We start from the raw sequence: 54,501 nt of genomic DNA on the forward strand, positions 1-54,501 counted from the left end.
TTGCATGTGTTAAGCACGCCGCCAGCGTTCGTCCTGAGCCAGGATCAAACTCTCTATAAAATGGTATCTAAACAGCTTTCGCTGTTCAAACCTTCATAGAGCTATTTGTCATAGCTTCATTTTTATAGTTACATCATCCGGTAATTGACTTAACCCGGACTTTGCAACTTTTGGTTACAGTTCCTAAGAACCGTCTCCGTCTGGTGCTTTCTTTTCGTTACGTTGTTTAATTTACAAGGTACACGCCACTTTCCGGCGGAACATTTGATACTGTACCACACATTTTTCGGTTTGTCAACACCTTTTTTCAAGCGTTTTTCTTGAATTCGTGTTTTCAAACCGTTGTCTCATGTCGGACAGCTTTGTTAGAATACCAAAGCCCGTCTGAAAAGTCAACCCTGTTTTCCCTTGTTTGTGCATTTTTTCGACAAGCTTTTTTATTTTTTCTTTTTTACGCTGTTTAACACATTTGCACACTAATATATCTAATATAAGCCATAAGTTGTTCTTATTAAAGTTTTATTTTTTACACAGCCTTTTCGTCATTTTTACTGGATGACCCGCTTTCAAGGTTCTGCAGCATCAGACTGGCGCTGCCCTCCATGGCGGTGAGCAGTTTTTCCAGCCGCTCTTCCCCGCCCTCTTTTTCCTGGCGATTGATCCATTCTGTAATGATACCAACCGCCATCAGCGTATGCATGTCAGCAACAAAATCCATATTCTCCTGCCGGGGCTGCCGCTCCAGACCCTCCGCCTCTTTTTGGACGGCTTGCAAGATATAAGGCCTCAGCGTACGCTTCAGGAAGTTGGATACGGCCTCATGGCTGATGGAATGATAGGCGTTCCAGACCAGTGCTTGATTTTCCCGCAGATACTCCAAAACGGCCCCCGGTCCTGCCCGCCAATCTTTCTGATCCAGCCCGGAGCGGATCAGCTTCTCCGCCGCATCCTGGAAATTCCACTCCAGCAGGTCGTAGATATCCCGGAAGTAATAGTAAAAAGTCTGCCGGTTCACCCCGCAGTCCTCCACGATGTCCTTTACCGTGATCTTGTCCAGTTTCCGGACGGACAGCAGCTTTTTCAGGGACTGTGCCAGTGCATATTTCATGGAATTCGGCATAGTGTCCTCCCCTCCTGAAATCTTTTATATATAATGTGGTATCATATCACGGTTTTTTCAAAAACACAAAGGAAAAGGACGGGGGACCCGTCCTTTTCATCTCACCGCAGCAAAACCGGCTGGAGCTGCACGCCCCGCAGGGCGGCATCCACTGTTTCAGAGATTTTCGAGAAATCCGCCACCAAAGAGCACGGCTTCTGGACAGCGTTATCCTGTCCAAAGGGCACAAAATAGTAGTTTTTCCGCACCAGCAGTTCCCCGATGTTCTTTGCCCCCGCCGACAGACCGTCATTGCTGGCCAGTGCGATGACCACCGGCCCGCCATTGCGCAGATGGGCTTTTGCCGCCATGGTCACGGCCGTATCTGTGATGCCCGCCGCCAGCTTTGCCACCGTATTTCCGGTGGCAGGCGCAATGACCAGGACATCCAACAGCTTCTTGGGTCCGATGGGCTCCACAGACGGAATATCATACAGCACCTCGTTCCCTGTCAGCTCCTCCAGCTTTTCCAGCAGGTCATCGGCGCTGCCGAAACGGGTATCCGTAAAAGCGGCTTCTTCCGAGGCAATTGGGATCACCGTCTCGTATTCCTTTACCAATTCTCCCAGCGCCTCCAATACTTTTGCATGGGTGCAGAAGGACCCGCACACCGCAAACCCAACCCGTTCTTTTCTCACGCAGGGTCACCTCGTTCTTCCATTAAAATGTAATAGACCGCATCCCGGATGACCGCCGCCGCGGTGCAGGGCACCAGGCGTCCCGGCAGGGACCTGGCCCAGACATTGGGCAGCCCCAGGCGCTCCGCCGCAGCCAGGTCAATGCCTTGGACAGACGCCAGATCCACGCACAAACACTTCGGCGGGAGCTGCCTCAGCAGCGGCTCCTCCAGGATCAGTGAGGGGATGGTGTTGAAAATGACTTCAAAGCCGGACAACTTCCCATCCAGCCCGTAAGTATCCAGCGCCTGCCAGCCGTAGGCCCGTATCCAGGCCATATCCGCCGGACGCCGGGCTGTGGCCGTGACTTTCGCCCCCAGGCCGTGGAGCCGGTCGCACAGCAGCTTTCCGATACGCCCGAACCCCAGGACCAGGCAGTCCATTCCCATCAGCGTCCGGTCCAGGCCCTCCATCGCCACCTGGACGGCGGCCTCCGCCGTGGCGGCCGCATTGGCCACCGTCAGTTCTTCCCGCAGGAAGTAGTCCTCCAGGATCAGGCCGCAATCCTCCGCCTCCCGGCGCTGCTGAGGCTTCACCTGCCCCGCCAGGATGCGCTGTCCCGGCCGCAGGCGGCGGAACAGGTCCATGGTAGGCACCGGCCCCTCCTCGCAGTTCAGGACTCCGGCCCCCTTGCACAGCGGCAGCGGCAAAATCACGATCTCCGCGGCCGCAGCCCGGTCCAGGCCCGTTTCGCCGCCTGGTTTCCAGCGGTCCAGGCCGTATGTACGGACTGTGTGTCCGTCCGCCGCCAGCAGGCGGGCCAGTTCCGCCTGCCGCCGGTCTCCTCCGATCAATCCAAAGGTCTTCTTCATCCGACTCGCCCCCCTCGTTGTATGGTATGGCGGAAAGGGCCGAAGGGTGATTGTCTTTTGCTCCCGGCCATGGTAGAATAAAACATCATTGATAAAGAGGATCGTTTATGAAGTACCCATACCTGCTCTTTGACGCGGACGACACCCTGTTTGATTTTCCAAAGGCGTCTTCCCGGGCCTTTTCCATCATGTGCCGGAAGAACGATGTCCCCGACTCTCCGGAAAGCTATCAGCTCTATCACGAGGTCAACCAGGTCCTGTGGGAAGCCTTTAACCGGGGTGAGGTCACCAAGGATTTTCTGACTTTGGAGCGGTACGTCCGGTTTCTGAAATCTTTGGGATTGGACCGGGACGCTGACCGGTGCAATCGGGATTATCTGGATGCCCTGGGTGAGACCGTCTTTCCCCTGCCCCACGCCGAGGAGGTGTGCCGGGAGCTGGTCCGCCGGGGCCACAGGCTCTACATCGCCACCAACGCGGTAGCCTCCGTCCAGCGCAGCCGCCTGAGAGCCTGCCCCTTCGGAGACGTATTTGCCGACGCTTTTATCTCCGAGGAGGCGGGCGCCGCCAAGCCCCACAAGGCATATTACGATTACATCCGCCGCCGGGTGCCGGAGATCACACCGGAAAACTGCCTGGTCATCGGAGACTCTCTGGCCACAGACATCCGGGGAGCCAACAACGCGGGGCTCCCCTGCTGCTGGTTCAATCCCACCGGCGAAGCCGAACCGGAAGGTCTGCGGATTGATTTCGTCATTTCGGACCTGCGGCAGTTGCTGGATATTGTATAAAATACAGAGGAGCATCCCACATGGAACATTCTATTAAACAAGTGACCGCCGCCATGATCGCCTATGACGCGGGCGACCCCATGCGCATCCAGCACTTTTTGAAAGTCCACGCCTTTGCCCGTCTCATCGGTGTGGAAGAGGGTCTGGACGAACACACCCAGTCCGTGCTGGAGGCCGCCGCTCTGGTCCACGACATCGGCATCCATCCCGCCGAAGCCAAATACGGCTCCAGCGCCGGCAAATATCAGGAGGAGCTGGGCCCCGCCGAGGCGGAAAAACTGCTGACCGGCCTGGGATGGCCGGAGGCAGACATCCGGCGGATCTCTTTCCTGGTGGGCCATCACCACACCTATACCGCTATCGACGGGCCCGACTATCAGATCCTGGTGGAGGCGGATTTCCTGGTGAACCTATACGAGGACGGCCTCCCACCGGAAGCCCAGCGCCACGCCTATGAAACCATTTTTCAGACAGAGAGCGGAAAAAAACTCTGCCGGGAGCTGTATCCGGCGGTCTGCGAATAAAAAAGCCACGCCGGTGCTTTCCGGCGTGGCTTTTCTTTGAAATCAGCTACGATTCTGCAAAAAGCGGCAGCAGCTCCGCCGCCGTTTTCAGCAAGGCTTCCCGTTCATTCGGCACATCTCCATCCACGACCCGGTCCAGCAGGGCGTTCAGCATCCGCCCCAACGCCGGGCCGGAGAGCCCGATTTTTGTCAAGTCTTTCCCATTGACAGCAAGTTGTTTTAAGGAAAAACAGGCGTCTTCCGCCAGCAGTTTGTCCAAAATAGCCTCTCCCTTATCCAATTCCCGCTGGCGGCTGAAATAGGTCGGGGACTGCGCCAGGTTGTCCGCCCGTTTTAAGGCGATGAGCCGCCGCAGGTCCCGTTCCCCCAGCTTTCCCAGCGCCCGGCGGACGGCCTTGTCCGTCCGGGGAATGTTCCGGTCATGCCACGCCACCAGCCGAACCACCGTCTCCCGGAATGACCGGGAGCACTTCAATCGCCGGAGCATCCCGTCAGCCAGTTCCTCGCTGGCGGCGGCGTGGCCGTAGAAATGGCCCACGCCGTTTTCGTCCACTGTAAACGTGGCAGGCTTCCCGATGTCGTGGAGCAGCGCCGCGCACCGCACTTCCGGCTCCGGCGGCACCGCCGCCACGGCGTGAATGGTGTGCTCCCAAACATCGTAGCAGTGGTGGTGGTTCCGCTGGTCCAGCCCTACCATGGGCAGCACCTCCGGCCAGAACACGCCGATGACATCCGGGTATGCCCGCATCACAGCCAGCGCGTTTTTCCCGCACAGCAGCTTGAAAAGCTCTGCCTGGATGCGCTCGGCGGCAATGTCCCCCAGCAGTTCCTTATTTTTGTGGATACCCGCCGCCGTCTTCTCCTCAATGGAAAAGCCCAGCACCGCCGAGAACCGCAGCGCCCGCAGGATGCGGAGGGCGTCCTCGTCAAAGCGTTTATCCGGCTCTCCCACGCACCGCAGGATGCCCGCCCTCAGGTCGGACTGTCCGCCGAAGGGGTCCCGGATAGTCCCATCCAGCCCCAGCGCCATGGCGTTGACGGTGAAGTCCCGGCGCTTCAGGTCCTCCTCCAGGGAGCGGGTAAAGGTGACAGTATCCGGCCGCCGGTGGTCGTGGTACGCGCCGTCGCAGCGGAAAGTGGTCACTTCCACGCCGCCCCGGTCCGTCCGCACCGTCACGGTACCGTGGCGCAGGCCCGTGGGCAGCGCCCGCTGCCCAAACAGCGCCATGGTCTCCTCCGGCAGGGCGCTGGTGGTCACATCCCAATCCTCCGGCGTCCGTCCCAGCAGCGTATCCCGGACACAGCCGCCCACACACCAGGCCTCATGGCCTGCCGCCGTCAAAATCTCCAGCACTTCCTGTACGCTTTTCGGAATATTTGCCACCTTTTCGCCCCCTTTCCCATTGCATTTCACATATTCGTGTAATATAATAAAGTGCTTTTGAAGATTATGCAACGCTTTTTTCCCATCTATACGGCAAAAAGCGTTTTGAAAGGAAGAACGTTCTCCATGATGAACAATCCCCATCCCATCCGTGATTACCTGGTGCCCGGCAAGCGGGTCCACCTGGTCGGCATCGGCGGCGTGTCCATGTGCCCCCTGGCGGAAGTTCTCCGGGGCATGGGCCTGACGGTCCAGGGCTCCGACATGACGGAAAGCGATACCGTCAGGCACCTCCGCTCCCTGGGCATCCAGGTCGCCATCGGCCACAACGCCGAAAACCTGGGCGACTGTGACTTCGTGATCCGCACCGCCGCCGTCCACGACAGCAACCCGGAGATCGCCGGGGCCGTGGCCCGGGGCATCCCCGTCTATGAGCGCGCCCAGGCCTGGGGTGCCATCATGCAGCACTATCCCAATGCCCTGTGCGTCTCCGGCACCCATGGCAAGACCACGACTACCTCCATGTGCACCCATATCTTCATGGCTGCCCAGGCGGACCCCACGGTCATGATCGGCGGCACCCTGCCCCTGCTCCACTCCGGCTACCGGGTGGGCCATGGCGACACCATCATTCTAGAGTCCTGCGAATACTGCAACAGCTTTCTGTGCTTCTACCCCACCGTGGCGGTGATCCTGAATGTGGAAGAAGACCACCTGGATTTCTTCAAGGACCTGAACGACATTGAACACTCCTTCCACAAGTTTGCGGAGTTGGTCCCGAATGCGGGTTTTGTCATCGCCAACGCCGACAACCAGGGCGCCATGGACTCCGTGGCCGGACTGGAGCACCCCGTGTTCACCTTCGGTCTGGAGCATCCCGCCGACTGCACCGCCGCCGATCTCCACGATGTGGACGGCGCCCCCTCTTTTGACGTGGTGATCCACGGCGAAACCTATGCCCATGTGACCCTCCACGTCTACGGCCACCACAATGTTCTCAACGCCCTGGCCGCCGCCTCCGCCGCCTATGTGCTGGGCATCCCCGGCAAGGCCGTGGAAGAGGGTCTGGCAGCCTTCACCGGCGCGGGCCGCCGCTTTGAGCGAAAGGGCACCTGCAACGGCGCCGACATCTACGACGACTACGCCCATCACCCCGACGAGCTCCACGCCTTGCTGACCACCGCCCGGACCCTGGGCTATCAGCGCATCATTGTGGCCTTCCAGCCCCATACCTACTCCCGCACCGCCAAGCTGTTCGACCGCTTTGTGGAGGAACTGAAGCTGGCGGATGTGGCTGTTCTGGCTGAAATTTACGCCGCCCGGGAGCAGAATACCCTGGGCATCTCCTCCGCCGACCTGTGCCGCAACATCCCCGGCTCCGTTTATTGTTCCACGCTGGAGAAAACGGCGGAGGAGCTGCGGAAGCTGGCCCGCCCCGGCGACCTCATTTTGACCGTCGGCGCCGGCGACATCTACCGCGCCGGAGAAAAAATTCTGGATAAGGACTAAAAACTATGGAAATCTCTCCCCTGTACCACAACGCCCGTCCCGAGGGCGAGCTGCTCCCCCAGGAGGCCGCCGCCTTTGACATTCTGGAGACTCTGGGCATCGGCTATGACCGGGTATCCAGCGACCCCGCCGACACCATGGAAAAATGCGCCGCCGTCAGCGAAGTGCTGGGCGTGCCCATCTGCAAGAACCTGTTTCTCTGCAACCGCCAGAAAACGGACTTCTATCTGCTGTGCATGGGGCCTGACAAGCCCTTCCACACCAAGGACCTGAGCCACCAGATCGGCTCCGCCCGGCTGTCCTTCGCCCCGGAGGAATCCCTGTGGGAGCTGCTCCACTGCACCCCCGGCTCTGCTACCATTCTGGGATTGATGAACGACACGGATCACCGCGTCCGGCTGCTGATGGAGCGGGAGGTCTATGAGGCGGAATACCTGAGCTGCCACCCCTGCATCTGCACCAGCAGCCTCAAGCTGAAAACGGCTGATATTCTCCGCAAGTTCCTGCCCCATACCGGGCACGAAGTCACCGTGGTCGACCTGTAAGCAAAAATTCCCCATTTGCTCGGCAAATGGGGAATTTTTTATTATTTTACCGCAGGAATATCCGCTTTCCGCCCCGGTACTCCCGAACAGTGCCCACCCGCTGGGCGCTGGGCACACAGTTTTGCAGTTCCGCATACAGCGCATCCGCGTCCGCCGGGTCCACCGCCATCAGTAGCCCGCCGGCGGTTTGGGGGTCGTACAGCAGGTCTTGTTTACATAACTCTATTGTCCCGGCATCCACGCTCTCCTCCGCAAAGGCCCGGTTGCGGTACATGCCCTCCGGCAGAATACCCATCCGGGCCAGCTCCACCGCCTCGGGGATCAGGTCAATGGACGCCACATCCAGTTCCACTTCCGCCTCGCTGCCCTGGGCCATCTCCAGGGTATGGCCCAGCAGTCCGAAGCCCGTCACATCGGTACAGGCGTGGACACGGTACTTCACCATGGCATCCCGGGCGGACTTATTCAAGGTCGTCATCAGCTTATGGGCCAGGGCCATACTCTCCGCCGACGCCATGTCCGCTTTGGCGGCGGTAGTCAGCACGCCGATGCCGATAGGCTTTGTGAACAGCAGTACATCCCCCGGCTTCGCCCCGGAATTGGTCAGCACCTTATCCGGATGGACAAAGCCTGTCACGGCCAGGCCATACTTCGGTTCTTCGTCCAGAATGCTGTGGCCTCCCGTGATGAGGGCCCCGGCCTCGTAGACCTTGTCGTAACCGCCCCGCAGCAGGTCGTGGACCGCCTCCTTCGGCATATCCGCCGGGATCGCCATGATATTCAGGCACAGCTTCGGCTCGCCGCCCATGGCGTACACGTCGGAAAGGGCGTTGGTGGCGGCGATCTGTCCGAAGAGATACGGGTCGTCCGCGATGGGCGGGAAGAAATCCACCGTCTGCACCAGGGCCAGATCATCGGAGACCTTATAGACACTGGCGTCGTCGCTCTTATCAAAGCCCACCAGCAGATCAGGGTCACTGTGGACCTTGATGCCATCCAGCAGCTGGGCCAAAACGCCCGCGCCCACCTTGGCGCCGCACCCGGCGCACTTCGCCAGCTTCGTCAGCTTCACTTCATTTTCAGCCATTGTCGTTCTCCTCGCTCTCCAAATGTTCCTGCGGCGTAAAGTGTTCCTCCACATCGTAGCTGTCTGTATCGGAAAAATGCCACCACTCGCCGGAATAGGGCTTGAAGCCCGCCTCTATCATGGCATTTTCCAGAAGGATCGCATGAACCGCCGCTTCCTCGTCCACATCGCTGTAATCCCGGTCCGCTTTGGCGGAAAAATCGTCAAATCCCGTAGGCATGACCACACTTCCGCCATCCAGCATTACCAGGGTCAAGTCCACGGTATTCCCCCTGCTGTGAGAGGAAAACCCCTTGTTGGGATCCGCCACATACCGGCTGTCCGGGCAGATGTCCCACAGTGTAAACTGGGCAGACACCGGGCGGAACGCGTCCCAGATCACCAATCCGTATCCCTGCTCTGACAATGCCTCCTGCACAGCGGCCAGCTTCTTCACCGTGCCGTACCGCAGATAGGCGTCGTTGAATTTGTAAATCACTTCTCCGGTGAAGTTATCCGCTGTGGCATACCGCAAATCTACCAGAATATCAGGGATGCAGTCCGCCACACGTACAAAATCCTCTGCTGTCGGCTCCGGCTCAGATTCCGCAGGTGCGGCAGCAGGTTCCTGTCCCGCCGGAGCTTCCGGATCTTTTATCTGCTCCTGCTCCGCAGGCAACTCCGGCGGCTGCTTCTGTTGAATGCCGCAGCCTGACGCCGCAAAACACGCCAGCATGCAGAGCATCAGCGCCAGCCGCTTCATTTCAGCGCCCCGGTCAGGGCCAGAACAGCCTCCAGCACACCGCCGCCCACTGCCAAAGCCTTGTCGCTGGCACAGTAGCAGTGCTTAATTTCGCACCGGGGGTCGATGTCCCCGGCCTTCATGCCCTTAAACACCGGCGTTCCGTCCGCCAGGATGCCCCGCAGTACGCCGTCCAGCGTGCAGACCATGGGCTGGCCGTCTACCGTGGCGGCCACATCCCCCATTTTCACCTGCGCTCCGATGTCCAAAAGCTGATGGAACACGCCGTCCGCGGGAGCCCGCAGTACCCGCTCCCCGGCAAAGCCTCCGATGAGGCCGGGGATGCCGGTATTGGGGATGGCGCTGCCCTCATGTATGACCCGCCCCAGGTAATGGCCCCGCATAGTCTCCACCACGGCATGGCAGTCCACGCCCGCGGTGAATCCGGGCCCTACGCCGACGACCACAGGCGCGTCGGTGATTTTCGTCCCCAGGTTCTTTTTGGCCAGAATAGCATCCACCACCGCGTCCGGCTTCAGCACCGGGATACAGGCCCCCTCCGGGTCCGCCAGCGCCGGGATGCACCCGGTTTTCAAAATGTCCAGCGCCGCCTCCGGCGACGCCGCCCGCTTGGCGGTCACATCCTCCACGGTGGTCTCCCCGTGGACGATAGCCTGGGAAAAACAGACTGTCCGCCGGATGGCGGTGGGCCGTTCGATATCGGTCATGGCGACCCGGATATGGGCCCGCCAAAGCCGCAGGGCAATGCCAGTGGCAATGTCCCCGGCTCCCCGAATCACTACGAGCATACGAAATACTCCCTTCTGTGGAGGCTCCCGGCCAGCACCGGGCAGTCCAGCAGAGCCGCCAGCGCCTTTGATGCCGCCAGAGCCGGAGAAGCCTCTACCTGGTTTACATAAATTCTATGATGCAGGCCCTCCGCCCGCAGCACCGCCGCCTCCGTCTCCGGTGCGGCTGTGTCCTCCACGGACACCCCAGCCAGACGGGCGTACAGTTCAGGCCGGTGGGCCGCCTCCGAAACGGGCCGTCCGAACCCGGAGGCCCCCACTACGCAGATGACCTGACCGGCCTCCGCCGGGATCACCGGCTCATGGGCGGCGTGGGCTTTCAAGGGCCGCTGGGCGGAACCGTCGGCCTCCACCAACACATAATCAAACCGTGACGCCAGTTCCGCCATGGGGACAGGCGGCGCCGTCAGCTTTTCGGTGCCGGGTACAGGTGTCCCGGCACACAGCAGGCGGTGCTCCCGGCTGTCCAATGCTTCCGCGGTCGTAGCGCAAGGCAGTGCGGGAAAGGGAAAAATCTTGGTGGTGGTACAGAGCAGCACACGGTTCTCCTCTGCCAGTTCCTCCCCCAGCGTCCGCAGGAGAGTGGTCTTGCCGCCGCCGCCGATGATGGCGGTGACGCCGGGATGAATGCCCAGCAGCTTCGCCAGTTCCACAGCAACCCCTCCCTCTCGTTCTTCTTTTCATAGAATAGCACTTTCCCACATACACCGTCAAGGGTGCAACCGCTGGTTGCCGGGGTTCCAAGCCGGGTTGGTTGACTTTTCAGCCTCCTTGGTCTATACTGGTATCAAAAAGGAGGGTACCTATGAGCCTCGGAGCCACCATCAGCCGCCTGCGGGCGGAGAAAAAGCTGTCCCAGGGGGAATTGGCCGACGCCCTGGGCGTGTCCCGCCAGTCCGTCAGCAAGTGGGAGACCGATGCCAGTATCCCGGAGCTGGACAAGCTGGTAAAGCTGAGCCAGTTGTTCGGCGTCACGCTGGACGAATTGGTGACAGGAGAAACGCTCCCGGAGCCGGTGCCATCCCCTGTACCGCTGCCCCGGCAGATGCACGGGCAAAAAATCGCAGCTATCATCCTGCTGTGCATGGCGTTTTTGGTCTGGCTGGTCCTGGCGGCGCTGGGCGGCCCGCTGGAAGGGCTGATCTTAGCCATCCCGTTTCTGGTCTGCGCTGTCATCTGCTTCACCGTGAAAAGGCGAACAGGACTTTGGTGCGCCTGGACATTATACGGCATCGCGGATATTTTCCTCTATTTCTCCACCAGTCTTCGCTGGCGCTTTCTGTTCCACCCCGCCGTCTACGAATATTACTCCGGGCTGCACTTTATTCTGGCCTTTGTTCAAATCGGCGTGATGGCCGCTCTGGTCATCGGAACAATGGTCTCCTTCCGTGAATCTGTGAAAATCCTCTCCCAAAAGCGGCTGGCGGCGGGCTGGATGCTGTGGGCAGTACTGCAATTCATCCCTCTGCCCACGCCTTCCCACGGAATACCGGCCAACCTGTATCTCTTCCTCTCCGCCCTGCTGGACTTCGCCGGACTTGCCCTGTTCGCCGCTTTGCTGACCGCCACGATCCGTGCCCTCCGAAAGCCGAAAAGCTGACCCGAAGGGGCGCCCGGCAGGGCGCCTCTTTTTTCTTGACTTTTTTCGGAAAACTGGTACAATGTGGCTAGCGTTAATCTCAAATGAGTATCACGAAAAAGGGGGATCTGTATGCTGGACGGTTGCGGACGGACCATCGACTACCTGCGGCTGTCGGTGACAGACCTGTGCAACTACCGCTGCCGCTACTGTATGCCCGCTGAGGGCGTATGCAAACGCCCCCACGCCGACATTCTCTCCGTGGAGGAGCTGGTGGAAATCGGACAGGCGGCAGTTGCCTGTGGTGTAAAGAAGATTCGCTTAACAGGCGGAGAGCCTCTGGTCCGCCGGGGCATTCTGAGCATCTGCCGCGGACTTCGGGCCATTCCGGGCCTGGAGGAGCTGTGCCTCACCACCAACGGAAGCCTGCTTCCGGAGCTGGCAAAGCCCCTGCGGGAAGCCGGTGTGGACCGGCTGAACATCAGCCTGGACACGCTCCAGCCTGAGCGCTTCGCCAATATGACCCGATCAGGCACTCTTTCCGACGTTTTGGATGGCATCCACGCCGCTGAAGCAGTTGGATTCACCGATTTAAAGCTGGACACGGTCCTGATCGGCGGTTTCAATGACGATGAGGTCGGGGGCTTTTTGCAGCTGACGATGGAACATCCCTGGGAAGTCCGTTTTATTGAACTGATGCCCATGGGACCCTGCGCCGAATGGGAAACGTCCTGTTTTCTCTCTGTGGATACTATTCTGAAAAGGTATTCTACTTTACAGGTAATCGAACCAAATGGTGTGGCCCGGAGATACCATCTGCCGGGCGCCAAGGGCACTGTTGGCCTGATTTCGCCCCTCAGCCACGATTTCTGCGGCCAGTGCCGCCGCATCCGGGTGACGGCGGACGGCAAGCTGAAAGGCTGCCTCCACAGCCGTGAGGAGCTTCCCCTTCGGGGTCTCCACGGCAAGGACCTGGAGGACGCCATCCGCCGGGGAATTCTGCAAAAGCCCCAGCGCCACCATTTGGCGGAGGGCCCCAGCGACACCCCCCGCACCATGAACCAAATCGGAGGCTGAACCATGTCTGAACTGACGCACTTTAATGAACAGGGCCGGGCAAAAATGGTAGACGTGACGGAAAAGGCCGTCACCCGCCGGATAGCCGTGGCCGCCGGAGAAGTCCACATGGCACCGGATACCATGGCCCATATCAAAAACGGCACCATGAAAAAGGGCGACGTGCTGGCAGTGGCACAGGTAGCGGGCATCCAGGCCGCCAAGCACAACTGGGAGCTGATCCCCATGTGCCACCCCCTGCCCCTGACCGGCATCGACATCACGTTTCACCTGTCCGATAACCCCTGCATGGTGGAAATTCAGGCCGCCGTCTCCTGCACCGGCGTCACCGGGGTGGAAATGGAGGCCCTCACAGCCGTTTCCGTGGCGGCGCTGACCATCTATGACATGTGCAAGGCCGTCCAGAAAGACATGCACATCACCAACATCCGCCTGCTGCGAAAGAGCGGCGGCAAGAGCGGCGACTATATCGCGGAGGAATGAACATGGCAAAGGTCGTATCCGTCAATATCAGCGAGCGGAAAGGCACGCTGAAAAAGCCCGTTTCCCAAATCGAGTTAAAACTCCGCCACGGCATTGTGGGCGACGCCCACGCCGGGGACTGGCACCGCCAGATTTCCCTGCTGGCGGAGGAAAGCGTGGACACCATGCGGGCCCTCTCCCCTATCTCTCTGGACGCGGGTGTGTTCGCGGAAAATATCAACACCGTGGGCATTGACTTGAAGCATCTGCCGATTGGTACTCATCTCCGCATCGGTGAGACTGAGGTGGAAGTGACCCAGATCGGCAAGGAGTGCCACAACGACTGTGCCATCAAAAAGGCCGTCGGCAAGTGCGTCATGCCCACCGAGGGCATTTTCGCCGTGGTGGTGAAAGAAGGCACCGTCCGGCCCGGAGACGAGATCGAAATTCTGGAGGCAGCAAAATGAAGCTCATCAAAACCGAAGACGCCGTGGGCCATGTGCTGTGCCACGACATGACCCAGATCATCAAGGACGTATACAAAGGTGCCCGGTTCCGCAAGGGCCATGTGGTGACGGAGGAGGACATTCCCGTCCTGCTGTCCATGGGCAAGGCGCACCTCTATGTCTGGGAAATGACCCCCGGCATGGTCCACGAAAACGACGCGGCGGAGCGGCTGGCCGCCCTCTGCGGCAAAACCAACATGGAGTGGAGCGAAACCAAGGAGGGCAAGATCGAGTTGACCGCCGCCTGCGACGGCCTGTTCCGGGTCAACAGTGAGAAGCTGGTGGCGGTCAACTCCGCCGAGGATGTGATGATCGCCACCCGCAAGGGCAATACCGCCGTCAGAAAAGGCGACAAGCTGGCAGGCACCCGTGTCATTCCCCTGATCATCCCGGAGGAAAAGCTGCAAGCCGCCGAAGACGCCGCCGGAGACGCTCCCCTGCTGGAAGTCCTCCCCTACGTCAAAAAAACCGCCGCCATCATCGCTACCGGCGGCGAGGTGAAAAAAGGTCTCATTCAGGACACCTTCACCCCTGTGGTGAAAGATAAGCTGGCGGCCTACGGTATCGAAACGCTGTCCGTCGCCTATTCCGGCGACGGCGTGGAAAACGTGGCAAACGCCATTGCGGAGGCCCGCAAGACCGGCGCGGATATTATCCTGTGCACCGGCGGCATGAGCGTGGACCCTGACGACAACACCCCCGGTGGGATCAAACAGAGCGGCGCCCGTATCGTCACCTACGGCGCTCCCGTGCTGCCCGGCGCCATGTTCCTGCTGGGCTATTATGAGGACGGCACTACGATCTGCGGCCTGCCCGGCTGCGTCATGTATGCCGACGCCACCATCTTTGATCTGGCTCTGCCCCGCATCGCCGCGGGCGTGGAAATGACACGGGCCGACTTCGCCGCCATGGGAGAGGGCGGACTGTGCCTGGGCTGCAAGCCCTGCCACTGGCCTGTCTGCCCCTTTGGAAAATAAAATGCGTAAGGGCGCGTCCTGACGCGCCCCTGCGTTTGCAAAGCGTTTACCTCAAGTGAGTATCACGTTATCTTATCCTTGCGGAGTATGGATAAATATTGTATGATTCAGAAAGGAAATATCAACATGAAGAAGTACCTGTCTCTCCTGCTGGCCCTGTGCCTGGCCCTGTCCCTGAACGCTTGCGGCGGCTCCAAGGAGGAGCCTGCCAAAGCCGAAGAACCCGCCAAAACGGAGGAACCTGCGGAGCCCGCCGCCGAGCCGGTGGAGATCACGGTGTTTGCCGCTGCCTCCATGCAGGAATCCCTGAACGCTGCCATTGAGCAGTACAAGGCCGTAGCCCCCGAAGTCACCGTAGTCACTACCTATGATTCCTCCGGCACTCTGCTGACCCAGATCAAGGAAGGCGCCTCCTGCGACCTGTTCATCTCCGCCGCCCCCAAGCAGATCAACGCCCTGGACGGCTCTTTAAAGGACAACGCCGAGAAGAACCCCGACGGCCTGGATTACATCGTGGAGGGCTCCCGGCTGAACCTTCTGGAAAACAAGGTCACGCTGGCGGTTCCCGAGGGCAATCCCGCCGGTATCGAGAGCTTTGACCAGCTGGCCGACCTGCTGGCAAACGATGACGTGTCCCTGGCCATCGGCAACAGCGGCGTGCCTGTTGGCCAGTACACCCAGAAAATCTTTACTTACTACGGCATTGATGAGGCGGCCATCGCTGGCAAGCTGACCTACGGCTCCAACGTGAAGGAAGTCACCACCCAGGTCAGCGAGGGCGCCGTGGACTGCGGCATCATCTACGGCACCGACGCGTTCTCCGCCGGTCTGACCGTGGTGGACAGCGCCACCGCCGAGATGTGCGGCCAGGTCATCTATCCCGCCGCCGTGCTGAATGTGGGCGAGCAGCCCGAGGCGGCCCAGGCGTTCCTGGACTATCTGACCATTCCCGACGCTCTGGCCTGTTTCGAGGCTGTGGGCTTCTCTCCCATGGTGTAAATTCTGCATATGACGCGGAGGTACGCCGCTGATACGGCGTACCTCCATTTCCCCTGTTAGGAGGTGTTCTCCCTTGGACTGGTATCCCCTCTATAACTCGCTGCGCATCGCGGCCATTTCCACTGTTGCTGTCTTCTTCCTGGGTATCTTTGCCGCCTATTACATCGCAAAGCTGCCCCGGCTGGTGAAGGGTGTGCTGGATGTGGTGCTGACGCTGCCGCTGGTGCTGCCGCCTACCGTGGTAGGCTGGCTTCTGCTGTGCCTGCTGGGGCCTAAGCGTCCTCTCGGCGCCTGGGTGCTGGAAACCTTCGGCGTCAAGCTGGTGATGACCTGGTGGTCGGCCATTTTCGCTACCGTGGTGGTGGCTTTCCCGCTGATGTACCGCACGGCCCGGGGCGCCTTTGAGAGCTTCGACCATGATCTGGCAGACGCGGGCCGGACCCTGGGCCGGTCCAACACCTGGGTGTTCTGGCGGGTACAGATGCCGGTGTGCAAGCAGGGCATCCTGGCGGGGACCGTCCTGGCCTTCGCCCGGGCTTTGGGCGAGTACGGCGCCACCTCCATGATCGCGGGCTACACCCCGGGCCGCACAGCCACCATCTCCACCACAGTCTACCAGCTCTGGCGGACCAATGATGACATCGGCGCGCTGAAATGGGTGCTGGTGAACATCGCTATCTCGGCGGTGTTCCTGCTGGCGGTAAATCTGCTGGAGACCCGCCAGCGGCAGACCGGGAAAGGAGGCGGACGGTGATGGCCCTTTCCGTGGACATCCGCAAAAAAATGGGGGACTTCCAGCTGGAAGTCCGGTTTGAGGCGGAAAATGAGTGTCTGGCCCTGCTGGGGGCCTCCGGCTGTGGAAAATCCGTCACGCTGCGGTGCATCGCCGGTATCCTGACGCCGGACGAGGGCAAGATCGTGCTGGATGGCGTTACCTTGTTTGACAGCGCCGCCAAAATCGATCTGCCACCTCAAAAGCGAAACGTGGGCTACCTGTTCCAGCAGTACGCCCTGTTCCCCAACATGACGGTGCGGCAGAACATCGCCGCGGCGGTGCGGTGCAAGCTGCGGCGGAAGGCCGTCACGGAGGAAAAGCTCCGCCAGTTCCGGCTGGAGGAGGTGGCGGACAAGCGCCCCGGCCAGATTTCCGGCGGCCAGCAGCAGCGGACGGCCCTGGCCCGCATTTTAGCGTCAGAGCCAAAGGTCATCCTGCTGGACGAGCCGTTTTCGGCCCTGGACAGCTACTTGAAATACCAGTTGGAGGTAGAGCTGGCGGAGACGCTGGAACAATTCCCCGGCACCATCCTGTGGGTCTCCCACGACCGGAACGAGGTGTTCCGCAACTGCCGCCGGGTTTGCGTGCTGGACCAGGGAAAATCCCAGGGGACCTTTACCCTGCGTGAGCTTTTCCATGAACCTGTGACGGAGGCCGCCGCAAGGCTTTCCGGCTGCAAGAACTACGCCGACGCGGTGCCGCAGGGCACGTCCGTGTCCTTGCCGGAGTGGGGCCTGACGCTGGAGTGCGGCAAGGAGGTAAGCGCGGACATCAGCCGCATCGGTATCCGCGCCCACCACGTCACCATGGCGGCGGCAAATGCCCCCGGCGCATTCCCCTGCAACGTGCTGCGAGTCATTCAGGACGTGTTCGTCACCATCGTCCTGCTGCGGCCGGAGGGTGCCGCTCCGGACGCGCCGCCTCTGCGGATGGAGCTGGACCGGGATGTCTGGCATGCCGCGGAGGACAAGAAGCATGTCTGGGTGTCCATCCAACCGAGAGACATTTTACTGTTGAAATGAGGAAAATACGATGTATCATGCCGCTGTTTTGACCGTCAGCGACCGCAGCTTCCGGGGCGAACGCCCTGACGCGGGCGGCCCGCTGGTGGCGGAAATGCTGAAAAACGCGGGATATGAGGTGGTCACCACCGCCATCGTCCCGGACGAACAGGATCAAATCGAAGAGAAGCTGCGGCAAATTGCCGACAGCGGAGAAGTCCAGCTGCTTGTCACCACCGGCGGCACCGGCTTCGCTCCCCGGGACGTGACCCCGGAGGCCACACTGTCAGTGTGTGAGCGTCTGACGCCCGGCATCCCGGAAGCCATGCGCTATGCCTCCATGCAGGTGACAAACCGGGCCATGCTGTCCCGGGCCCAGGCGGGCATCCGGAAGGGGACCCTCATCATCAACCTCCCCGGCTCCCCCAAGGCGGCAAAGGAAAATCTGGAGGCGGTGCTCCCCGCCCTCTCCCACGGCCTGGAGATGCTATCCGGCCGCCCCGCCGACTGCGCAAAACTGAGCGATTAAAAAACGACCGCCGGAAGCAATGCTTCCGGCGGTCTTGTTATAGGTTTTTTACGCAGAAGGCGCCGTGTTCCACAGGTCGTTCCACCAGTCACCACCGGCGTCCCCTAAGCCGCCGCTGGGGTCAGTGGGGTCCGGCTGTTCCGGTTCACTGGGCTCCGCCGGTTCCGCGGGCGGCGTCACAGGCTCCACGCCCTCACCGGGCGCATTGGGATCCGGCGGGATATAGTTGGGATCCTCCGGGTCCCAGCCCATGTTGGGGTCCTCGGGATCTGTGACGGTCATTCCGTTGTGGACGGGACAGCCGCCCGGCGTACCCTCGGGATTTTCCTCCGTAGGCGCCGTGGGCTCCAAAGCCTTTTCCATATTGGCCACCAGATAGGGGTCGTCATCAGCTGTGATCTCCGGGCCGTAATCCTCCCGGACATGGTCCAGAACGCCCACCTGGGTCACAGATTCCGGCGGGCAGCTCTCGGTGGCCAGGCACTTGCCTTCCGTGCAGTAATCCCGGAACACATGGATGTTGCACGCCTCCGTAGGCGCCGTCCCGGCGGCCACTGTCACGGTCATAATGCGGCTAGTGCCCCGGACATCCGCCCGGCAAGCATCCGTCGGCCGCAGACCGCTGTCCAGACAGATTTCCACCGTCTCAAGTCCGCTGGAGGGCTTTTCGAAGTCCTTATTGGGAAGGTTCTCATGGACCTGCTGCATCACCTTTTTCCACATGGTGATGGCGGGGTTGCCGCTGTAACTGATCTTCTCCGGCTGCTCATAGCCCGTCCAGACCGCCGCCGCGTAATAGGGCGTATAGCCCACGAAGTAGCGGTCATAGTTGTCGCTGGTGGTGCCGGTCTTACCGGCGATGGTCATGCCGTTGAACCGGGCGGAAGTGCCGGTACCGCCGGTGACCACGTTTTTCAGCATCTGATTCATCAGATAGGCCGTGGTATCCTTCATGGCGACATGACTCTCGCCCTCATTCTCCAGCACGACGGTCTCCGTCCCATCGTTTTCGATCTTAGTCACCCGCAGGTAGGTACGGGGCTCATTGTAGATGCCCTGATTGGCAAAGCTGGCATAAGCCGCCGCCATCTCCACGGTGTTCAGGCCATATGTCAGGCCGCCCATGCCCAGGGGACTGAGGCCCATATCGTCCGGCACAAGGCTCAGATTCAGCTTCTCCGTGGCGAACGCATAGGACTCCAGGATGCCTACCGCCTGGAGGGTCTGCACAGCAATGGTGTTGATGGACCGCTTCAAACCCTCGGTCACGGTGGTCAGGCCGGTATACCTGGAGGGAGAGTTCTTCGGCCAGGGGTTGTCATTCAAAAGCTGCACCGGATAGTTGTCAAACACCGTGCCCGGCGTGACGGCGCCGGAGTCGATGGCCGGGGCGTAGCAGGTCAGGGGCTTGATGGAGGAACCGGGCTGCCGCTTGCTGTTGGTGGCAAAGCTCCAATCCAGGTTGCCGGTTTTCTCGCCGATCTTACCCACAGTCGCCACGATATTGCCATTGGTGACGTCTATGATGGTGATACCGGACTGGATCTGCTGGCCGCTGCGGGAGGTCACATCCAGGTTGCTGCGGTCCTCATAGACGGACTCCGCGATGGCCTGGATCTCCGGGTCCAGCGTCGTGTAAATGTGATAGCCGCTGTTGTAAATCTTCAGACGGGCTTCCTTGACGGAAATGCCCAGCTGCTCGGCCAGGTCGTTAGACACGTCCAGAATGACCTGGTCCACGAACCAGTCGTTGATCTTGACGCCGCCCACGGCCTTTTCCACCAGCTCTTCGGCGGTTGCGCCGTCGTCCCGGAACTGGAGGATCTCCGCTTTTGCGGCCTCGGCCTCCTCCTCGGTGATGAAGGGCGTGGCGCCGTCCTCGACCTTGCCGTCCCTCCCCACCTCGGACATCTTGGTCAGGATATTTTCCTGCCGCTTCTTGTTCAGCTCCCGGGGCGTGATCTTCGTGCCGTCCTCCCGGGTATAGGTGATGTCGTACATCGGCCCGTACAGGGAGGGGTTATTGGTGATGGCGATGAGGCTGGCGCACTCCGCCAGGCTCAACTCGGACACATCCTTGCCGAAATAGTATTCCGCCGCCGTTTTGACGCCGTAGCACCCCTTGCCCAGGTAGATCGTGTTGAGGTACATCGTCAGGATCTCTTCCTTGGTGTTGTTCTCCTCAAATTTCAGCGCCCGGAAGATCTCCCGGATCTTGCGGTTGACGGTGCCGGCGTCGTCGCCGGTCATATTCTTCAGCACCTGCTGGGTGATGGTGGAACCGCCGAAGGTATCCTGGGAATGGGTGAAAAAGTTCAGCGTCGCGCCCAGGGTCCGCTTCCAGTCCACGCCGTTATGCTGGTAAAACCGCTCGTCCTCGATGGCCACAGCAGCGTTCAGCAGGTTTTCCGGCAGTTCGCTGTACTCCGCCAGAACGCGGTTCTCCTCGCCGTACACCGTCTGCCATTCCTTCCACTCGCCGGTCTCCTGATCCTGATAGTAGATGAAAGAGCTCAGCGCCATGGTATAGTCCTCGGCATTGACCTCCAGGGATGGCGCCAGCGCGGTGTTCACATACTTCATAAAAATGCCGAATAGCAGCGCTCCCGTGCAGACGCCGATCAGCAGCAGCGTGCCCAGCACGCCGAAAATTTTCCCGGCCACGCTGCCGCGCTTTTTTGCTTTCGGCTGACGGCTCCGGTTCTGCTCCGGCCTTCTCCTCTGTTCCAATGGGGTACCTCCTTCTGTCAGGCTGCAAAATGCTCCCGCTTTACGCACATTTTATCGCTCCGGGAGCAAAAGTCCGTATTGCTCCATAATATGTATTATTGTATCATCTCCTGTCAACATTGAAAATGTCGCTTTTTCCCGAAAAAAAGTTCCCGTTTTGTATGATTTTTTTCTCGCAGGGCAAAATATACCCCATCAAAGGGACAGTCTTTCCATCTTTTTCACTGCTTCTTCCCTTGCAATCGGCGGAAACATCGGTTAAAATAGCATTACCCAACAGGAAGGAGGAAGCCCGATGAGCGAAGATTTCGGCCCCACCTTTATCACGGTCACCGATGACGAAGGCAAAGAGATCGTTCTGGAATTTGTGGATGCCCTGGAGCACAACGGCCAGTTGTATCAGGCATTTTTCCCCGCTGAGACCGAAGGCGAGGAGGACGATCCCGACAACGGACTGGTGATCCTGAAAGTCATCCATGAAGACGGCGAGGACCTCCTCTCCACTCTGGACTCGGATGAGGAGCTGGACGAAGTGTACGACCTGTTCATGGAGTCCCTGTTCAGCGACGAGGAGTAAGTTCCCACAAGTAAATCAACGCCCTGCGGGGTGCGTGATAGATCTTTTTTTAACCCACATTTCGTTATACGGGATGCCGGATCAGCCTGTGGTTCGCAGGCCTCCCGGCCGCATTCCGCGGCTGGAAGTTGGAAGCGGTAAAGCAAGCTGGAGGCGACCCACCTGTCCGTAAAGGTGCAGGTTATAACGAGGTCTACACGGCCGCCGCGGGGCACGTTTTTCTTCCGGGGCTGCATGCCCTGTCTTTTTTTGCATTTCAGGTGCATTTCAGGAACATCTTCTATGATTTTGTACTTGCACAAAGCACCTTTATTCGGTATAATACCAGAGTGCGTTGATTGCAGCATAAGCATTTGAAATTTTGAGAGGACTGAATACAAATGAGCTCATCCAGAGAAAAGCAGCTCCGTCAGGAGAAGATCGGTCAGCCCGATCCCAAGACCGCCCGTGAGGCGCAGCAGCGCAAGCAGGAAAAGCGCAGCAATATTCTGTACGGCACCATTGCCGTTGTTTTCGTGATCGTGGCCCTGGCCTCCCTGATCTGGCGGAGCAACATCATTGAGCGTTCCGCCACCGCCGCCACCATCGACGGGGAAAAGTACACCGCGGCCGAGGTCAACTTCTTCTATCAGAACGCCTACCGCAATTTCTACAACTACAATTACTACTACATGGCCTACGGCCTCATCAGCCTGAATACCAACGCTGACCTGAAGGATCAGGTCCTGACTGACAGCGACGCCTCCATGCTGGGAGTCGAAGCCGGACAGACCTGGCACGATTACTTTGTGGACCAGGCGCTGGATCAGATGGCCGCTGTCCAGGCCGCTTTAAAGCAGGCGGATGAGGAGGGCTTCACCTATCCCGCCGGCGTGCAGGCCCAGTACGAGGACAACATGGACTCTTTGAAGGCCTCTGCCGCCGCCAGCAACGTGTCTGTGGACCAGTATCTGGCCGGCACCTTCGGCTCCACAATGACCGAAAAGGTATACGGTGAGCAGATGTACCGGGCCCTGAAGTATGACGCTTACACCAGCGCCTATGACGACAGCCTGACCTATGACAACGCTGCGCTGACGGCCGCTTATAGCGCCGACCCCAACAGCTACGACAAGGTGGCTTATGAGTCCGTCACCATCCTGGGCTCCGCCGCCGGCACCACCGACGCTGACGGCAACACTGTGGACCCCACCGATGAGGAGAAAGACGCCGCCAAGCAGTCCGCCAAGGACGCCGCTGACGAGATGCTGGCCGCCTACCGGAATGGTAAAAAGCTGGAGCCCCTTGCCGACGCCAATGAGAAGGCCACCTACAACAACAACGACGGCACCATCTATTCTTCCGGCGATGTGCTGTCCGAGTGGCTGTTTGACGATGCCCGCAAAGCCGGCGACAGCGCTGTTCTGGAGAGCGGCACCACCTACTATGTGGTCGTGTTCCATGAGCGCTTCCGGGACGAGTATCCCACCATCGACGTCCGTCACATCCTGATCCAGCCCGCCGCCGGTGAGCTGTCCGAGGGTGACGAGGGCTATGAGGATGAGCAGGCCCAGCTGAACGCCGACGCCAAGGCCAAGGCCGAGGACATCCTGGCCCAGTGGCAGGCTGGCGAGGCCACCGAGGACTCCTTCGCTGCTCTGGCCATGGAGAACTCCTCCGACGGCTCCAAGTACGACGGCGGCCTCTATACCCAGGTCTATCAGGGCCAGATGGTCACCGCCTTCAACGACTGGTGCTTTGACGCCTCCCGTCAGCCCGGCGACACAGCTGTCGTGGAAACCACCTACGGTTACCATGTCATGTACTTCGTGGGCGAGGACCTGCCCCGCTGGCAGGCTCAGGTGTCTGACACGCTGAAGAATGAGGACTACGCCGAGTGGGTCACCGCCCTGACCGCCGATGTTTCGATTGAAAAGAACGACTCCGGCATGAAGTACGTCGGCTGATCTGAACAGTACCCAAAAGGGCCGGCTTTGATCGATCAAAGCCGGCCCTTTTTCGGAGGTTTTTATGGACGAGCGTTTTCTCCGCAATGAGATGCTCTGGGGATGGGAAGCCCAGCAGCGTCTTGCAAAAAGTCATGTGATCCTGTTCGGCCTGGGCGGTGTGGGCAGCTACACCGCCGAATGTCTGGCCCGCTCCGGCGTGGGAGAGCTGACACTGGTGGACAGCGATACCGTCTCCGTCACCAATATCAACCGCCAGCTGGAGGCGTTGACCTCCACGGTGGGCCAGCCCAAGGCGGAAGCCGTGGCCGCCCGGATCCGGGACATCAACCCGGCCGCCGTCCTGCACCCCATGCAGGCCACCTACGACGCCGCCCACCGGGACCTGTTTTTCCCCGAGGGCTGCCGCTACGACTATATTGTAGACGCTATTGACTTGGTCAGCTGCAAGCTGGACCTGGCAGAAACCGCCCGGCGGCTGGGCATCCCCCTCATCATGGCCCTGGGCACCGGCAACAAGCTGGACCCCACCCAGCTCCGGCTGGCGGACATCTCCGAGACCTATGGCTGTCCCCTGGCGCGGGTCATGCGGAAGGAACTGCGGAACCGAGGCATTCAGCACCAAGCCGTCGTTTTCAGCCCGGAGGAGCCCGCCCCCACGATCCAGATGGAAGCGCCCCCGCCGGGACGTCGCAGCGTCCCGGCCAGTAATCCCTGGGTCCCCGCCACCGCCGGACTGCTGCTGGGCAGTGCCGTCGTGCGGGAGCTCATCAAGAAAGAGAGAGAACCAATATGCTGACAGGTACCATTGTCAATGCCCTGGCTGTTCTGGCCGGCTCCGTGGCCGGTCTGTTTTTGACCTGGCTGGCCAGGCATTTTTCCCGCTATCTCCCCGCGAACAGCGCCGCGCTGGGAGAAGGGCTCCAAACCATCATCATGCAGGGCGTGGCCCTGTGCGTGCTGTTCCTGGGCATCAGCGGCAGTCTGAAGGGCCAGAACAGCCTCATCACCATTCTGTCCATGGTCATCGGCGCCATCATCGGCGAGCTGCTGGACCTGGACAAACGGATGCATCACCTGGGCGACTGGGTCCAGAAAAAAACAGAGCGGCTGGTAAAGCATGACGACGGTGCCCCCTCCATTGCCGACGGCTTCGTCACCGCCAGCCTGCTGTTCTGCGTGGGCGCCATGGCCATCGTGGGCGCTTTGCAGGACGGCCTTACCGGAGACCACTCCACCCTCTTTGCCAAGTCTCTGCTGGACGGTATCAGCTCCGTGGTCTTTTCCGCGTCTCTTGGCATCGGCGTGGCCTTCTCCGCCGTGGCGGTGTTCCTGTACCAGGGCGTCATCGCCCTGGCGGCCTCTTTCCTCTCCCCTCTCCTGGGAGACGCGGTCATCGCGGAAATGACCTGCGTGGGCTCTCTGCTGATCGTGGGCCTGGGATTGAACATGCTGGACCTGACAAAGATCAAGGTCATGAACCTGGTCCCGGCCATCTTCCTGCCGATCCTGCTCTGTATGTTTATGTAAACCAAGCAAAAAAGAGGACCTTTCGGTCCTCTTTTTGTTTGCTCACATCAGCGGCGCGATCGCCTTGAGACAAACGCCCATCAGCTTTCGGCTCAGTTTTTCCTCCCGCATCGTTTGAGGGGTAACCCGGCGGCACTTCTGCAAAGTCTCCTGAAAATCCGTCTCGATCTGCGGAATACAGGGCACCTTGCACAGGTATGCGGCACACTCAAAATGGTGGTAAAGGCTGCGGTAATCCAGATTGATAGTGCCCACCACCGCCTCCCGGTCGTCACTGACAAATACCTTGGCGTGGATGAAGCCCGGCGTGTACTCGTAAATTTTCACGCCGGAATCCAGGAGTGAGGCATAGTGTGTCATCGCCAGGGCATAGGGCGCGGACTTGTCCGGAATACCCGGCAAAATCAGCGTCACATCCACGCCCCGCTCCGCCGCGAATTTCAAAGCAGTCTCCATCTCTCCGTCCAAAATCAGATACGGGGACATGATGTGGACGTACTTCCGGGCACGGTTGAGGATGTCCATGTACACCCGCTCCCCCACCTTGTCCTGGTCCAGCGGGCAATCCCCGTAGGGGATCACATACCCCGCGGCATCCTGCGGCGCATGGGTCGGATACGCCAGGAAGCAGTCAAACTCCGGTTGCTTTTCATCAATGCTCCACATCTGTAAAAACATCAAGGTAAAGCTCCGAACGGCCTCCCCTTTCAGCATGACGGCAGTATCCTTCCAGTGGCCGTATTTTTCAATGTGATTGATGTACTCATCCGCCAGATTCACGCCGCCGGTGAAGGCCGTGTGTCCGTCGATCACCAAAATCTTCCGGTGGTCCCGGTAGTTATAGTGGGTGGAGAGGAACGGCGTCACCGGGGAAAACGCCTTGCACTGGATGCCCAACGCTTTCAGGCGCTTCGGGTAATCATGGGGCAGTGTGGAAAACTCGCAGGTGCCGTCGTACATCACCCGGACATCGACGCCCTCCCTGGCCTTCCGGGCCAGGATCTCCAGAACCTTGCCCCACATCAGCCCTTCGTCCACGATGAAATATTCCAGGAATATAAAGTGCTCCGCCTGCTCCAGCTGACGCAGCATCTCAGCCCATTTCTCCTCACCCAGCGGAAAATAGGTCACGGCGGTCCGGTCGTATACCGGGTAGCACCCGGTACGGTGAATATACTGGGCCAGTGCCGCCGCGCCGGGTTCCTCCTCTGAAAGCCTTTCCACAGTCTCTTCCGACTGCGGGATGCTCTCCCGCGTCTGCGTGAGCAATTGGTTCAATCGCTTCTTCAAGGCCCGATGTCCGATGTCACTCTGGGTGAACCAGAACAGCAGCGCACCAAATACCGGCAGCAGCATCACCACGACCAGCCATGTGATCTTTGCCGACGGGTCCATCCGGCTGTTCAGAAGATAGATCACCATGGCGGCCATGAAGATCACCGTTCCGCCCATAATATGCGGCAGGAAATTTCCGAACCAGATAAAAACACAGATCAGCAAAAAAATGTGGACCGCCAGCAGCAGCAAAATCAATCCCATCCGGCTGAAAACAGCATGAAAGAATCCCTTTTGCCCCTTTTTCAACAGCGACAGTCCAATATTTTGTTCATTTTCCATGTGCAGAGCCCTCTTTCATCCGGTAAACACTCTCCAACGCTTTTGGGGGAAAGAGCAAGCGTGTTAGATGGAGGTCAGGCATATCTGCCTGTATTTTTAAGCCAGCGCCCGCCCATTTCCTTCTCCCATTCACAGTAAAATTACCTCATATTATAGCGCATTTTCGTCAAAATACAATGATTTCTCCAGTTCTCCGAAGCCCTTCGCCAAAGGAAAGGACCCGCGGCAATGCCACGGGTCCTTTGATCGTCATATGCGGATGAAGTAAAATTACTTCAGCTCGACCTTGGCGCCAGCCTCTTCCAGCTGCTTCTTCAGAGCCTCGGCGTCGTCCTTGGAAGCGCCCTCCTTCAGAGTGGAAGGAGCACCCTCGACGGTAGCCTTGGCCTCGGCCAGGCCCTGGCCGGTGATCTCACGGACAGCCTTGATGACCTTGATCTTGGCAGCGGCGTCAAAGCCGGTCAGGACCACGTCAAACTCGGTCTTCTCCTCAGCAGCGGGAGCAGCAGCGGCAGCGGGAGCAGCCATAGCGGCGGCGGAAACGCCAAACTCTTCCTCCAGAGCGTGAACCAGCTCAGACAGCTCCAGAACGGTCAGACCCTTGATCTCTTCGATCATAGCGGTAACTTTCTCAGACATTGTATTAGCCTCCTAAAAGTAAATTTTTAAAATTATTTGTGCCGATTATTCGGCGGCGGGAGCGGACTCCTCGGCGGGAGCGCCGTTCTTCTCGGCGATCTGCTTCAGGACGACAGCCAGGCCGGTGATGGGAGCCAGCATAGTGCCCAGGACCTGCGCCTGCAGGACGGGCAGAGCGGGGATAGAAGCCAGAGACTGGATGGTGGCCAGATCCACGGGCTTACCGTCCATGAAACCGCCCTTGATCTCAAACTTGCCGTCCAGCTTCTTAGCGTAGTTGGCCATGACACGGGCGGGAGCCACGGGATCATCGCACAGAGCCAGAGAAGTGGTGCCGTTCAGCAGATCGTCCAGGTCGCTCAGGCCGGTGTTGTTGAAAGCGAAGCGCAGCAGGGTGTTCTTGACAACAGCGTAATCCACGTTGCTCTCGCGGCACTCCTTACGCAGCGCGGTATCCTCCTCCACGGTGATACCCTTGTAGTCCACGATCACACCGGCGGTGGCCTTCTGGATCTTTTCAGTCAGCTGGGCCACGATAGCCTGCTTCTCGGAAAGGACCTTTGCGTTAGGCATACTTGTTTTCACCTCCATGAAATTGTAGGTGCGTTCAAAAAGGAACCGTCCTTGTGCCCGCAAAGACACAAGGACGGATAGCAAATCAACTTTGCCGCCCTCGGCAGGATTTACGAGGTTGCCCTCACCTGCTGTCTTTGGAACGCATCTGGTATTATATTAAAGGATTGACACAATGTCAATACTTTAATATCAATTTTCCCCCAATTCCCGCAAAGGAAGGGGGCTAGGGGGAACCGTTGGTTCCCCCAGTTCTTCCGCCGGAGGCGGAAGAAGCAAATCAAATCATTTTCGGCAGGACATGCGCCTGCCGAAAATTCCTTGACCCAGCCGCCGGGGGCGGCGTTCACCAGTCCGCAGACTGGTGGTGGGGGTTCTAAAGGGGGAGCCTGCTCCCCCTTTAAGCTCCTCAGATGAGCTTCGCAGTGTTCATCTTCACGCCGGGGCCCATGGTGGAAGCAGCCACGCAGCTGCGGATATACTGGCCCTTGGCGGTGGCGGGCTTGGCCTTCACGATGGCGCCCATCAGAGCGTTGTAGTTCTCGGTCAGCTTCTCGGGGCCGAAGGAGACTTTACCGATGGGGCAGTGGATGATGTTGGTCTTGTCCAGACGGTACTCGATCTTACCGGCCTTGACTTCCTTCACGGCCTTGGCAACATCGGGGGTCACGGTACCGGCCTTGGGAGAGGGCATCAAACCCTTGGGGCCCAGGACCTTACCGAGGCGGCCGACGACGCCCATCATGTCGGGGCTGGCGACGACCACGTCGAACTCGAACCAGTTTTCCTTCTGGATCTTCTCAACCAGATCCATATCGCCCACATAGTCGGCGCCGGCCTCACGGGCAGCGTCGGCCTTGTCGCCCTTGGCGAACACCAGCACGCGGACGGTCTTGCCGGTGCCGTGGGGCAGAACGATGGCGCCGCGGACCTGCTGGTCGGCGTGACGGGAGTCAACGCCCAGCTTTACATGCAGCTCGACGGTCTCGTCGAACTTGGCGCTGGCGGTCTTGCAGATGAGAGCCATGCCATCAGCAGCCTCGTACAGAGTGTTCTTGTCGATCTGCTTGGCACTTTCCTGATATTTCTTGCCTCTAAACAATGTTACTTCCTCCTCATAGTGGTTCTTCGGACTCTGAGTTCCTCCCACTGTATGGAGCGGCCTTGTCAGCCGCTCGGCTGATTGTTATGAATGTCAGTCGCCGACGACAACGCCCATGGAGCGGGCGGTACCGGCAATCATGCTCATGGCGGCTTCCAGGCTGGCGGCATTCAGGTCCTTCATCTTGATCTCAGCGATCTTCTGGATGGAAGCCTTGGAAATGGTGGCCACCTTGGTCTTGTTGGGGACGCCGGAACCGGACTCGATGTTGCACTCCTTCTTGATCAGGACAGCCGCGGGGGGAGTCTTGGTGATGAAGGAGAAGGAACGGTCGGCATACACGGTAATGACGACGGGGATGATCATGCCCATGTCGTTCTTCGTGCGCTCGTTGAACTCCTTGGTGAAAGCGGCGATATTGACGCCGTGCTGGCCCAGAGCGGGGCCAACGGGGGGAGCGGGAGTTGCCTTGCCTGCGGGGATCTGCAGTTTCACATAACCAGTAATTTTCTGTGCCACGGAGTAGCACCTCCTAAATTATAAATGTGGTAGCGGACTTCCAGGAGTCCGTCCTTGGCGGGGCTTTTCAGCCCCTCCCACCTGCATCCAACGGATGCTTTTTTCAGTTCTGGACCTCGACTTGGTCCAATTCCAGGTCCACCGGGGTCTCGCGGCCGAACATGGAGACCATGACGCTGACGCGGTTCTTCTCGGGTTCGATCTCCTCGACGATGCCGGTGAAGCTGGCCAGAGGGCCGTCCACGATCTTCACGTGGTCGCCCACATTGTACCTGACCACGATCTCGTGCTTTTCCATGCCCATAGCAAGCACCTCTTCCTCCGTCAGGGGGATGGGCTTGTTGGCGGAGCCAACAAAGCCGGTGACGCCGCGGACATTCCGCACCAGATGCCAGGTATCATCCGTCATGACCATCTTGATGAGCACGTAGCCGGGGAACACCTTCCGCTCCACCTCTTTCGTGGCGCCGGAGTCCGTGACCTCGGTGACCGTCTCCATGGGGATCTCCATCCGCAGGATCATATCCTCCATGTTGCGGCTGGCAACGAACTTCTCAATGCTGGTCTTAACGGCGTTTTCGTAGCCGGAATAGGTATGGATCACATACCACTTCGCGCTGTCTGACATATCTTCTACTCCTTACGCGCCGAACACGTTCAGGATCATCTGCACGGCGGAGACCGCCACAAAGTCGAAGATCCAGATGAAAGCGCCGATCACGACGGAGCACAGGAGCACGGTGCCGGTGTTCTTCGCCACAGTCTCCTTGTTGGGCCAGACGACCTTCTTCAATTCGCTTTTCATCTCGCGGAACCAAAGGCCGCGATCCTTTTTCTTCTTCGCTTCTTCTGCCATTGTCATACGTCCTTTCTGATAATCCTTACTTGGTCTCGGTGTGGACGGTGTGCTTCTTGCAGAAGGGGCAATACTTGTTCAGTTCAAGCTTGTCCGGGGTGTTCTTCTTGTTCTTCATCGTATTGTAGTTTCTCTGCTTGCACTCGTTGCATCTCAAAGTGACTTTAACGCGCATCTAACGGCACCTCCTTATTATTGGTATCATTCCCGGCAAGGCCGGAGATACCGACTGCCTCCCTGCATAGTTCGGTACTGAGCTGCCGCGGCTGAAAAGCGAAAAACGCGCACGACAACAAAGCCCTTTTTCACAGGTAAGAGTGATTGTACCACATGTCAAACATCCGGTCAACTGTTTTTCTGAAAAATTTCCAGGAATTTTCGCCGTTTCCGCCGTCCGCTTGCGCGGCGCTTCCGGGTGTGGTATCATGGGCAAAAAAGCGGAAGAGAGGACGCCCTATGCGCATCATGGCCATCGACTACGGCGACGCCCACACCGGCATCGCCATCTCCGACCCCACCGGCTTTCTGGCCGGCTTCACCACCGTCATCAACGCCTACCGCCCGGAGGCCGTGGCAGAGCAAATTTCCGCCCTGGCGAAGGAGCACGGCGTGGAGGAATTGGTGCTGGGCCACCCTATCAACATGGACGGCACCCGGGGCCCCCGCTCGGAAAAGGCCCAGGCCATGAAGACGCTGCTGGAGGAAACCACTTCCCTGCCCGTGGTCCTCTGGGACGAGCGGCGCACCACCATCGACGCCCACCAGATCCTGATGAACAGCGGCAAAAACGCAAAAAAACGGAAAAAAGTGGTGGACGCGGTGGCGGCCACGCTGATTTTGGAAGGCTACCTCACCTATAAAAAAACGCACTGAAAGGCACATCATGGAAGCATCACAAAAAGCAGACACGCACCGGAAGGGCCGGGTCCCCGGCCTGTTCTGGCAGTTTTTCAAATTTGGCTGCTACACCTTCGGCGGCGGCTGGTCCATCGTGGCCCAGATGCAGAAGGAATATGTGCAGAAGCGGGGCTGGCTGACGGAGGAGGACCTGCTGGACATCACCAGCGTCGGCCGCAGCCTGCCGGGCCTGATGATCGGCAATGTATCCTATTTGTTCGGCTATCACGTGGCGGGCTTCCCCGGCGCCATTGCCTGTGTGACGGGCATGTGCATCCCGCCTCTGCTGATCCTGACGGCGGTCACCTGGTTCTATACCCAGGTACGGGACAACCCCTATGTCAGCCGGGCCATGGTGGGCGTCCGGGCCACCGTGGTCCCCATTATCACCTCCGCAGCACTGGGCCTGCGGAAAGCCGCCCTGACGGACCGCTTCGGCTATGTGATCCTGCTGTTGGGCTTTGTGCTGTATCTGTTTTTCGGCATGAACTGTATCACGATCGTCCTGCTGGGCGGTCTGCTGGGCTTCCTGCTCAGCCTCTGGCGGGAACACCGGAAAGGAGGTTCCGACCATGGTACTCCTTGAACTGTTCTGGTCCTTCTGCAAGATCGGCTTTACCAGCTTCGGCGGTCTCAGCATGGTGCCCCTCATTAACCATGAGATGCTCTCCCACGGCTGGATGACCCTCTCCGAGGTAAGTGACATCGTGGCCATTGCGGAGATGACCCCCGGTCCCCTGGGCCTGAACTGCGCTACCTTCGCCGGCACCCGGGTGGCCGGCTTTCTGGGGGCGATCTCCGCCAGTCTGGGCGTCCTGTCCCCCACCTTTCTGATCTGTGCTGTCGCCGCCGCAGCCTTTGAGAAGTTCCGGGATTCCTCCTTTATGCAGAAGGTCATGTCCGGCGTCCGGCCCATCTGCCTGGGGCTGATCCTGGCCGTTCTGTGCTCCCTCTCCATGACCAACTACGCCGCAGCCTCGGGCGGAGTCAGCCTGCCCGCCCTGTTCATCGGCGCCGCCGCCCTGGTAGCCCTGCTGAAATTTAAAGTCAGCATCCCCGTCGTCATCGCATTCTCCGCCCTGCTGGGCCTGGTTCTGATTCGATGAGACATGTAAAAAAGGACCGCTCTCCGGCTGGAGAACGGTCCTTTTTTCAGGTTTCGTCCCGGATGATCTCCTCCGGCGGCGTATCCAGCTGCCAGGGATCGCTGAGCAGGTTATGGAGGTACCGCAGGCAGGAGGCGAAGTAGAAGCCGTCCACAATGCGCTCGTCGGTGACGAAGTTACAGTCGATATACTTCCGCAGCACCACGCTGCCGTCCCGCTTCGTCTCAAACACCCGGCGTTTTTTGCCGAAGGAAACGAACACCGGCACGTTGCCGAAGTCGTACAGGTGGTGGTAGATGGGCGGGATGCCCAGGGAGGCCATGGAGGTGATGTACAGGGAGCCATGGAAAGGCGACAGCTTGGTCAGGAACCGGGGCAGCAGGCCGAAGTAATCCATGCCCTGAAGCAGAAACACGAAGAACTTCAGCAGCAGGCCGGGAATCAGGTTAAAGGCCCCCGCCAGCTTGTCGAAGCCCGTGTCCAGCGGCGCGTCCTTCACCTCCCGCACCTTATCGTTAAACCGCCCATACACAATGTCCGCTGTGTCGGCAGGGTCGAAGGTCACCTTGATGACGGTATCCGGCGAATCCGTGGACATCTCCTTTTTGATGGTCATGTTGATCTCAATTTCCCGGTCCCGGGTGAAAATGTGCTGTCCCGCGATGAAGCGGTTCAGCCCCGGATACCGGGCACAGGTGCGGACGTAAGCCGCCAGCAGGACATGGAGCACGCCGAAATTCTTCAGTCCCGCCTTCCGCTTTTCCACGATGTACCGCTCCATCTCCGTGACCTCGATGTGATCCTCGATGAAGTTCTGGGAGGTGTTGCGGGTCTTCATAATATACGGCGACACCGCAAAGATGGGAGACAGGCTCCGCAGGCGGCGTCCGTCGTTGCGGTCGCCGAACCGCTTCACGTAAGCCCCCTCCTCCACCGGGCGCTTCTTCATGGCCAGAGACAGGCACAGCAGCGCCGCCATACAGCACAGCACGCTGAGCTCCGGCAGCCAATCGTGGAGCGGCCAGCCCACTTTCTGGGTGTCCTCCACAAAAATGTGGTACAGCATGGGCAGCCCGAACAGGGGCCACAGCAGCTTCTGAGTAGGCACCCGGCCTGTCACCGTGGCAGTGTACAAAGCCGCCACCAGGGCGTACAAACAAAGGCACAGCACTGTGTGGAGCCGGGACGGAAAGCCCAACGCTTTCACGGCGAAAAACACGCACCCCAGCCACACGGGGATGGCGGAACGGTAGAGCCGGTCACGGCTGTCCCGCAGGAGGATGACGATAAAGCTGACATTCGCCGCCAGAGGCAGCACCACCTGGAGCCAGAACACGGCGGAGGACAGCGCCTCTCCCGCCGCCCAGACGATACGCAGTACCGCCGAAGCCGCCATGAATATCATGGACAAAGCCGCCAAAACTCCCAGCTTCGGCAGCCAATACACACATTTTTTCTTCATAAGTCCCCTCACAACACACAAATCCAAAAACGGCGCGCTGTCAGCCGACCGCGCGCCGTTTCGATGTACTTATCCCTTGACCGTTCCGTCGGCGTTGAACACCGGCAGGGGCGCCAGGAACTTAATGTCGTCCCGCTGCTGCGCGGCGCCCTCCGCCAGGACTGCGATCTTGCCCGCCACGATGCCGCTGGCCGCGGCCACCAAGGCCTCCATGGCCAGCAGGGAGCCGCCGGTGGAGATCACATCGTCCATGATGAGGATGCGCTTGCCCCGGATGAGGTCCGCGTCATCCCGGCCCAGGTACAGCTTCTGTACGCCGGCGGTGGTGATGGACTGGTCATCCACATGGATAGGATCGGGCATGTAGACCTTGGGGCCCTTCCGGGCAATGAAATACTTCTCCGCGCCGGACTGACGGGCCATCTCATGGATCAGGGGAATGCTCTTGGCCTCGGCGGTGAAGAGATAGTCATAGCTGTCGGCGGGGACCAGCTTCAAAAGCTCCCGGGCGCAGGCCACGGTCAGCTCCGCGTCGCCGAAGCAGATGAACGCGCCGATGTACAGGTCGTCGGTGACCTTGCAGATGGGCAGTTCCCGCTTCAGGCCGGCGATTTCCATGGAATAGGTATGCATACGATGTGCCTCCCTCAAAAATATCCGCTTATGGGCAAAACTTTTCCGAAAATATTATACAATTTTCCAGGAAAAAGTCAATTGCCTGCCTTTTGAATTTTCACGTATCCACGTATCTTTGTGTTGAAAAGAAGGAAAAATACGGTACAATAACATTATATAAGGTATATGAGGATCGTAAAGAATCAAATACCTTGGTTCGCCGCTTCAAAATTGTCCGCAAAGGTGTGTCACATAAAATGTTCAATCTGTACACAGCCATCGTCCTGACCGCGCTTTTCCTTTTGCTCATCACAGCCACCGATATTCTGACAAACCGCCTCATCACAAAAGAAATGAAGAAATGGGCTGTTCTGGCCTGTCTGCTGATCGCCGGTTCGCTGCTGGGCGAGTGTGTCGGCGTGCTGACAAACGGCGCGGCTCCGTCTCTCATCGTCCTGCATCAGATCGGCAAGCTGGTGGAGTTCTGCTGCGCCCCGGCGATCGGTGTGGCGGTGGCGATGGCTTACGGCGTGCTGAAGTGGCCCAAAATCGCCATCGCCGCCGCTGTCGCCCATGCCGTCTTCGAATGCATCTCGCTGCGTTTTCACTGGGTCTTCCGGATCGACAGCCAAAACATCTACCACAGGGAAAGCCTGTATTTCATTTACATCGCGGCGTTCATCCTATCGATCATCCTCTGTTTTTCCAGCGTGATCCGCAGCGGCAAGGAGTACCAGACCGGCATCGACGGTGTGCTGGTATTGACCCTGCTGATGCTCTTCATCGGCGTCGGGATCCAATTTATATACGCGGATATCCGGATCGATTTTTTGTGCATTGCCATTGGCAATATGCTGCTGTACAGCCGCTGCTGCAAGATCGTGCTCCAGCTGGACGCGGTCACCTGCCTGCTGAACCGCAGGTGCTACGACACGGCTCTCGGCAACATCGGCTCCCGGGCTGTGATCCTGTTTTTCGACATCAACCGCTTCAAACTGGTCAATGACACCTATGGCCATTCCGTCGGCGACCTGTGCCTGAAAGAAATCGGGAAACAGTTACGGGCCGTATACGGAAAATACGGCTCCTGTTACCGTGTCGGCGGCGATGAATTCTGCGTGATCCTGGACAGCCATTTTGAGCAGCTGGAGGAACTGAACGGGCAATTTCTGGCCGCCGTGGAAGCCCTGCGGAAGGAAGACCCCCGCATTCCGGATATTGCCTATGGGTATGCCTATTATAACGCTGATACCTGCCATATCCAGAAAGCCATTGAGGACGCGGACGACATGATGTACAGAAACAAACATGCCGATTCCCGCGCCGCAAAATCTTCGGTATCCTAGTACCGTTTTCCTGTTCCCCGTCGATTTGCACAAAATAGGTTGACCTTTTTCTGTGCCATCAGAAAAAGTATTTGCCAGCATTCGAAAAAATTTGCCTTGTTTCCTTCGTGCAGAAATGCTAAACTGAAATTAGAAAACCCAGCAGGATTTTAACACATTAAACAATTTCAGATTACAAGGAGGAAGCCTGATGAACGCGTATCTGGCCAGTGTGATCGAGAATGTGAAAACCAAGCACGCCAATGAGCCTGAATTCGTCCAGACTGTGGAGGAGGTCCTGACCTCTCTGGAGCCCGTCATCGACCAGCACCCCGAATATGAAAAAGTTGACCTGCTGAACCGGATGGTGGAGCCGGAGCGGATGTTCACCTTCCGCGTCTGCTGGATGGCCGACGACGGCACCTGGCACACCAACACCGGCTGGCGCTGCCAGTTCAACGGCGCCATCGGCCCCTACAAGGGCGGCCTGCGGTTCCAGCCCAACGTCTATCCCGGCATCATCAAGTTCCTGGGCTTTGAGCAGACCTTCAAGAACTCCCTCACCGGCCTGCCTATCGGCGGCGGCAAGGGCGGCTCTGACTTCGATCCCGCCGGCAAGTCCGATTCCGAGATCATGCGTTTCTGCCAGAGCTTCATGCAGGCTCTGTACCGCTACATCGGCCCCGATGTGGACGTGCCCGCCGGCGACATGGGCGTGGGCGCCCGGGAGATCGGCTACCTGTACGGCGAGTACCGCCGTCTGAAGGGCGCGTTTGAAAACGGTGTCCTCACCGGCAAGGGCTTCTCTTATGGCGGCTCCCTGATCCGCCCCGAGGCTACCGGCTACGGCGCGGTGTATTATCTGGAGAATGTCCTGAAGCATGAGGGCGAGGACATCGCGGGCAAGACCATCGCCTGCGCGGGCTTCGGCAACGTGACCTGGGGCATCTGCAAGAAGGCGGCCCAGCTGGGCGCCAAGGTCGTCACCCTGTCCGGCCCCGACGGATACATCTATGACCCCGACGGCGTGACCACCAAGGAGAAGATCGACTATCTGGTGGAGATGCGCTCTTCCGGCCGCAACAAGGTGAAGGACTATGCCGACAAGTTCGGCGTGGAGTTCCATCCCGGCGAGAAGCCCTGGGGCGTGAAGGTGGACATCTGTATGCCCTCCGCCATGCAGAACGACGTACATATGGAGCAGGCCAAGCAGATCGCCGCCAACGGTGTGAAGTATTACATCGAGGTGGCCAACATGCCCACCACCAACGACGCCCTGAAGTTCCTGATGGAGCAGCCCGGCGTGATCGTGGCGCCCTCCAAGGCGGTCAACGCCGGCGGCGTGGCGACCTCCGCCCTGGAGATGGCCCAGAACAGCGAGCGCCTGGTGTGGACCGAGGAAGAGGTCGACAAACAGCTCCACCAGATCATGAACACCATCTACCAGATGAGCGTGGACGCCGCCGAGAAGTACGGCCTGGGCTACAACCTGGTGGCCGGTGCCAATATCGCGGGCTTCCAGCGGGTGGCCGACGCCATGATGGCGCAAGGCATTTTCTAAACCTGCAAATTATGTAAAAAGAGCCGGGCGGGAATTTTCCCGCCCGGTTCTTTTATTCCTGCGAAAACGTCAAAACCATTTCCTGTATCCACTCGTCTAAAGAGATAAGACGCACCTGGCCCGGCATCTCCGGGCTCCGGGTGGCCATCCCCGCCGCATAGCCGGGAAACGTATCCAGCGGGTAATAAAACTCTCCGTCCCGCAGAGGCATTTCGGTGCGGAGCAGAGCCCCCATGTGAGTCCCGTCCAGCTTGGCCCGGGCCTCCCGCCGCACCCAGCAGGGGAAAAAGTCCTGCTCCGCCACGCCCGCCGCCAGCCGCTCCAGAGACGCGGGCGACATGGGCCGGATGCGCTCAATGTCCACGCCGATAGGCTGGTCACTCAGACCCACCAGCACCGCGCCGGAGGTGTGGCTGAGGTTGAAATGGACGCCAAGTGCATCCGGAAAGCAGGGCTTTCCCTGGGAAGAAAGGGCAATATCCGGAAGCTCTTCCCAGCCGCAAGCCTCCCGGAGGGCCAGCCGCAGCAGCAGATACGCGCACAGCGGCTCCCGCCGCCGGGCCGGGTCCTTTACCCGCAGCAGCCGCTCCCGGCGTCCGGGCGGCAGCAGGTTTGTCAGGCCCTCCGTCTCCTCCCCGGTCAGGGGCCGCTCCAGCCGCGCCGCCCACAGTCCGATGGGCATTTTCCGTCCCTCCCTCTCCGTTTTTTCCCCATTGTACCCATTCTCCGCCGGCCTGTAAAGCCGGCTCATTGAAAAAATTTTTGACCGCTTTCAAAAAAATTGCGAAAAAAAGAGGAATTTTAAAATGGACGGGGTATATTTTATTACCGTGGGCTTCGTGTCCGCGCGGTCTTTTGGTATGATAACCGCGCATCCCGGCTAAACTGAACGAAAGGAGGGACAGGCCGTGGCGTTTCCCCAGAGTTTTCTGGACGAGCTGACCGCCCGAAGCGATATCGTGGATGTGGTGGGCAGCTATGTGCAGCTGACCCGTAAGGGCGGCAACCTGTTCGGCCTGTGTCCCTTCCACAGCGAAAAGACCGGCTCCTTCTCCGTCTCCCCGGACAAGCAGATCTACTACTGCTTCGGCTGCAAAAAGGGCGGCGGCGTGGTGAATTTCATCATGGACATCGAAAATCTCTCCTTTCCCGACGCGGTACGCTTCCTGGCAAAGCGGGCCGGGATGGAGGTCCCGGAGGAAGAGGGCGACCGGGAGGCGGGCCGCCGCAGGCAGCGGCTGCTGGACCTGAACCGGGACGCCGCCCGCTTCTACTACCAGCTCCTCCAGCAGCCGGAGGGCCGGGCGGTCCAGGAATATCTGGACAAGCGGCAGATCAAAAAGTCCACCGCCGTCAAATTCGGCATGGGCGCGTCTCTGGACGCCTGGGACGTGCTGTTGACCGCCATGACGAAAAAGGGCTACACCAAAGCCGAGCTGCTGCAGGCGGGTCTGGTGGTCCAGAACAAAAACGGCGGCCTGTACGACAAATTCCGCAACCGCCTCATGCTCCCGGTCATCGACACCCGGGGCGACGTGGTGGCCTTCGGGAGCCGGGTGCTGGACAAGTCCGAACCCAAGTATATGAACTCCTCGGAGACTCCGGTGTACTCCAAGCGCCGGGTGCTGTATGGCCTGAACCTGGCGAAAAAAACAAAGCGGCCCAACATCATCCTCTGCGAGGGCAACCTGGACATCGTAACGCTGCACCAGGCGGGCTTCGACAACGCGGTAGCCTCCATGGGGACGGCGCTGACGGTGGAGCAGACCCGGCTCCTCTCCCGGTTCACAAAAGAGCTGGTGCTGTGCTACGACAACGACAACGCCGGCAAGATCGCCACGGAGCGGGCGCTGCAGATTTTAAACGGCTCGGAATTTTCCGTGAAAGTCCTCCAGCTCCCCCGCCGCAGGACGGCGGACGGCGAGCTGGTGAAGCAGGACGCCGACGATTTCATCAAGTTCCAGGGAGCGGACGCCTTTGAGCGGCTGTTGAATGGCAGCGAGAACGGCGTGGAGTTCCGCATGGCCCAGGTGACCGGCAAATATGATTTTACCAGCGACGAGTCCCGGGTGGCCTACTGCGAGGAGATCAGCGACCTGCTGGCCTCCCTGCCGGGAGCCGTGGAGCGGGAGGTCTACACCGTCCGGGCCGCCGAGACCGCCCACATCAGCCCCGACGCCATGAAGCTAGAGGTCCAGCGGGCATTCAAACGCCGGATGGCAAGGGAAAAGCGGGCGGAATTGCGGAAGGACCTGAATCCCGCCGCCCAGCTCCAGCCGAAGGAACGGTCCCTGCGGTACGAGAACATCCGCTCCGCCCGGGCGGAGGAGGGGGTCCTGCGGCTGCTGTACCGGGACCCGGAGCTGTTCCCCGACGAACCGCCCCTGCGGGAAGATCAGTTCTCCTCCCCCCTGCTGGGCAGGGCCTACGCCCGGATGTGGCAGGCGAAGTCCGAGGGACGAACTCTGTCCCCGGCAACGCTGTTCAGCGAGTTGGAGCCGGAGGCGGCAAGCCACCTCTCCGCCATTCTCCAGCAGCCGGAATCCACGCAGAACGCGTCCCAGGCGCTGGCGGACTACATACGCATCATTCAAACGGAAGCAGACAAACGCGCCGGCGGGGCGGACATCGACCCGCTTCTGGCCGCGACAGAAAAATACAAGGACAAAAAGGGTACTGGAGGAAAGCAGCATGACTAAAAAGAAGGAACTGACTCCCGAGGAGCTGGAGCAGCAGGCAGACGCGCTCCTGGCCGCCGCTGACGCGGCGGAGGAGACCGGGAAGCCGGCGAGCAAAAAGAAGTCCGGCAAGCGCGGCGCCGCGCCCTCTGAGGAGGAAGCGCCCCATATCATGACCGACGAAGAGGCTAAGAAGGCCGGCATCGTCCGCCTGGATGACAAGCAGGTCGCCGCCCTCCCCGCGGCCAGCTGGCTCATCAACCAGGAAAAGCTGCGGGAGCTGCTGGCCAAGGGCAAGAAAAAGGGCAAGCTGGATTCCGCGGAGCTGATGGAGGCCGTGGACGACCTGAATCTGGAGAGCGAGCAGATGGACCAGCTCTATGACTCTCTGGAAGCTCTGAACATCGACATCAGCACCGACGACGACCTGCTGCCGGAGCTGCCGGATGATGAGCCCGCCGACGAGGAGATCGCGGACGTGGAGGAAGAGGAGCTGGTAGACCCTAATACCCTGGTCAACAACTTCTCCATCGACGATCCCGTCCGCATGTACCTGAAGGAGATCGGCAAGGTGCCCCTGCTCTCTCCCGACGAGGAAGTGGAGCTGGCCCAGGCCATGTCCGCCGGCAACGAGGCCGACCGCCGTCTGGCGGAAGTGAAGCGCCAGCGGGAGGCGGGTGAGCCCGTCACCGCCACCGACGAGGAGATCGCCGCCTGGGAGAAAGGCCACAAGGCCGGTGAAAAGGCCAAGCAGAAGCTGGCGGAGGCCAACCTCCGTCTGGTGGTCTCCATCGCCAAGCGGTATGTGGGCCGGGGCATGCTGTTCCTGGACCTGATCCAGGAGGGCAACCTGGGCCTCATCAAAGCCGTGGAGAAATTCGACTACACCAAGGGCTACAAGTTCTCCACCTACGCTACCTGGTGGATCCGCCAGGCCATCACCCGCGCCATCGCCGACCAAGCCCGCACCATCCGCATCCCCGTCCACATGGTGGAAACCATCAACAAGGTCATCCGGGTCAGCCGCCAGCTCCTTCAGGAGCTGGGCCACGATCCCTCTCCTAACGAGATCGCCGCCGAGATGAACATGCCTGTGGAGAAGGTGCGGGAGATCCTGAAGATCGCCCAGGAACCTGTCTCTCTGGAGACGCCCATCGGCGAGGAAGAGGACTCCCACCTGGGCGACTTCATCCCCGACGAGGGCGCCAGCGAGCCCAGCGAGGCCGCCAGCTTCACCCTGCTGAAGGAGCAGCTGATGGACGTGCTCTCCACTCTGACCCCCCGGGAGGAAAAGGTGCTGAAGCTGCGCTTCGGCATCGAGGACGGCCGCACCCGCACCCTGGAGGAAGTGGGCAAGGAGTTCAACGTCACCCGGGAGCGTATCCGCCAGATTGAGGCCAAGGCCCTGAGAAAACTGCGGCATCCCAGCCGGAGCAAAAAGCTGAAAGATTTCCTGAATTAAAAGAAGGCCGGACGCAAGCGTCCGGCCTTCTTTTAGTTTCCGCGCACAGCGCGTCATTCCTCAATATGTTCCTGTCCCTGGGCGATAATGGTCCGCACATGGTCGTCCGCCAGGGAATAAAATACGGACTTCCCCTCCCGGCGGCTCTTGACCAGCTTATTCTGTTTCAGAATTTTCAGCTGATGGGAAATGGCCGACTGGGTCATGTTCAGCACCGAGGCGAGGTCGCAGACACAGACCTCCGCCTCGAACAGCACAAACAAAATGCGGATGCGGGTGGAATCTCCGAAAATCTTAAACAGCTCCGCCAGATCATACAATTCCGTTTCATCCGGCATCGTCTCATTCACGATCTTCAATAGGTCCTCATGGACTTCTTCCGTCTCACAGCAGAACTCTTCCTGTTCCGTCATGGCGTCTCCTCCTCAGAGTTTTTTCACGATCAGCGCCCGGATGGCATTCAGAACGGCCAGCACCATGACGCCCACATCCGCGAAAATGGCGACCCACATGTTGGCGACGCCCAGCGCACCTAAAGCCAGGCAGACCAGCTTGATGCCAATGGCAAAATAAATGTTCTCGTAGACGATGCGCATACACTTCCGGGCGATCCGGATAGCCGTCACGATCTTCATCGGGTCGTCATCCATCAGCACCACGTCCGCTGCCTCAATAGCGGCGTCGGAGCCCAAGGCGCCCATGGCGATGCCGATATCCGCCCGGGAGAGGACAGGGGCGTCGTTGATGCCGTCACCCACAAAAGCCAGCCGCTCCTTGGGACCTTTCCGGTCCAGCAGCGCCTCGATCCGGTCCACCTTATCCGCGGGCAGCAGCTCACTGTGGACCTCGTCCACGCCCAATTCCTGAGCCACCTGCCGCGCAACGCGCTCCGTATCGCCGGTGAGCATGACCGTCTTGCGGATGCCGGCCTTCCGCAGTTCCCGGATGGCCTGGGCCGACGTGGGCTTTGCCACATCGGAGATCAGGACATGTCCGGCATAGCTGCCGCCGATGGCCACATGGACGATGGTACCTACATGATGGCACGGGATCGCCTCCACGTCAAGCCTCCGCATCAGCTTTTCATTGCCCACCGCCACGCTGACGCCATCCACTTTGGCCGTGACGCCGTTGCCGCTGATCTCCTCCACATCTGTCACCCGGTTCTCGTCCAGAGGCTTTCCGTAGGCCTCCTTCAAACTGCGGCTGATGGGGTGGGAGGAAAAGCTCTCGGCCAGAGCCGCATATTCCAGCAGCTTCTCCTCTTCCACCTGATTGTGATGGACGCCCACCACCTCAAAAACGCCCCGTGTCAGGGTGCCGGTTTTGTCAAACACCACATACCGGGTCTGGGCCAGAGTCTCCAGATAGTTAGAGCCCTTCACCAGTACACCGGCATGGCTGGCGCCGCCAATGCCCGCGAAAAAGCTCAGGGGGATACTGATGACCAGCGCGCACGGGCAGCTGATGACCAGGAACGTCAGGGCACGATAGACCCACTGGCCCCACTGGGGCGCGCGCCCCAGCAGCAGCATGACCAGCGGAGGCAATACCGCCAGCGCCAGCGCGCTGTAACAGACAGCAGGGGTGTAGTAATGGGCAAAACGGGAGATAAACCGCTCGGACTGGGATTTTTTGGAGCTGGAGTTCTCCACCAGGTCCAGGATCTTTGAAACCGTGGACTCTCCGAATTCCCGGGTGGTGCGGATCTTCAGCACGCCGTTCATGTTGATGCAGCCGCTGATGATGTCGTCGCCGGGCTTGACATCCCGGGGCAGGCTTTCGCCGGTGAGGGCGCTGGTGTTCAGCGCCGCTTTTCCCTCCATCACCACGCCGTCAATGGGAACCTTCTCGCCGGGCTGGACCACGATGACCGTGCCAACTTCCACCTCATCCGGGTCCACCCGCTCCAGACCGTTTTCACCCTCAATGTTGGCGTAATCGGGCCGGATGTCCATGAGCTGGCTGATATTCCTGCGGCTCCTGCCCACGGCATAGCTCTGGAACAGCTCGCCGATCTGATAGAACAGCATGACGGCTGTTCCCTCCTTGTAGTCGCCTAAGATCATGGCGCCCACGGTGGCCACCGCCATCAGGAAATTCTCATCGAACACCTGCCGGTTACAGATCCCTTTCCAGGCTTTCAGCAGAATATCATAGCCGATCACAAGGTAAGGGAGCAGATACAGGAGCAGCTGCACAGGTCCCTCCGGCACCGGCAGCACGGTCAGAAGCACCAGCAGCGCCACTGCCGCCAGGATGCGCACCAGCATCTTTTTCTGTTTCTTATTCATAGGGTCCTCCTCCGATTCCCAACAGAGCGCGGCCTCCCGCCGGCGCGCTTACAGGAAGATCTCGCAGTCGTCCTCGACCTTCTTGCAGTTCTTCAAAACTTCCTGCATCACAGCCTTGGGGTCCTGGCCGTCCTCGAATTCAACGATCATTTTCAGCGCCATAAAGTTCACGGTGGCGTCCGCGACGCCGGCGGTCTTCTTGGCGGCCTCCTCCATTTTGTTGGCGCAGTTGGCGCAGTCCACATCGATCTTATAAGTCTTTTTCATGTTTGGTAGCCCCTTTCTAATTGCTTAAACAAATGAGCACTTGTTCATTTGTTGATTTGAGTGTAATCCTTTCGTCCGGGAATGTCAAGCACTTTCCTTATAAAATGATTTTGGCGACAAATGTGTATGGCTGTGCCCGCTTTGACGCAAACTTTTCATTGATTCCCCATCAACCATATTGTATAATAGGTTTCACAAAGGAAGAGGAGGCTTTTCCATGCTGATTTCAACAAAGGGACGCTATGCGCTGCGGGTCATGGTGGATCTGGCGGAGCATCAGTCTGAGGGCTTTATCCCTCTGAAAGTGATCGCGGAGCGGCAGGAAATCTCTGAAAAATATTTAGAGAGCATCATCAAGCTCCTGGTGAAGGCCAAGCTTTTGAACGGCGTGCGGGGGAAAGGCGGCGGCTACCGCCTGACGAAATCCCCCGACCAATACACGGTAGGCAGCATCCTGCGTCTGACAGAGGAATCCCTGGCCCCGGTGGCCTGTCTGGAGGAAGGCGCCGCCTCCTGCCCGCGAATGGCGCAGTGCCGTACCCTTCCGCTGTGGCAGGGACTGAATCAGGTCATTAACGACTACCTGGACAACGTCACGATTGTGGACCTGGTGCAATCCGGCACCAGTGGCAATGACTATGTGATCTGACCGATCCCCAAAAAGCAGCCCGCCAACGCTCCTGTTGGCGGGCTGCTTTTTCACGGTACATGCTCCTTATTCCCGGACTCCCTGGATCTCCAGCAATTCCACCACCGCCTGTCCTCTGGCGGTGAGCGCCATGCTCCCCTGGCAGGGATACTGTCCGTAGGCCCCATAATCAAAATTCGTCAGGGGCAGGTCATAGTCCAGCCGGATCAGCCGCTTGATCTCCAGCCCCGTAATGGCGGCGCTGTACTCCTCCGCATGCTCCGTCCCCTCTTCCAGGTAAACCGGCGTCTCCGAATCCCAGCGCCGGGCCACAGGGAGAAACGGGAACTGAGCAAACCGGCGCAGCAAGCCGATCTCCTGCCGCGTCAGCTCCAGCTCCCCGCAGCCGCCGCAGCTTCCGCCGCAGCAGGCGCCGCATCCATCATGTCCGCATCCCATATCCTGTCATTCTCTCCTTTTGTCATGATTCCGCCCCCTGACGGGACTAGCTTTCCACCGAAGCCGCATCATATCCGGCAGACACGCCGCTTTTCTCTCAGCAAAACACGGGAAAAGCAAAATGCTCCACACCTATATACCGCCGATCTCCTCCAGAACCTGTTTTCCGTACTTTCTCGCTTTCGCGTCGCCGATGCCGCTGACGGACTTCAGCTCCTCCAAGGTGCGGGGCCGGACCACCGCCAGCTCCCGCAGCGTCTTGTCCGAAAATACGGCGTAGGCGGGGATGCCCTGCCGCCGGGCCAGCCGTGCCCGCAATGCCCGCAGCCGCCCGAACAGCTCCGCCTGGGCGCCGTCCAGCTCCTCCGGGACGGGACGGCGGGCGGCGGGCCGCTCCTCCTTCACCGCCCGCATATACAGGCCGCCCAGCACGGCGTCCTCCGCCCGCTCCCCCAGCAGCACCACCGGGTAGGGGCCGGGGCTGAGGGCCAGGACGCCCTCGTCGATCAAAAACCGGATGCGGTCCCGCACCTCCTTCTGGCTCATGTCCCGCAGGAGGCCGTAGGTGGCCTCTTCGTCCATGTGGTACTTCCGTACCTTGTCCGATTCCGCGCCGCAGAGTGTCTCCGCGATGACGGACACGCCGAAGTGCTGGCCCGTCTCCATGACGCAGCGGAGGATGGCACGGGCCTCCCGACCGATGTCCACCTCCTCAAAGTTGTGGAGGCAGTTCCAGCAGGTGTCGCAGGTGTCCGGGGCCGTCTCGCCGAAATACTGCAAAATGTACTGCCGCAGGCAGCGGCGGGTCCGGCAGTAGCCCACCATCTTCCGCAGCCGCAGCATGTCCCGCTCCCGCAGGCGCTCCGCCGTTTCAGCGTCCAGCTCCTCCCGGCTCTCGCCGTGCTCGATGAGAAACTGGGCCGTCCGCACATCCCGGCCGCTGTACAGCAGGATACAGCTGGAGGGCAGGCCGTCCCGTCCGGCACGGCCCGCCTCCTGGTAGTAGCTCTCAATGTCCTTGGGCATATTATAATGGATGACGTAGCGGACATCCGACTTGTCGATGCCCATGCCGAAGGCATTGGTGGCCACCATCACCCGGGCCCGGTCATAGAGGAAATCCTCCTGATTCCGCTGCCGTTCCTCCGGCTCCAGCCCGGCGTGGTAGCGGGTGGCGGAGACTCTCGCCTCCTGCAAAAGGCCGCAGACCTCCTCCACGGTCTTCCGGGTGGAACAGTAGACGATGCCGCACTTGTCCGGGCGGCTTCGGACCAGCTCCAGCAGGGCTGACCGCTTGTCGGCAGGCTCCTGGACCTCGAAATACAGGTTCTTCCGGTCAAAGCCCGTGGTCACCCGCAATGGGTCCCGCAGGCCCAATAGTTTTTCGATGTCCTCCCGGACCTCCGGCGTGGCGGTGGCGGTAAAGGCCCCCAGAGGCGGGCGGCGGCCCAGCTTCTCCAGAAACGCCGGGATATGCAGATAGGAAGGACGGAAGTCCTGGCCCCACTGGGAGATGCAGTGGGCTTCGTCCACCGCCACCAGAGAGATGTCCGCGTGACAGGCGAAGTCCAGGAATCCCTCCGTCTCCAGCCGCTCCGGGGCCACGTAGATGATTTTGTACCGTCCTTCTTTTGCCCGGCTCAGGGCCAGCAGGTACTGCCTGAAGGTCAGGCTGCTGTTCAGAAATGCCGCCGGAACGCCCATCTGCACAAGCTGCGTCACCTGGTCACGCATCAGGGACACCAGCGGTGAAATGACCAGGGTAATACCCGGCAGCAACAGGGCGGGGACCTGGTAGCAAACCGATTTTCCCGCCCCCGTGGGCATGATGGCCAGGGCGTCCCGCCCGGATAACAGCGTATCGATCACCGGCTCCTGTCCGCCCCGGAAGGCGTCGTAACCGAAATAAGTTTTCAGTGCTTCTTCTTTTGTCATGGGTCCCGTCTCCTTTTTCACCGGACCCATCATACCACATTCGGCGGAAAAAGGGAACGGCTCAGCCCAGATAACTCAGCAGCCGTCCCGCCTCCAGAGCCGCCAGTGCCCGGACGCCGTCGAAGTCCACATAGGGGTTATAGACCGCCTCCAGGGCGTCGTGGCTGGCCTTGGCATCTTTCAGCGCAGCGACGCCTTCCTCACGGAGCAGCGCCGTCATGCGGGTCTGGAACCGCAGCCGGGCCTTACCTGACGGCTCCGCCATGGCGTCCAGCCGGATACGGCGGTGGGGCTTTTTCCCGTAGTCCATGCCGGGCCGGGAGGTGACAAAGGCCAGCCCCAGGCCGGGGATGAGCAGGTGCTCCGCCTGGTCGGGGGCCTCCGGGGACATGCAGAGGATGGTGTCCCACCCCTGCTCCACGGCAGCCTCATGGAGCCGGGCCAGGTACGGCGCCGCCAGCTCCCAGCTGTCCGCGAACTCGTAGACCTTGGGGCACAGGGCGTCCACGCTGTCAAAGCACCAGAGATAGCCCTTGTGGGTAATGCTGCCCAGGAAGCGGCGGGTGGTTTTGCCCCGCCGTCCCCGCCTGCCCCGCAGCTCCCGGGCGATAATGCCCTCCACCCGGCGCTCCGCCCGGCCGGCGTCAAAGGTCTGGGCCACTGCCGTCAGGGTGTCCAGTTCCACCTGACGGGCAGCTTTCAGGCTGCGGTAGGCCCGGACGTAGGCGGCCTGATAATCGTGGGTGTGGGCCTTTACCTCTTCCGCGGCGGCTTTGGCGGCGGTGAGGTCGTAGAACCGACCCAGGTCCACGTAGCGGTCCACCGCCGCAGGGTACTTCGGTTCCAGGACATGGGGACTGGTGCCGTCCGCGATGGCGCAGTGCAGCTCCGGCAGCACCACGCCGTCCAGGGAGTCCGGGTCCCCGGAGCACCAGAGGTATTCCACCGCCGCGCCCGCCTGCTCCATGGTCTGCCCGATCATCCGCATGAAGGTGTTTTTCCCTACACCGGGACCGCCTTTCAAAACCATGAAGTCATATGTATCCTCCAGGTCCACCAGCTGGCCGAACAAATTCTGAAAACCGTCGCCGCTGTTGGCCCCTACAAAGAAATTCGTTACCTGAGCCATATGCTCCCCTCCAGTTCCAAATTCATTCCAGCTTATGCCCCGCGGCCCGGACCTGACAGCCAAACCTCCTGTCCTTTTCAAAAAGGACAGGAGAAAATTTTCCCAACCTCAGAATTGATGGTGAAATCTTCCGGCATTTGTGCTATGATGAAAAAAATACCTGCAAGGAGCCATTCATGGACGAACGATATACACCGGTCCTCTCCGACGAGGAACGGGCAGCCCTCCGTGCCCAGCGGGCGAAGCGGCGCAGAGCCGCTCAGCAGGCCCGCCGCCGCAGGCAACTCCGGCAGCTGCTGCCCGTGGGCGCCCTTCTTTTAATTCTGACCTGCCTTTTGGCCGGCTGGGCCTCTCACCGTGCGAAAGAAGAACCGGAACCAGAAGCAGAAGTTCCCGCTGCCCTTGTTTTTGAAGAAACCGCCCCACCTGAGCCGGAACCGCTTTGGACTCCGGCGGCATCAGCGGATACCGTCTTACTGGACGACGCCCTTCCCAGCGCTTACGCCGTGGTCATCGACCGCTCCAGCGGCAGCATCCTGGCGGAGAAAGATTCCGAGGCTGTCATCAGCCCCGCCTCCATGACGAAGATTATGACGCTGCTGGTGGCCGTGGAAAACCTGAAAAGTCTGGACGACACCGTCCCTATTACCATCGACATCACGGATTACTGCTTCGTCAACGACTGCAGCGTAGTGGGCTATGAGCTGAACGAATCAGCCACAGTCCGGGAGCTGCTGTATGGCACCATCCTCCCCTCCGGCGCCGACGCAGCCCTGGCCCTGGCCATTTATATCGCCGGGTCCCACGAGGCCTTTGTAGAGCTGATGAACGAAAAGGCAGAGGAGCTGGGCATTGCGGAGACCACCCATTTTACAAACTGCGTGGGGCTGTACGACGAAGCCCACCACTGCACTGTTCGGGACATGGCGGTCATTCTGAACGCCGCCATGGAAAATGAGCTGTGCCGGGAGGTGCTGGACGCCCGCACTTACGAAACAGCCCCCACGCCGGAGCATCCGGAGGGGCAGATCCTCTCCAACTGGTTCCTCCGGCGCATTGAGGACAAGGACACCGGCGATGTGGAGGTCATCGGCGCCAAGACCGGCTACGTGATGCAGTCCGGCAACTGCGCCGCCAGCTGCGGCCGGGACAGCGATGGGAATGAGTATATCTGTGTCACCGGCAACGCATACAGCTCCTGGCGGGCCATTTACGACCATGTGGAGCTTTATAAGACTTACTGCAATTGAGAAGGAGACATCCCGGATGGGATGTCTCCTTTGCCGCATAGATATGGACCTGGTTACAGGAATGTCTCGTTCTCCCTGGGCTCCGCAAAGTTCTGTTCCAGCATCTTCACATGGGACAGGAAGGCCTCATCGTCGAAATACTTGGCCCCCTTGGTGCATTTTCGGACACACCGCTGGCACTTGATGCAGGTACCGGGCACGCTGGACACATCCTTCGGGTCGATGGCCCCCATGGGGCACAGCCTGGCGCAGGCGCCGCAGTTCGTGCATTTGGAGAGATCGGTCTTAGGCTTGGCCTTCAGGAATTTGACAGGCTGGCCGTCAACGCCTTTTGGCACGTAATAAGGAGCCGCCGCGTCGCCGGGGGCCTTGACCGGGCCGGAAGTATCTGTTAAGTTTTTTAGCTTTACAGTTATTCGCTTGGCAAATTCCTTCATCTCAAAAAGGTCGCTCCAGCCGGGACGACCGTAAGCCAGCTCATCGGTGAAGGCATGCTGCCCCACAAAGGCCCCGGCAGCCACGGTATGGAAGCCGTCACCCTCCAGAACCGCACACAATTCCGCCAGGGAATTGTCATAATTTCGGTTGCCGAAGGTCACGACCGCAACCGCAAGGGCGCCATTTCCATGGAAGCGGCTCTGGAAGTCCGGCAGCAGCTTATTGGGCATTTTTCCGGCATAGGTTGGCGTGCCGATGACCACCAGGTCATTTTCTGTAAAGGAATATTCCTTTTCACGCTCAGAGGGTTTTGTGAAGCTCACCCGCTCCAGCGGCAGGCCCAGCTTCGCCGCCAGTTCTTCGGCGATGGTACGCACCGTCTTGTCCGTATTGCCGGTAGCGCTGTAAGAAACTGCCCATATCTTTTCCATTGTACAATCCTCCTTTTGAAAAAGGCACCCCGTCGCGGGGTGCCTTTTCATTACAGTGAAAAATCAGATTCGTTCAGTTTGCCGGTATTCAGCGCGGCGGGACGGGGCGGTACCCGCTTCAAGGGGTCATACTTAAACGCCCGGCAATGATGTTCCATAGGAACGACCCCGCGCTTGACACAGGCCACTTCCCGCTCGTTGATCTGCTGGCCCCGCTGACAGTAAGCACAGCGCGGGTCAATATCCTTGCGAAACAGTTTCACGTCTCCCCCTCCGCTTCTTTAAAGGGTATACAGCTTGACGTCCTCGTCCTCCGCCGTGGCTTTCACCTGGGTGATGGGATGCTCGTAGCTGTCGATGATCTTCGTCGCCATGGGGTCCTCCAGCTCTTTCTGGATGGTTCGCCGCAGATTCCGGGCACCGTAGGTCCGGGAGAAGGATTTCTTCGTCAGGAAGGCCACCAGTGCGTCATCATAGGTAAAGGTGATACCCTTCTCCTTCAGGGAATCCGCCAGCTCGCCCAGCATGATGCGGGCGATGGACTGGAAGTGCTCCTCGGTCAGACGGTTGAAGGTGATGACGGCGTCCACACGGTTGATAAACTCCGGCCGCAGGAACTGCTGGAGGGCTTTCATGGCCCGGTCGGAATCCTGCTCCTGCTGGGTGCGGCCAAAGCCCACGCTGCCCTCCTTAGTGGCGCTGCCGGCGTTGGAGGTCATCACGATGATGGTGTTCTCGAAGTTCACTTTGCGGCCATGGGCGTCGGTGATCTCGCCGTCGTCCAGAATCTGCAGCAGCACGTTCAGCACATCGGGATGGGCCTTTTCGATCTCGTCGAACAGAATGACGGCGTAGGGCTTGCGGCGAATTTTCTCCGTCAGCTGCCCCGCTTCGTCATAGCCCACATAGCCCGGCGGGGAGCCGACGATGCGGGAGACGGAGTGCTTCTCCATAAATTCCGACATATCCAGCCGGATGAGGGCGTCGGGGGTGTTGAACAGGTCTGTTGCAAGCTGTTTCACCAGCTCCGTCTTGCCGACGCCGGTGGGACCCACGAAAATGAAGCTGACGGGCTTGTGCTTGGGGGAAATGCCCACCCGGTTCCGGCGGACGGCGGCGGACACGGCCTCCACAGCCTCGTCCTGGCCGATGATGTGGCTCTTGAGGCGGGTCTCCAGCTGGCTGAGGCGCTGGAACTCCTGCTCCCTGATCTTGGCGGCGGGGATCTTGGTCCAGAGCTCGATGACGTGGGCCAGGTTCTCCATGGAAAGCTGGGGGTCGCCCTTTGCCAGCAGGCCGTCCAGCTCCGTGTGGAGCTGGAGCTCCCGGCTCTTCAGCTCCGCCATGCGGGCGTAGTCGCCCTCGGCCTTCTCCTCTTTCTCCTCCAGCATGGTCCGCTCTTTCTCGTAGTCGTCCAGCTCCCGCTGGACCTGCATCCGCCGGGAGATGTCCGGGTCTTTCAGGTTCAGGTCGGAACAGGCCTCATCAATGAGGTCGATGGCCTTGTCCGGCAGGAAGCGGTCTGTGATATACCGCTCGGAGAGCACCACTGCCTGACGGAGGATGCCGTCGGAGATCTGCACACCGTGGTACTGCTCATACCGGGGCGCCAGGCCCTTCAAAATCTGGATGGAGTCCTCAATGGAGGGTTCGTTGACGGTGACAGGCTGGAAGCGCCGCTCCAGGGCGGTGTCCTTTTCGATGGACTTGCGGTATTCGTTGAAGGTGGTGGCGCCGATGACCTGAATTTCCCCACGGGACAGGGCGGGCTTCAGGATATTGGCGGCGTTCATGCTGCCCTCGGCGTCGCCGGCGCCCACGATATTGTGGACCTCGTCGATCATCAGAATGATGTTGCCCAGGCGCTTCACCTCGTCGATGAGGCCCTTCATCCGGCTCTCAAACTGGCCCCGGAACTGGGTGCCGGCCACCAGGGCCGTCAGATCCAGCAGGTAGACCTCTTTCTCCCGCAGCTTGAAGGGCACGTCGCCCCTGGCGATGCGCTGAGCCAGTCCCTCCGCGATGGCGGTCTTGCCCACACCCGGCTCACCGATGAGACAGGGGTTGTTTTTCTGGCGGCGGTTCAAAATCTGAATGACCCGCTCGATCTCCTGCTCCCGACCGATGACCGGGTCCAGCTTGCCCTCCTGGGCCTTCTGGGTCAGGGAGATGCAGTAATTCTCCAGATATTTCCGCTTGCCGTTTTTCGGCTCCTTCTTCTCCCGGCCACGGCCGGCGGCTCCGCCCTCGTCGGCGCTCTCGCTCTTAGGCGCGTCGCTGCCGGAGAACAAGCGGTTCAGGAAGGGGAAGGTGGCGGTCTTGCCCTCTTCCTCCTCGCCGTCATCTTCGTCCCCGCCGGGCAGGTCCTCAATATTTTCCACGCCGTTCATGGCCTGCATCATCTCGTTGTTGAGGGTCTCCAGATCCTCGTCGGAGATACCCATGCGCTTCATCATGTCGTCCACCTGGGGCAATCCCAAGTCCTTGGCGCATTTCAGGCACAGGCCCTCATTGATGGTCCTGTCACCGTCCAGCTTCGAGATGAACACCACGGCAACGTTTTTCTTGCATCTTGAACAAAGTGTTGGCTGCATTTTAACCTCCATGCGCCCGGAGGCGCGTATAAAAAATGTCACTGTAAAAACGACAGTACGCTCAGCGGCGTATTGGCCGTGAATATCCGCAGGATGTGCGCCTCGGCCAGCGTCTCCGTTTCAAAGGAAACGCCCAGCCGCCGGGCGGCCCACACGATCAGAAACAGCAGCAGCGCACCCTCGATCAGCCCCAGCAGGCCGCCGCCCAGAGCATTCAGCCCCCGCAGGCCCGGCAGCTTCACCAGCAGGCCCATGGCCTTGAACAGCACATGGAGCAGCGCCAGCAGCGCCAGAAAAGAGAGGATGTACAGCACGCCGTAGATCACGGACTGGGCGATGCTCTCCACCACGGCGGTGATCAGCGACGCCCCGGTCTCCCGCACCGTCTCCTCGGCCTTTTCCGCCAGGGGCTTCCGCACATCGGTGTCCAATCCCAGCAAGTCCAGCAGGTCCTCCAGCTGGAAGTCCACATCGTCCTCCGGCATCGTCACTTCCCGCTTCTGCTCCGCCAGGGCGGTATCCACCTTCTGCTCGATCCGCTTTTCGATCAGCGGCGCGGCCAGCTTAGCCGCAGGAGCGGAAAAGGTGGCGGCGATCATGCCCGCGCCCACCAGGGCCACGATCACGATCACCAGACCCGCCAGCGCCTGCAGAAGTCCGCGTCTGATGCCGTAGATTGTGAATCCTGCCAGAAAGATCACAACGATCGCGTCTATTATAACAGGTGCCGTCAAAAATGCCTACCTTCTCTCCTGTAAACGTTTTGTGAATTTGCCCATCCGCTCAGGGCAGGAACAATTTCGCGGATTCCGAAGACAGCAGCAGCGCTGAACCGTCCGTCCGCATCAGGACGCCCCGGGCGGATTCCGTGCCCTTCAGGGAGGCGTAAGTCTCCAGCGCCTGATTGTAGATGACCAGCCGGTCCAGATACAGCACCGCCAGATACCTGCCGGCGGCGGAGATGTCCTGCACTTCCTCGGACACCTCCAGGCTCCCCAGCTCCGTGCCGTCGGCGCCGACGGTCACCAGCCGCCCCACGCTGCCGGACTGGTAGCGGTTCAGCAGCACCGCCGCGAAACCATCCCCATGAAGGTCGTATTCCCGGAGGTGGGCGCCCTTGTAGCCGAAGCTGCCCTCCAGCTCGCCCTTTATGCCGGCAAAGGTCAGACTGGTATCGGACACGGCGGCAAACTTGCCGTCCACCCAGCCGATGTCAGCCACCAGGCCGTCGGTGATGTCGTAATTACCGTAGGGCTCCTCCTCCGTCAAACGGTAGAGCACCACATTGCTGACAAAGGTGCCGTTCTCCTGGCCCAGTGTCACAGCGGCCAGGGCCTCTCCCTTTCCGGCTACCCAGGCATCCGTGAGAAAGCGCCGGGAGGAGCGGAACCGGAACACCTCCTCCATATCACTGTCATAGACCCGGACGCAGCCCTTATAGCCCTTCATTTTCGCGGTGACGGCCAGCCACCCCTCCTCATTCAGTGAGGCGGAGATCAGAGGCTCCTCCTCCGTGGCGGTCAGGGAAAACACCTCGCCGTTCTGGTCCACCACATACAGCGCCGTACCGCCCACATCGTAGGCCACAGCCTTGCCGCCGCCGCTTTCCAGCGCCGGAGCAGTCATGCTGACCGCCGTGGACCACACCTCGCCGCCGCTGGCGTTCAAAACCCGCAGCCGGGTGTCGGACAGCACCACCAGCCGGTCGCCCAGCACCGCAAAGCGGTTGCTGGAGGAGGCGTCAAAGTTATAGACCGCCTCGCTGCCCGCCTTTTCCGCGCCGCCGTAGTTCAGATAGCGGCGCAGCACATCAAAGCCGGTGCCGTCCCGGTAGGCGGCAAACATCACCACGCCCAGCACGGCCACCAGCGTCAGGAGAAACAGGAGGAATCCCCGCAGCTTCCGCCGGGGTTTTTTCTCCTCTTCTCCGTCGTTGTCATTCCAAATGTCCCTTGTTG

Annotated in this window: 57 protein-coding genes, 1 rRNA gene, 1 other RNA gene and 1 other annotated feature (1 of these 60 only partly in view); of the genes, 27 read left to right on the plus strand and 32 right to left on the minus strand. The window is 59.9% G+C overall.

Annotation, left to right across the window (positions count from 1 at the left end):
- The 4 genes from JQM68_RS08055 to JQM68_RS08070 all read right to left on the minus strand — a co-directional run.
- Positions 1-60: ribosomal RNA gene (locus tag JQM68_RS08055) — 16S ribosomal RNA — on the minus strand; the annotation flags it as partial.
- A gap of 466 nt (positions 61-526) precedes the next feature.
- Positions 527-1,120, minus strand: a complete 594-nt coding sequence (locus JQM68_RS08060) for a TetR/AcrR family transcriptional regulator C-terminal domain-containing protein (RefSeq protein WP_235222496.1) — start codon at positions 1,118-1,120, stop codon at positions 527-529.
- 101 nt (positions 1,121-1,221) lie between these two features.
- Positions 1,222-1,797, minus strand: a complete 576-nt coding sequence (locus JQM68_RS08065) for a dipicolinate synthase subunit B (protein ID WP_235222497.1) — start codon at positions 1,795-1,797, stop codon at positions 1,222-1,224.
- The gene (locus tag JQM68_RS08070; RefSeq protein ID WP_235222498.1) at positions 1,794-2,648 is read right to left on the minus strand and encodes a dipicolinate synthase subunit DpsA; all 855 of its coding nucleotides are present in this window, start codon (positions 2,646-2,648) and stop codon (positions 1,794-1,796) included. The genes JQM68_RS08065 and JQM68_RS08070 overlap by 4 nt, the downstream gene beginning before the upstream one ends.
- Positions 2,649-2,755: 107 nt before the next feature.
- On the opposite strand from JQM68_RS08070, the gene JQM68_RS08075 reads away from it, so the two are divergent.
- Positions 2,756-3,439, plus strand: a complete 684-nt coding sequence (locus JQM68_RS08075) for a YjjG family noncanonical pyrimidine nucleotidase (RefSeq protein WP_235222499.1) — start codon at positions 2,756-2,758, stop codon at positions 3,437-3,439.
- 20 nt (positions 3,440-3,459) lie between these two features.
- Complete coding sequence (locus JQM68_RS08080) at positions 3,460-3,963, plus strand: HD domain-containing protein (protein WP_235222500.1); 504 nt, start codon at positions 3,460-3,462, stop codon at positions 3,961-3,963.
- A 46-nt stretch (positions 3,964-4,009) separates the two neighbouring features.
- Here the strand turns inward: JQM68_RS08080 and JQM68_RS08085 are convergent, their stop codons facing one another.
- The gene (locus JQM68_RS08085) at positions 4,010-5,347 is read right to left on the minus strand and encodes a CCA tRNA nucleotidyltransferase (RefSeq protein ID WP_235222501.1); all 1,338 of its coding nucleotides are present in this window, start codon (positions 5,345-5,347) and stop codon (positions 4,010-4,012) included.
- A 126-nt stretch (positions 5,348-5,473) separates the two neighbouring features.
- On the opposite strand from JQM68_RS08085, the gene murC reads away from it, so the two are divergent.
- On the plus strand, positions 5,474-6,856 hold the full coding sequence (gene murC / locus JQM68_RS08090; RefSeq protein ID WP_235222502.1) for a UDP-N-acetylmuramate--L-alanine ligase: 1,383 nt from the start codon (positions 5,474-5,476) through the stop codon (positions 6,854-6,856).
- 5 nt (positions 6,857-6,861) lie between these two features.
- On the plus strand, positions 6,862-7,401 hold the full coding sequence (locus JQM68_RS08095) for a prolyl-tRNA synthetase associated domain-containing protein (RefSeq protein ID WP_235222503.1): 540 nt from the start codon (positions 6,862-6,864) through the stop codon (positions 7,399-7,401).
- 46 nt (positions 7,402-7,447) lie between these two features.
- On the opposite strand, the gene selD is transcribed toward JQM68_RS08095, so the two are convergent.
- From selD to yqeC, 4 genes are read right to left on the minus strand one after another with little or no spacing between them, the layout of a single operon-like run.
- Entirely contained in the window at positions 7,448-8,488 is a 1,041-nt protein-coding gene (gene selD, locus JQM68_RS08100; protein WP_235222504.1) for a selenide, water dikinase SelD, read from the minus strand.
- Positions 8,481-9,230, minus strand: a complete 750-nt coding sequence (locus JQM68_RS08105) for a M15 family metallopeptidase (RefSeq protein WP_235222505.1) — start codon at positions 9,228-9,230, stop codon at positions 8,481-8,483. The genes selD and JQM68_RS08105 overlap by 8 nt, the downstream gene beginning before the upstream one ends.
- Positions 9,227-10,018 carry a selenium-dependent molybdenum cofactor biosynthesis protein YqeB gene (gene yqeB, locus JQM68_RS08110; protein WP_235222506.1) on the minus strand — a complete coding sequence of 264 codons (792 nt, stop codon included), beginning with the start codon at positions 10,016-10,018 and terminating at the stop codon, positions 9,227-9,229. Before yqeB ends, JQM68_RS08105 begins: the two co-directional genes overlap by 4 nt.
- The gene (gene yqeC / locus JQM68_RS08115) at positions 10,009-10,671 is read right to left on the minus strand and encodes a selenium cofactor biosynthesis protein YqeC (protein ID WP_235222507.1); all 663 of its coding nucleotides are present in this window, start codon (positions 10,669-10,671) and stop codon (positions 10,009-10,011) included. The genes yqeB and yqeC overlap by 10 nt, the downstream gene beginning before the upstream one ends.
- A 152-nt stretch (positions 10,672-10,823) precedes the next feature.
- Here yqeC and JQM68_RS08120 point away from each other — a divergent pair, with 152 nt between their 5' ends.
- The 9 genes from JQM68_RS08120 to JQM68_RS08160 all read left to right on the plus strand — a co-directional run bounded on the left by JQM68_RS08120 (position 10,824) and on the right by JQM68_RS08160 (position 17,923).
- A complete protein-coding gene (locus JQM68_RS08120; RefSeq protein WP_235222508.1) occupies positions 10,824-11,618 on the plus strand; it encodes a helix-turn-helix domain-containing protein in 795 nt (264 codons plus the stop codon).
- A gap of 111 nt (positions 11,619-11,729) precedes the next feature.
- Positions 11,730-12,674 (plus strand): GTP 3',8-cyclase MoaA, encoded by a 945-nt coding sequence (moaA, locus tag JQM68_RS08125; RefSeq protein WP_235222509.1) that lies wholly within the window; start codon positions 11,730-11,732, stop codon positions 12,672-12,674.
- Between the two features lie 3 nt (positions 12,675-12,677).
- Positions 12,678-13,157, plus strand: a complete 480-nt coding sequence (moaC, locus tag JQM68_RS08130) for a cyclic pyranopterin monophosphate synthase MoaC (protein WP_235222510.1) — start codon at positions 12,678-12,680, stop codon at positions 13,155-13,157.
- 2 nt (positions 13,158-13,159) lie between these two features.
- Positions 13,160-13,603: an MOSC domain-containing protein gene (locus JQM68_RS08135; protein WP_235222511.1), complete on the plus strand. Its 444-nt coding sequence runs from the start codon at positions 13,160-13,162 to the stop codon at positions 13,601-13,603.
- Positions 13,600-14,619: a molybdopterin-binding protein gene (locus JQM68_RS08140; protein ID WP_235222512.1), complete on the plus strand. Its 1,020-nt coding sequence runs from the start codon at positions 13,600-13,602 to the stop codon at positions 14,617-14,619. Before JQM68_RS08135 ends, JQM68_RS08140 begins: the two co-directional genes overlap by 4 nt.
- A gap of 102 nt (positions 14,620-14,721) precedes the next feature.
- Positions 14,722-15,618 carry a molybdate ABC transporter substrate-binding protein gene (modA, locus tag JQM68_RS08145; RefSeq protein ID WP_235222513.1) on the plus strand — a complete coding sequence of 299 codons (897 nt, stop codon included), beginning with the start codon at positions 14,722-14,724 and terminating at the stop codon, positions 15,616-15,618.
- Between the two features lie 73 nt (positions 15,619-15,691).
- Positions 15,692-16,372 carry a molybdate ABC transporter permease subunit gene (modB, locus tag JQM68_RS08150; RefSeq protein ID WP_235222514.1) on the plus strand — a complete coding sequence of 227 codons (681 nt, stop codon included), beginning with the start codon at positions 15,692-15,694 and terminating at the stop codon, positions 16,370-16,372.
- Positions 16,372-17,415: a sulfate/molybdate ABC transporter ATP-binding protein gene (locus JQM68_RS08155; RefSeq protein WP_235222515.1), complete on the plus strand. Its 1,044-nt coding sequence runs from the start codon at positions 16,372-16,374 to the stop codon at positions 17,413-17,415. The genes modB and JQM68_RS08155 overlap by 1 nt, the downstream gene beginning before the upstream one ends.
- Before the next feature lie 10 nt (positions 17,416-17,425).
- Complete coding sequence (locus tag JQM68_RS08160) at positions 17,426-17,923, plus strand: MogA/MoaB family molybdenum cofactor biosynthesis protein (protein ID WP_235222516.1); 498 nt, start codon at positions 17,426-17,428, stop codon at positions 17,921-17,923.
- A 48-nt stretch (positions 17,924-17,971) separates the two neighbouring features.
- Here the strand turns inward: JQM68_RS08160 and JQM68_RS08165 are convergent, their stop codons facing one another.
- Positions 17,972-20,653 carry a transglycosylase domain-containing protein gene (locus JQM68_RS08165; protein WP_235222517.1) on the minus strand — a complete coding sequence of 894 codons (2,682 nt, stop codon included), beginning with the start codon at positions 20,651-20,653 and terminating at the stop codon, positions 17,972-17,974.
- A gap of 295 nt (positions 20,654-20,948) precedes the next feature.
- On the opposite strand from JQM68_RS08165, the gene JQM68_RS08170 reads away from it, so the two are divergent.
- From JQM68_RS08170 to JQM68_RS08190, 5 genes are all read left to right on the plus strand, one after another.
- Positions 20,949-21,230 carry a DUF1292 domain-containing protein gene (locus JQM68_RS08170; RefSeq protein ID WP_235222518.1) on the plus strand — a complete coding sequence of 94 codons (282 nt, stop codon included), beginning with the start codon at positions 20,949-20,951 and terminating at the stop codon, positions 21,228-21,230.
- A 17-nt stretch (positions 21,231-21,247) separates the two neighbouring features.
- Positions 21,248-21,447, plus strand: a non-coding RNA gene (gene ssrS, locus JQM68_RS08175) — 6S RNA.
- Positions 21,448-21,610: 163 nt separating this feature from the next.
- Complete coding sequence (locus tag JQM68_RS08180) at positions 21,611-23,176, plus strand: peptidylprolyl isomerase (RefSeq protein WP_235222519.1); 1,566 nt, start codon at positions 21,611-21,613, stop codon at positions 23,174-23,176.
- A gap of 64 nt (positions 23,177-23,240) precedes the next feature.
- Entirely contained in the window at positions 23,241-23,975 is a 735-nt protein-coding gene (locus JQM68_RS08185) for a tRNA threonylcarbamoyladenosine dehydratase (RefSeq protein ID WP_235222520.1), read from the plus strand.
- Positions 23,972-24,706 (plus strand): DUF554 domain-containing protein, encoded by a 735-nt coding sequence (locus tag JQM68_RS08190; protein WP_235222584.1) that lies wholly within the window; start codon positions 23,972-23,974, stop codon positions 24,704-24,706. Before JQM68_RS08185 ends, JQM68_RS08190 begins: the two co-directional genes overlap by 4 nt.
- A 42-nt stretch (positions 24,707-24,748) precedes the next feature.
- Here JQM68_RS08190 and cls read toward each other — a convergent pair whose 3' ends face one another.
- The 8 genes from cls to rpmG all read right to left on the minus strand — a co-directional run bounded on the left by cls (position 24,749) and on the right by rpmG (position 30,187).
- Positions 24,749-26,323: a cardiolipin synthase gene (cls, locus tag JQM68_RS08195; protein WP_235222521.1), complete on the minus strand. Its 1,575-nt coding sequence runs from the start codon at positions 26,321-26,323 to the stop codon at positions 24,749-24,751.
- A gap of 270 nt (positions 26,324-26,593) precedes the next feature.
- Positions 26,594-26,962: a 50S ribosomal protein L7/L12 gene (rplL, locus tag JQM68_RS08200; RefSeq protein ID WP_235222522.1), complete on the minus strand. Its 369-nt coding sequence runs from the start codon at positions 26,960-26,962 to the stop codon at positions 26,594-26,596.
- Positions 26,963-27,007: 45 nt separating this feature from the next.
- Positions 27,008-27,535 (minus strand): 50S ribosomal protein L10, encoded by a 528-nt coding sequence (gene rplJ, locus JQM68_RS08205; protein ID WP_235222523.1) that lies wholly within the window; start codon positions 27,533-27,535, stop codon positions 27,008-27,010.
- Positions 27,536-27,565: 30 nt separating this feature from the next.
- Positions 27,566-27,694 (minus strand) — a sequence feature (ribosomal protein L10 leader region).
- Between the two features lie 250 nt (positions 27,695-27,944).
- Positions 27,945-28,637, minus strand: coding sequence for a 50S ribosomal protein L1 (gene rplA / locus JQM68_RS08210; RefSeq protein WP_235222524.1), 693 nt, complete (start codon positions 28,635-28,637; stop codon positions 27,945-27,947).
- 93 nt (positions 28,638-28,730) lie between these two features.
- Positions 28,731-29,156 (minus strand): 50S ribosomal protein L11, encoded by a 426-nt coding sequence (gene rplK, locus JQM68_RS08215; protein WP_235222525.1) that lies wholly within the window; start codon positions 29,154-29,156, stop codon positions 28,731-28,733.
- 103 nt (positions 29,157-29,259) lie between these two features.
- The gene (nusG, locus tag JQM68_RS08220) at positions 29,260-29,784 is read right to left on the minus strand and encodes a transcription termination/antitermination protein NusG (RefSeq protein ID WP_235222526.1); all 525 of its coding nucleotides are present in this window, start codon (positions 29,782-29,784) and stop codon (positions 29,260-29,262) included.
- Between the two features lie 12 nt (positions 29,785-29,796).
- Positions 29,797-30,012, minus strand: coding sequence for a preprotein translocase subunit SecE (gene secE, locus JQM68_RS08225; protein WP_235222527.1), 216 nt, complete (start codon positions 30,010-30,012; stop codon positions 29,797-29,799).
- 25 nt (positions 30,013-30,037) lie between these two features.
- Complete coding sequence (rpmG, locus tag JQM68_RS08230; RefSeq protein ID WP_235222528.1) at positions 30,038-30,187, minus strand: 50S ribosomal protein L33; 150 nt, start codon at positions 30,185-30,187, stop codon at positions 30,038-30,040.
- A gap of 281 nt (positions 30,188-30,468) precedes the next feature.
- On the opposite strand from rpmG, the gene ruvX reads away from it, so the two are divergent.
- The 3 genes from ruvX to JQM68_RS08245 are packed head-to-tail and all read left to right on the plus strand — an operon-like array spanning position 30,469 to position 32,015.
- The gene (ruvX, locus tag JQM68_RS08235; protein WP_235222529.1) at positions 30,469-30,885 is read left to right on the plus strand and encodes a Holliday junction resolvase RuvX; all 417 of its coding nucleotides are present in this window, start codon (positions 30,469-30,471) and stop codon (positions 30,883-30,885) included.
- 10 nt (positions 30,886-30,895) lie between these two features.
- A complete protein-coding gene (locus JQM68_RS08240) occupies positions 30,896-31,495 on the plus strand; it encodes a chromate transporter (protein WP_235222530.1) in 600 nt (199 codons plus the stop codon).
- Positions 31,482-32,015, plus strand: a complete 534-nt coding sequence (locus JQM68_RS08245) for a chromate transporter (protein ID WP_235222531.1) — start codon at positions 31,482-31,484, stop codon at positions 32,013-32,015. Before JQM68_RS08240 ends, JQM68_RS08245 begins: the two co-directional genes overlap by 14 nt.
- A 46-nt stretch (positions 32,016-32,061) precedes the next feature.
- Here JQM68_RS08245 and JQM68_RS08250 read toward each other — a convergent pair whose 3' ends face one another.
- Together JQM68_RS08250 and JQM68_RS08255 are read right to left on the minus strand one after the other, a co-directional pair.
- The gene (locus JQM68_RS08250) at positions 32,062-33,477 is read right to left on the minus strand and encodes a hypothetical protein (protein WP_235222532.1); all 1,416 of its coding nucleotides are present in this window, start codon (positions 33,475-33,477) and stop codon (positions 32,062-32,064) included.
- 69 nt (positions 33,478-33,546) lie between these two features.
- A complete protein-coding gene (locus JQM68_RS08255) occupies positions 33,547-34,110 on the minus strand; it encodes a phosphoribosyltransferase family protein (protein ID WP_235222533.1) in 564 nt (187 codons plus the stop codon).
- Positions 34,111-34,349: 239 nt separating this feature from the next.
- Here JQM68_RS08255 and JQM68_RS08260 point away from each other — a divergent pair, with 239 nt between their 5' ends.
- Together JQM68_RS08260 and gdhA are read left to right on the plus strand one after the other, a co-directional pair.
- Positions 34,350-35,438, plus strand: coding sequence for a GGDEF domain-containing protein (locus tag JQM68_RS08260; RefSeq protein WP_235222534.1), 1,089 nt, complete (start codon positions 34,350-34,352; stop codon positions 35,436-35,438).
- 190 nt (positions 35,439-35,628) lie between these two features.
- Entirely contained in the window at positions 35,629-36,978 is a 1,350-nt protein-coding gene (gene gdhA, locus JQM68_RS08265; RefSeq protein ID WP_235222535.1) for an NADP-specific glutamate dehydrogenase, read from the plus strand.
- Between the two features lie 52 nt (positions 36,979-37,030).
- On the opposite strand, the gene JQM68_RS08270 is transcribed toward gdhA, so the two are convergent.
- Positions 37,031-37,660, minus strand: coding sequence for a 4'-phosphopantetheinyl transferase family protein (locus tag JQM68_RS08270; RefSeq protein ID WP_235222536.1), 630 nt, complete (start codon positions 37,658-37,660; stop codon positions 37,031-37,033).
- Positions 37,661-37,886: 226 nt separating this feature from the next.
- Between JQM68_RS08270 and dnaG the strand changes: the two genes are divergently transcribed.
- Together dnaG and rpoD are read left to right on the plus strand one after the other, a co-directional pair.
- Positions 37,887-39,677: a DNA primase gene (gene dnaG, locus JQM68_RS08275; protein ID WP_235222537.1), complete on the plus strand. Its 1,791-nt coding sequence runs from the start codon at positions 37,887-37,889 to the stop codon at positions 39,675-39,677.
- Positions 39,670-41,118 carry an RNA polymerase sigma factor RpoD gene (gene rpoD / locus JQM68_RS08280; RefSeq protein WP_235222538.1) on the plus strand — a complete coding sequence of 483 codons (1,449 nt, stop codon included), beginning with the start codon at positions 39,670-39,672 and terminating at the stop codon, positions 41,116-41,118. Before dnaG ends, rpoD begins: the two co-directional genes overlap by 8 nt.
- Positions 41,119-41,171: 53 nt before the next feature.
- Here the strand turns inward: rpoD and JQM68_RS08285 are convergent, their stop codons facing one another.
- Genes JQM68_RS08285 through JQM68_RS08295 form a run of 3 tightly spaced genes read right to left on the minus strand, consistent with a single transcriptional unit; the run spans position 41,172 to position 43,679 of the window.
- Positions 41,172-41,531, minus strand: coding sequence for an ArsR/SmtB family transcription factor (locus JQM68_RS08285; protein ID WP_235222539.1), 360 nt, complete (start codon positions 41,529-41,531; stop codon positions 41,172-41,174).
- A gap of 12 nt (positions 41,532-41,543) precedes the next feature.
- Positions 41,544-43,412: a heavy metal translocating P-type ATPase gene (locus JQM68_RS08290; RefSeq protein WP_235222540.1), complete on the minus strand. Its 1,869-nt coding sequence runs from the start codon at positions 43,410-43,412 to the stop codon at positions 41,544-41,546.
- A gap of 48 nt (positions 43,413-43,460) precedes the next feature.
- Positions 43,461-43,679 carry a cation transporter gene (locus JQM68_RS08295; RefSeq protein WP_235222541.1) on the minus strand — a complete coding sequence of 73 codons (219 nt, stop codon included), beginning with the start codon at positions 43,677-43,679 and terminating at the stop codon, positions 43,461-43,463.
- Positions 43,680-43,896: 217 nt separating this feature from the next.
- Between JQM68_RS08295 and JQM68_RS08300 the strand changes: the two genes are divergently transcribed.
- Positions 43,897-44,328, plus strand: coding sequence for an RrF2 family transcriptional regulator (locus JQM68_RS08300; RefSeq protein WP_235222542.1), 432 nt, complete (start codon positions 43,897-43,899; stop codon positions 44,326-44,328).
- A gap of 66 nt (positions 44,329-44,394) precedes the next feature.
- On the opposite strand, the gene JQM68_RS08305 is transcribed toward JQM68_RS08300, so the two are convergent.
- The 3 genes from JQM68_RS08305 to JQM68_RS08315 all read right to left on the minus strand — a co-directional run bounded on the left by JQM68_RS08305 (position 44,395) and on the right by JQM68_RS08315 (position 47,830).
- Positions 44,395-44,766, minus strand: coding sequence for a hypothetical protein (locus JQM68_RS08305; protein WP_235222543.1), 372 nt, complete (start codon positions 44,764-44,766; stop codon positions 44,395-44,397).
- Between the two features lie 132 nt (positions 44,767-44,898).
- On the minus strand, positions 44,899-46,701 hold the full coding sequence (gene recQ / locus JQM68_RS08310) for a DNA helicase RecQ (protein ID WP_235222544.1): 1,803 nt from the start codon (positions 46,699-46,701) through the stop codon (positions 44,899-44,901).
- A 61-nt stretch (positions 46,702-46,762) separates the two neighbouring features.
- Positions 46,763-47,830: a hypothetical protein gene (locus tag JQM68_RS08315; protein ID WP_235222545.1), complete on the minus strand. Its 1,068-nt coding sequence runs from the start codon at positions 47,828-47,830 to the stop codon at positions 46,763-46,765.
- 176 nt (positions 47,831-48,006) lie between these two features.
- On the opposite strand from JQM68_RS08315, the gene JQM68_RS08320 reads away from it, so the two are divergent.
- A complete protein-coding gene (locus JQM68_RS08320; protein WP_235222546.1) occupies positions 48,007-49,080 on the plus strand; it encodes a D-alanyl-D-alanine carboxypeptidase family protein in 1,074 nt (357 codons plus the stop codon).
- A gap of 53 nt (positions 49,081-49,133) precedes the next feature.
- On the opposite strand, the gene JQM68_RS08325 is transcribed toward JQM68_RS08320, so the two are convergent.
- The 5 genes in view from JQM68_RS08325 to JQM68_RS08345 are tightly spaced (at most 50 nt apart) and all read right to left on the minus strand, a layout consistent with a single transcriptional unit that may run on beyond the window.
- Complete coding sequence (locus JQM68_RS08325; protein ID WP_235222547.1) at positions 49,134-49,949, minus strand: 4Fe-4S binding protein; 816 nt, start codon at positions 49,947-49,949, stop codon at positions 49,134-49,136.
- Between the two features lie 50 nt (positions 49,950-49,999).
- A complete protein-coding gene (locus JQM68_RS08330) occupies positions 50,000-50,212 on the minus strand; it encodes a hypothetical protein (protein WP_235222548.1) in 213 nt (70 codons plus the stop codon).
- Positions 50,213-50,230: 18 nt separating this feature from the next.
- Positions 50,231-52,543, minus strand: coding sequence for an ATP-dependent Clp protease ATP-binding subunit (locus JQM68_RS08335; RefSeq protein WP_235222549.1), 2,313 nt, complete (start codon positions 52,541-52,543; stop codon positions 50,231-50,233).
- A gap of 38 nt (positions 52,544-52,581) precedes the next feature.
- Positions 52,582-53,277, minus strand: coding sequence for a CvpA family protein (locus tag JQM68_RS08340; RefSeq protein ID WP_235222550.1), 696 nt, complete (start codon positions 53,275-53,277; stop codon positions 52,582-52,584).
- Between the two features lie 49 nt (positions 53,278-53,326).
- Positions 53,327-54,501, minus strand: partial view of a DUF5711 family protein gene (locus JQM68_RS08345; protein WP_235222551.1) — the 3' portion only. 10 nt of this gene lie beyond the right edge of the window; the window shows 1,175 of its 1,185 coding nt (coding positions 11-1,185); its start codon lies beyond the right edge, outside the window; it ends in the stop codon at positions 53,327-53,329.

Origin of the sequence: Oscillibacter valericigenes (genome assembly GCF_021531435.1) — a bacterium.
In the GTDB taxonomy this organism is placed as follows: domain Bacteria; phylum Bacillota; class Clostridia; order Oscillospirales; family Oscillospiraceae; genus Oscillibacter; species Oscillibacter valericigenes_B.

What these genes read in the sequence shown, in the direction of transcription:
- cls (WP_235222521.1), bottom strand. Translation starts at nt 26,323, where the DNA reads ATGGAAAATGAACAAAATATTGGACTGTCGCTGTTGAAAAAGGGGCAA.
- JQM68_RS08260 (WP_235222534.1), top strand. Translation starts at nt 34,350, where the DNA reads ATGTTCAATCTGTACACAGCCATCGTCCTGACCGCGCTTTTCCTTTTG.
- JQM68_RS08295 (WP_235222541.1), bottom strand. Translation starts at nt 43,679, where the DNA reads ATGAAAAAGACTTATAAGATCGATGTGGACTGCGCCAACTGCGCCAAC.
- JQM68_RS08250 (WP_235222532.1), bottom strand. Translation starts at nt 33,477, where the DNA reads ATGAAGAAAAAATGTGTGTATTGGCTGCCGAAGCTGGGAGTTTTGGCG.
- JQM68_RS08255 (WP_235222533.1), bottom strand. Translation starts at nt 34,110, where the DNA reads ATGCATACCTATTCCATGGAAATCGCCGGCCTGAAGCGGGAACTGCCC.
- JQM68_RS08135 (WP_235222511.1), top strand. Translation starts at nt 13,160, where the DNA reads ATGGCAAAGGTCGTATCCGTCAATATCAGCGAGCGGAAAGGCACGCTG.
- JQM68_RS08300 (WP_235222542.1), top strand. Translation starts at nt 43,897, where the DNA reads ATGCTGATTTCAACAAAGGGACGCTATGCGCTGCGGGTCATGGTGGAT.
- rpoD (WP_235222538.1), top strand. Translation starts at nt 39,670, where the DNA reads ATGACTAAAAAGAAGGAACTGACTCCCGAGGAGCTGGAGCAGCAGGCA.
- JQM68_RS08305 (WP_235222543.1), bottom strand. Translation starts at nt 44,766, where the DNA reads ATGGGATGCGGACATGATGGATGCGGCGCCTGCTGCGGCGGAAGCTGC.
- JQM68_RS08335 (WP_235222549.1), bottom strand. Translation starts at nt 52,543, where the DNA reads ATGCAGCCAACACTTTGTTCAAGATGCAAGAAAAACGTTGCCGTGGTG.
- JQM68_RS08270 (WP_235222536.1), bottom strand. Translation starts at nt 37,660, where the DNA reads ATGCCCATCGGACTGTGGGCGGCGCGGCTGGAGCGGCCCCTGACCGGG.
- JQM68_RS08325 (WP_235222547.1), bottom strand. Translation starts at nt 49,949, where the DNA reads ATGGAAAAGATATGGGCAGTTTCTTACAGCGCTACCGGCAATACGGAC.
- murC (WP_235222502.1), top strand. Translation starts at nt 5,474, where the DNA reads ATGATGAACAATCCCCATCCCATCCGTGATTACCTGGTGCCCGGCAAG.
- JQM68_RS08240 (WP_235222530.1), top strand. Translation starts at nt 30,896, where the DNA reads ATGGAAGCATCACAAAAAGCAGACACGCACCGGAAGGGCCGGGTCCCC.
- JQM68_RS08120 (WP_235222508.1), top strand. Translation starts at nt 10,824, where the DNA reads ATGAGCCTCGGAGCCACCATCAGCCGCCTGCGGGCGGAGAAAAAGCTG.
- nusG (WP_235222526.1), bottom strand. Translation starts at nt 29,784, where the DNA reads ATGTCAGACAGCGCGAAGTGGTATGTGATCCATACCTATTCCGGCTAC.
- moaC (WP_235222510.1), top strand. Translation starts at nt 12,678, where the DNA reads ATGTCTGAACTGACGCACTTTAATGAACAGGGCCGGGCAAAAATGGTA.
- JQM68_RS08285 (WP_235222539.1), bottom strand. Translation starts at nt 41,531, where the DNA reads ATGACGGAACAGGAAGAGTTCTGCTGTGAGACGGAAGAAGTCCATGAG.
- JQM68_RS08245 (WP_235222531.1), top strand. Translation starts at nt 31,482, where the DNA reads ATGGTACTCCTTGAACTGTTCTGGTCCTTCTGCAAGATCGGCTTTACC.
- JQM68_RS08315 (WP_235222545.1), bottom strand. Translation starts at nt 47,830, where the DNA reads ATGGCTCAGGTAACGAATTTCTTTGTAGGGGCCAACAGCGGCGACGGT.
- moaA (WP_235222509.1), top strand. Translation starts at nt 11,730, where the DNA reads ATGCTGGACGGTTGCGGACGGACCATCGACTACCTGCGGCTGTCGGTG.
- JQM68_RS08060 (WP_235222496.1), bottom strand. Translation starts at nt 1,120, where the DNA reads ATGCCGAATTCCATGAAATATGCACTGGCACAGTCCCTGAAAAAGCTG.
- ruvX (WP_235222529.1), top strand. Translation starts at nt 30,469, where the DNA reads ATGCGCATCATGGCCATCGACTACGGCGACGCCCACACCGGCATCGCC.
- JQM68_RS08320 (WP_235222546.1), top strand. Translation starts at nt 48,007, where the DNA reads ATGGACGAACGATATACACCGGTCCTCTCCGACGAGGAACGGGCAGCC.
- JQM68_RS08160 (WP_235222516.1), top strand. Translation starts at nt 17,426, where the DNA reads ATGTATCATGCCGCTGTTTTGACCGTCAGCGACCGCAGCTTCCGGGGC.
- secE (WP_235222527.1), bottom strand. Translation starts at nt 30,012, where the DNA reads ATGGCAGAAGAAGCGAAGAAGAAAAAGGATCGCGGCCTTTGGTTCCGC.
- modA (WP_235222513.1), top strand. Translation starts at nt 14,722, where the DNA reads ATGATTCAGAAAGGAAATATCAACATGAAGAAGTACCTGTCTCTCCTG.
- JQM68_RS08105 (WP_235222505.1), bottom strand. Translation starts at nt 9,230, where the DNA reads ATGAAGCGGCTGGCGCTGATGCTCTGCATGCTGGCGTGTTTTGCGGCG.
- JQM68_RS08140 (WP_235222512.1), top strand. Translation starts at nt 13,600, where the DNA reads ATGAAGCTCATCAAAACCGAAGACGCCGTGGGCCATGTGCTGTGCCAC.
- JQM68_RS08080 (WP_235222500.1), top strand. Translation starts at nt 3,460, where the DNA reads ATGGAACATTCTATTAAACAAGTGACCGCCGCCATGATCGCCTATGAC.
- JQM68_RS08185 (WP_235222520.1), top strand. Translation starts at nt 23,241, where the DNA reads ATGGACGAGCGTTTTCTCCGCAATGAGATGCTCTGGGGATGGGAAGCC.
- gdhA (WP_235222535.1), top strand. Translation starts at nt 35,629, where the DNA reads ATGAACGCGTATCTGGCCAGTGTGATCGAGAATGTGAAAACCAAGCAC.
- recQ (WP_235222544.1), bottom strand. Translation starts at nt 46,701, where the DNA reads ATGACAAAAGAAGAAGCACTGAAAACTTATTTCGGTTACGACGCCTTC.
- selD (WP_235222504.1), bottom strand. Translation starts at nt 8,488, where the DNA reads ATGGCTGAAAATGAAGTGAAGCTGACGAAGCTGGCGAAGTGCGCCGGG.
- JQM68_RS08070 (WP_235222498.1), bottom strand. Translation starts at nt 2,648, where the DNA reads ATGAAGAAGACCTTTGGATTGATCGGAGGAGACCGGCGGCAGGCGGAA.
- JQM68_RS08170 (WP_235222518.1), top strand. Translation starts at nt 20,949, where the DNA reads ATGAGCGAAGATTTCGGCCCCACCTTTATCACGGTCACCGATGACGAA.
- JQM68_RS08155 (WP_235222515.1), top strand. Translation starts at nt 16,372, where the DNA reads ATGGCCCTTTCCGTGGACATCCGCAAAAAAATGGGGGACTTCCAGCTG.
- JQM68_RS08180 (WP_235222519.1), top strand. Translation starts at nt 21,611, where the DNA reads ATGAGCTCATCCAGAGAAAAGCAGCTCCGTCAGGAGAAGATCGGTCAG.
- JQM68_RS08095 (WP_235222503.1), top strand. Translation starts at nt 6,862, where the DNA reads ATGGAAATCTCTCCCCTGTACCACAACGCCCGTCCCGAGGGCGAGCTG.
- rplJ (WP_235222523.1), bottom strand. Translation starts at nt 27,535, where the DNA reads ATGCCTAACGCAAAGGTCCTTTCCGAGAAGCAGGCTATCGTGGCCCAG.
- rplL (WP_235222522.1), bottom strand. Translation starts at nt 26,962, where the DNA reads ATGTCTGAGAAAGTTACCGCTATGATCGAAGAGATCAAGGGTCTGACC.
- rpmG (WP_235222528.1), bottom strand. Translation starts at nt 30,187, where the DNA reads ATGCGCGTTAAAGTCACTTTGAGATGCAACGAGTGCAAGCAGAGAAAC.
- JQM68_RS08290 (WP_235222540.1), bottom strand. Translation starts at nt 43,412, where the DNA reads ATGAATAAGAAACAGAAAAAGATGCTGGTGCGCATCCTGGCGGCAGTG.
- yqeB (WP_235222506.1), bottom strand. Translation starts at nt 10,018, where the DNA reads ATGCTCGTAGTGATTCGGGGAGCCGGGGACATTGCCACTGGCATTGCC.
- JQM68_RS08075 (WP_235222499.1), top strand. Translation starts at nt 2,756, where the DNA reads ATGAAGTACCCATACCTGCTCTTTGACGCGGACGACACCCTGTTTGAT.